The following is a 56,568-nucleotide window of genomic DNA, read 5'->3' as shown; positions in this document are numbered from 1 at the left end:
TTGTTGGCGCGGCGCCGGAATGAGGACCGCCTGGCGGCCGTTTGCGTCACACTCCGTTATCGGCGCTACTCCCCCAAATCCGGAAAACGACATGAAACGACTGCTACTTGCCGCGCTCGCCGCCTCATTCGCGATTTGCGCTCATGCGCAAAGCAACGCGTCCGATTCCCTCGTTACGCCTTCAGGCACGCTGCAATTCGTGCGCGACGACCATGATTTCGTCGCCATGCTCGACAAGGAGATTTTCGACCGCTTCGACGCAAAGACGCTCACGCATTTCGACGAAGCCGGCCAGCAAAACAGCCAGGAGCGCGGCACGATCACGCGCATGCTCGTGCAGACCGCTTACGGTCCGGTGCTCTACGACTTCCGCCGCCGCCCGCCGCTCGTGCAACGCTCGAACGTGCGCATGACGGTCAGGCGCGTGTATTGGCAGCCCGATGAAGTCGTGATGCAAGGCTCGGAAGGCTGGTTCCGATTCAAAAACGGTACGCTGACGAAGCTGCAATCGTCGACGACAACGTACCATTGACGCGCTCACCCGCGGCTAGACCGGCACCTGTGCTTCGTCGGCCGGCTGCCAGTGCTCGGCGATAGCCTTGTCCGGTATGCGCACCGTCGCAAGCAACGGCAGATAGCCAAGCAGCCTTGCCTCGCTAATCGCGAGTCTCTCGGAACGAAGCAGCGCTTCCGATATCTTCGTGCCGTCCTGGGTTTCAATGCGATAGCCATCAATCGGCCCCCATTGGCCTTTGGGCACGGGTTCGATATACACGTGCATCATCTCGTCTCTCCACAGGTTTAAGAATCTCAATGTAGAGCGTACCGAGATTAGTTAGGGTCGCGGCCCCCAGGCCGCCTCTGCGAACGCACTAAAAAACTCCGTTGATTCAATAACTTATCTCTCTCATATCACAATACGCAATCCACCCCGACCATACGCAACGTCCGGCTGTTGCACTGCGGCAGCGTTTTCTGGCATACGCGACCTGGTTTCGTATTGTGAGATTTTCGGTCGCGTGCCGGGCTTGCGGACCTTCATCGCGAGGGACGAAAGCGCACGCGCTTCGCCGCACCGTTCACAATGGCAAAATACGGCCATCGATCATGGCGTGCCGCCGGGAGACCGTCGGGCCGCTCGCCGTTGCGCCGGCCAGGAACAGAAATTGCGAACCCGGCCCGCTGAATTTAAGCGATCGGTATGCGGGATCTGTTTTTGGCAACCTCGCTGAACCCGAAAGCGATTTTGTTCGGCGGAACGATTTTTCCGAAAGCCGCCTTCGCAAGCGGCGTGGCCTGGCTGCAGGCAATGGGTCTCTTTCTCGCCCTCGTGTTTCCGATCGGACTGCTTTGGGTGGGTCTGGGCGCGCGCAGCTCGGCGCCGGCCGCCTGGGTGCGCTGACGCCAAAGTATCTGCTTCGCAGTGCTTCCCTCGTCCTCGGAGCTTTTTCGGTCACGGTCGCGCTATCGGCCTTGCGTTGATCAATACGCCTTTTTCTGGAATCCCCGCCATGAACTCATCGAAAAGCGATTCGAGCCGACCGGACGTGCTGATCATCGGCGGCGGGCCCGCGGGCGCGACGGCAGCGGCCTTCCTGGCAATGAAAGGACGCGACGTCGTGCTCGTGGAGAAGGAGGCGCATCCGCGCTTTCATATTGGCGAAAGCCTGCTGCCGCGCAACCTCGATATTTTCGAGCGGCTCGGCGTGCTCGATCAGGTGCGGGAGATCGGTGTCCATAAGCCGGGGGCCGAGTTCGTCTCGGACCGCACGGGGCGCAGCTGTGCGTTTCCGTTCGCAAACGCGCTGAATCGAGATCGTACGCACGCCTGGCAAGTCCGGCGCGCGGACCTCGATGCCTTGTTGTTCAAACACGCCGGCGCGCGCGGAGCCCGGTGCTTCGAGCGGACTCGTGTCATGGAAGTCCAGTTGAACGATGCCGGCGAACGTCACCTCGTAACCGCACAAGACGAATCGGGCAGCACGCGCGAATGGCATCCGCGCTATGTGCTCGACGCTTCGGGCCGCGATACGTTTCTCGCGTCGCGGATGAAGGTCAAGACCTCGAACAAATACAACAACACAGCGGCCGTTTATGCGCATTTCACCGGCGTAGCGCGCCGGGAAGGCGACCTCGCGGGTTACATCAGCATTCATCTTGCGGAGGACGGCTGGTTTTGGCTGATCCCGCTACCCGGCGACACAATGAGCATTGGATTTGTGGGCAACCAGTCGGCGTGGAAAGAGCGCAAGGGAACGCCGACCGATTTGCTGACCGAGCGCATCGCCTCGAGCCCGACCGTCGCGGCTCGCGCGCAGGGCGCGCGGCGCGTATCGGACGTCTACAGCACGGCCAATTACAGCTATCGCGCGCGCGAGGGCAACGGTAACGGCTTCCTGATGATTGGCGATGCTTACGGTTTTGTCGATCCGATGTTCTCGACCGGCGTATTGATGGCGATGACGGGCGGAGAACTCGGCGCCCAGGTCGCCCATGTCTGGCTCGACGACCCGGCCCGCGGAAAGAAGCTTGCGCAAGCCGCCAACGAAGAATTGTCGGAGGCCATGGATCGGATCAGTTGGCTGATCTATCGCGTGAACGACCCTGTCATGCGCACGCTTTTCATGGCGCCGTCCAATCGTTTGTGGATGCGTGACGGCATCGTCAATCTGCTGGCGGGCAATCTCCGGGGGAGCTGGCGCGCCGCACTCCCGGTGATGTGCTTCAAGGGCGTGTACCACGTGCTCTCGGCACTGCACCGCCGTGGGGTCGAGATCCCGCTGCCGGAGGCGCCCCCGCCTGCCGCCTGAAGCGCCTTGCTTACAGATTGCGCGCAACGTTCGAGAAGAACGTGTCGAGCGTGAACCGGGAAGGCCTTCGCACGCGCCGTTTCGCACTGCTACATCATCCATGTCGGCGACGATAGCTATCGTTGGCGTCGCGGTGATCCTGCCGTAGTTATGCATCGCGCAATAACGCTCACGCCAGGAAGACAAATATCGCTAATCGCCCTACACTCGTTCACAGCGAATCTTTCTTTGGGCCGGCCCCGCGCCAGGTGGAACTCAATCGGCGCAGCGGTTCAACTTTGTTGCTGGAAACGAGCAGTATCCGAGGTCGGGTGTGGGAATCACGATTTCCTGAAACGACTCACAAGGGGAACAGCATGCCGTTTTGTCCAAACTGCCTGAACGAGGTGGCTCAGGCCCCCGCGCCTTTCGCACCCTGCCAGCACTGCTTTTACCCAGGCCAGATATTCAATCCGCATGTCTATGCGCCGCCGCCGATGTTTACGCAACCCTATGCGTACTATGGTCCGCCGCAGTTCGTAGCGCAGCCGCAGTTCATGCCGCAACCGCAGTTCGTGCTCCAGCCGCAGATGTACCCGCAGCCAGCCCCCACGTATCCCGATGCCTTCCCGGTGCAGCGTGGCCCCGACCGAGCGCCGACGGCCAGCAAATTCTCCCAATGCCCGTTATGTGGCGGGTCGGACAAACTGGGCGCCGAGCATGTCTGCTTTCCCGATCTCCCTTCGCCACTCCGTTTGAATAATGGCGAACTCGACAGCCTGATTGGCGAACACGAAAAATATATCGCTCGCTACAAGGACGATCGTTATGGGCCAACGCAGCACAAAGTGCGGCTCGCGCAGTCCAAGGTCGACGAGCTGAAGGCCGAGCTGGTACTGCGTAACCGGATCAAGACCACAGCAAAGGAAAAGAAAGCGCACTTTAGCCGCTTCCCTTTGCCGACCGACTTCGATATTGCCGGCGCCAGATATCTCGCGTACGTCATGCAGTTGCTGACGGGGCAAGTCAAACCGCCAAAAGGGATGCCAAAGCCGCCGCGGCTGCCGATGCCGGAGAGCTTGACGGTGGCGGTGGGCAGCAGTGCCAACGAAATCGGGTTGCATTACGCCCTTTCGGGCGAGCAGGACGGGAGCAAGATCGCCATGCTTCAGCCCGAAATTCAGGCGCTTTGTGGCATGGTGTACGTTCAGTTCTATTCCATCAATACCGCCTACGACCTCGAACAGAGTTTCGGCAAAGCCGCGAGCTACGATCCGGACAACTATTCAATTCGCGTATGCGCGGAGCCCAAGCTGTGGGATCGCCTGGGCAAAAAGGAAAAACAGCGCTACAACGGCATGACCACCTTATGGGTGGGTTCCAAAGCAAATCCCTATCCCCTGATTCCCGAAGAGACCGGCGTGGGCAGTCCCATGCTGCCCTGCCCAAGATGCCGGTCGTTCGCCGAGAACAAGCTCTAGCGGCTCGATCCGTCGATGAGCGAACGGCGGGGAGATTCCGAAAGTACGAACGCAGCGCATCCACAGCCGCCCGTACCGTGGCGGGCTGCCCCCTCCTTGCGCGGTGTAGCGAGCGTTACGGAAAGCGTCGGAAACAGCCGCTTCGGTAGAACATGAACCAGATCGCGGCGCTTGAGCGAATTCAATGCTCGATATACGAAAGGCGCGCTATCCCCATGCCCTCCTCGCACCGCTGTTATTCGATTCGACAGCACTTTCAAGAGTGCCGATCTCATGCAGGTTAATATCTGGCATTAAGCGAGCTTGCCGCCCGAAAGCAGAAGAACCGCCCGGATATGCAGCGAAGTGCAGTGAACAAGAGGAGCACGCTTCATGAACGCAAACGCAGCGGCCACCGCCGGTCTGGACCAGATCATCCAGCATGTCTTCGTGCTGATGCTGGAAAACCGGTCTTTCGACCATCTGTTCGCGCTTTCGGGTATCGCCGGCGTCGTTGGCGCGACCGCCGGAAACTCGAACGCCTGTAACGGCGCCGCCTACGCATTCGGCGGCGGCGCGCCTGGCCAGATGCCCACCGACCCCGGGCACGAATTCACCGACGTAGTCGAGCAACTATGCGGCCCGGGCGCGCAGTTCCAGCGCGGGCAGCCCTATCCGCCGGTCGACAACTCCGGCTTCGTCTCGAACTACGCGACCACCCGCACCGAAGGCCCTCCACCGCAAAGCGGCGACGTGGACGACATCATGCGCGGCGTCGACGCCCGCACGCAGTCCCCCGCGCTGTACCAGCTCGCCACGCAGTTCGTGCTGTGCGACGGCTGGCATGCGTCGATGCCCGGCCCGACCTGGCCGAACCGCTATTTCCTGCACGGCGCATCGTCGGCCGGCCTCGATCATTCGCCGACCTCGGACGAGATGGGCAAATGGGATGGGCTGGACGGTTTCCCCTATCCGAACGGATCCATTTTCGAAACGCTCGGCAAAGGCAACTACCGCCTCTACCAGGACCACCTGGGCGACCCGCTCGGGCACATACCGCAGGTGGCATCGCTCAAGGGCATCAGCTTCAGCGATATCGACGATCTGTCCCACTTCGAAGCGGACCTCGCCTCGAACTACACGGCCCGCTATACCTTCATCGAGCCCGGCTACGGCAACGTCGTGAACAACACCTACGAGAACGGCAGTTCGCAGCATCCCATGGACGGCCTCACCGGGGGCGACCAGCTTGTCGCGCGCGTCTACGGCGCGATCCGCAACTCGCCGGTGTGGGACAGGAGCCTCCTTCTGATTCTCTACGACGAGCACGGCGGCTTCTACGACTCGGTGAGCCCAGGCGCGGCGCCGCCTCCGAACGACGGCGCGCCCGCGACGCTGAACGCGAACGGATTCGGCTTCGACGTCTATGGCGTGCGGGTTCCCGCCATCGTCGTGTCGCCCTGGGTCGCACAAGGCCAGGTCGATCACACGACATACGATCACAGTTCGGTGCTGGCGACCCTGCAACGCCTGTTCGATCTCGCACCGCTCACGGATCGCGACAGGAACGCCAACCACGTACTGGCATTGATCACGCGAACCTGCCGCCAAGACTGCCCGGAAAGGATAGGAACATGACCCAGACAACGCCCGCGCAGGAGCGCGACCACGAGCCCGTGCCCGACTCCAGCACGCTGATGGGCCTGCTATACGTGCTGCGCAAGGCCCACATGGAGCTGGTCGGCAAAGACGCGGCGCACCAGCGCTTCAGTCAGGTAGCCACGCGCGGCGATGCGCGAGCGTACATTCATGAAGTGATGGCGCCGCTGAAGGCGGAGCGGGAAAAGCGGCGGCAGCAGCGGCTTGGCGGCGGCAAATGAGCCGCCCTACGCCTCCCGCTTGCTGCGCCCATACAGCAGCAGCATCGCCGCGATCACCACGCCGTAGATGATCTGGCGCCCCGCCTCCGGCATCTGCGCCACGGAGAGGATCGACTGCAGCAGCGTAATGAGGATCGCGCCCGCCACGGTGCCCAGGTACGAGCCCCGGCCGCCCAGAATCGACGTGCCGCCAAGCACGACCGCCGCGATCGCCGGCAACAGGTAAGCGTCGCCCATCGACTGCGCCGCTTTCGACGCATACCCCGCGAGCAGCACGCCGCCGAACGCCGCGAACGCGCTGCACACGGCGAAAGCGGCCACCGTCACGAGCCGCGTATTGATGCCGGAAAGATACGCGGCGCGTTCGGTGTTGCCGATCGCGTACAGCGTGCGGCCGAAGGTCGTGCGCGAGAGCAGGAACATCGTGGCGCCGCCGATCAGCACCCACAGCACGACGGCATTCGGCACGCCCGGCACGAGCCAGCCCGCCGCGAGCCACCGCATCACGGGCGGCGCGGAGTCCTGCGGCGACGATCCCCCCGTGTAGACGATCATGATGCCCTGCGCGACCGCGTTAGTCGCGAGCGTCGCGATCATCGACGGAATACGCAGGAGTGCGACGAGAATGCCGTTGACGATGCCGATCAGCACGCCGCAGCCAATCCCGACCGGAATCGCGAGCATGCGCCCGAGTTCGCCGTGCCCCGCAACGGCGCACGCCATCATCGCGCCGACCGTGATCGTCCACGGCAGCGACAGGTCGATATGGCCGAGCAGGATCACCATCATCAGGCCGGTCGCGATGATGCCGAGGAATGCGCCGACCTTCAATTGCAGCAGGATGTACTCCGGCGACGTGAAGTTGCGCGAAAACATTCCGCCGACCAGCAGCAGCGCGACGATGCACGCGAACGAGATGGCGATCGGCTTATCGATCCTGCGCGTGAGCTTCGACACGAGCGTGGTTCTGCCAGGCGCGGAAATATGGCTCATTGGAACCACTCCAGCCGGTTGCGCACCCTGAACAGCCCGCACGCGCCAATCGCGACCGCCAGCAGAAGAATCACGCCCTGAAACAGCGGCTGCCACAGCGGATCGACGTTGAACACGAACAGCAGGTCGCCAATGGAACGAAACGCGAAGGCGCCGAAGATCGCACCGATCGCACTGCCCTTCCCGCCGAGCAGCGACACGCCGCCGATCACCACCGCGGCGATCGAAAACAGCGTATACGCATTGGCGCTGCCAAGACTCGCTTCGCCGGTGTCCGTGAAAAAGGTCAGAAAGAGGCCGCCTATCGCGGCGAGCAGGCCCGCCAGCGTATAGCTCGCGAACCTGGCGCGGCGGATCGGCATGCCGGAGAGGAAGGCCGCGGATTCGGAGGAGCCGGTCGCATACGCTGCGCGCCCCACGGCCGAGCGTTTGAAAGGAATCCAGACGATCACCACGGCCGCGAGCAGAATCAGCAGGCTCGCCGGCACGACAACGGCGACATTGCCGGTCAGTGCGTCGGCGAGATCCTCGTTGATCGATCCGCCGGGCACGGGGCGCAGCAGCAGCGCCAGTCCGTAGTACACGGCGCCTGTTGCGATCGTCGTCACGATCGGCTGCAGGCGGCCGAAAATGATGACGACGCCGTTGAGCGCGCCGCACAGCGCGCCCGCCGCGAGCACACCCGCAATGCCGAGCGCGCTGTGCAGCGCGTCGCCCGTGACGATCCACGATCCCAGGCAGTTGGTCAGCACGAGCATCATGCCGATCGAGAGATCGATGCCGGCCGTCAGCACGACGAGCGCCTGGCCCATCGAAACGAGCGCGAGCAGCACCGCCTTGTTCGCCGCCGTCTGTATCACGTTCGCCGACACCGTCGACGGATAGTTGAAGAGGTAGATCGCGAACATCAGCACGAACAGGCCCAACGCGAACGCCGTCCCGCGATTCTCCGCATACCAGTAACGCAGCCCGCTCATGGCGCGACTCCCGTGGACGCAGAACTCTGTCCGACGGGCAGGTCCAGCGCACTCGCAATCAGGTTCTGCTCGGTGATCGCCGGCCCGGCGAGTTCCTTCTTGATCCTGCCTTCGTACAGCACGAGCACGCGGTCGCAGCAGCCGATCAGCTCGTCATAGTCGGTGGAATAGAAAACGATCGCGGCGCCTTCGTCGGCGAGGCGCCTCAGCAGCTGATAGATCTCCTGCTTGGTGCCGACGTCGATGCCGCGCGTCGGGTCGCTGAGGAGCAGAATACGCGGCTGCCGGATCAGCCACTTCGCGATCACCACCTTTTGCTGATTGCCGCCCGACAGCGAGCCCACCGCCGCATCCACGCCGTGCGACTTGATCGCAAGGAGCTCCATCATCCGGTCGACAAACGACTGCTGGCGGCCGCGATCGATCACGCCTGCCGTGGACATGCGATCGAGCGCGGCAAACGACAGGTTCTCGCGCACCGACATCGGCAGCATCAGCCCTTCGGTCTTGCGGTCCTCCGGGATCAGCGCCATGCCGACGCCGTTGGCGCGCGCGGCCACGGGGCTTTCGATCGACACGCGCTTGCCGTCGATCTCCACCTGCCCCGTGCAGCCGCGCAGCACGCCGAACAACGCGAGCAGCAGTTCGCGCTGGCCCTGCCCGTCGAGACCGCCCAGGCCCAGGATTTCACCGGCCTGCAGCGAAAAGCTCACGCCCCGCAGCGAGTCGTTCCACGCGAGATCGCGACAGGCGAGAACCGGCGCGGCGGCGGGCCGGTCGGCGAGCCGGCCGGCGGGTTTGTCGGGAAACACATGCTGGTACTTCCGGCCGATCATCATTTCGACCACCTCATTATCGGAGCGCGCGCCCGCTTCGAAGCTCATCACATGACGGCCGTTACGGTAGACGGTGCACTCGTCCGCGAGCGCCTTCACCTCGTGCATGCGGTGCGAGATGAAGAGCAGCGCGAGCCCCTCGTCGCGCAGGCGCTTGAGCACCTCGATAACGCGCGCCACGTCGGCCGCGGTCAGCGCCGACGTGGCCTCGTCGAGGATCAGGATGCGCGGCTCGTGCGCCAGCCCCTTTGCGAGCTCGACCATCTGCTGGCGCGACAGCGGCAGGTCGCGGACCTTGGCGAGCGGATTGATGTCACCCGCGCCCGCGCGGGCGAGCGCGTCCTCGGCCTGGCGACGCTGGGTCCGGCGGTCGATCATGCCGAAGCGGCGCGGCGGGTTCGAAGCGAAGATGTTGTCCGCCACGCTCAGATCGGGGATCAGCGAGAGCTCCTGATACACGCAGACGATGCCGGCCGCGTTCGCCGCGGCAGGCGAGGCGAACGAGACCTCGCGGCCGTCGAGGTGCATCGTCCCTTCGTCCGGCTGCACGACGCCGGACATCACCTTCAGCAGCGTGGACTTCCCTGCGCCGTTCTCGCCGAGGATCGCGTGAATGCGTCCCCGGCGCACCGCGAGGTCCGCGTGATCCAGCGCGACGGCCCCGCCATAGCTTTTCGACACGCCCGACATCTGAAAGAACGGCTGCCCTGCGTCCTGCCGCATGCTTCGTCTCCCGTCACGTCACCGGTAGCCGCGAAATCGAGCGAAACCGCGCGATCACTGATTTCCCTGGTTCTGCTTCATGATTTCCTGCGCGGAGAAGTTGATGCCGCAAGTCGGAAACGAGTTGCCGACGAAGAAGTTGTCCGACTCGTTCGGGAAATAGTTGACGCCCGCTTTCAGCTTCGAATCGTCGGTGATGTCGAGCGGCAGCTTGATCGCCACGGGAATCGTCTGGCCTTCGAGCGCCGCGAGCGCCGTCTTGATCGCCACGGCCACCTGCGCGGGTCCGCTGCCCGCCGACGTGCACTTCAGGCCCTGGGCTCCATACTGCGCACAGAACTTGCGAAAGCCGTTCTCCGTCTCGCCGCCGAACGGCACGAACGGATGTTTCGCGTCGATCATTGCGCGCACGACGCCCGTGTCGCCGCCCTGCGCCGAAATGCCGTCGAAATGGCCCTGCACGGCGATCGCGTCGGCAACGGCCTTCTGCGCCACCCCGTCGTCCCACTTGCCGTACACCTGGACGACGTTCCACTTCTTGCCGGTTGCGTTCAGCGTAGTCTGGAAGCCGTTGTGCCGGTCCGTGTCGACCGACGTGCCCGCCACCCCGCGCACCTCGAGCACCTTGCCGCCGTTCGGCAGATGGCTCGCCAGCCACTTGGCCCACAGCACGCCGAGCCCGTACTGGTCGACGTTGACGTTGATCGCGTCTTCGCTGTCGAGCGTATTGTCGAACGCGACCAGCACGACGCCGGCTTTCTTCGCGCGGCGGATCGCGGGTCCGAACGAGGTGGGATTCTGCGCGTCCACGATAACCGCGTCATAACCGGCGTCGATGAAGTTGTTGACGGCCGAAATCTGCGCCGGCACGTCCTCGCCGGTCGAGACCACCTTGAATTCCTTGAGCTGGGCGGCAACGGCCGGCTGAGCCGTATAGGCCTTCGCGGTCTGGATCATCTGGATACGCCAGGTGTTCGCGATATAGCCGTTCACGAGCGCGATCCGGTACGGCCCGTTCTTCTTCGGATACTTGACGAATTTCGTGTCGTTCTTCCACGGGACCATGCACGTGGGGTCGCTGGCCGGGCCGGAAACGATCGACGCCTGTGCGAACGCCGCGGTTGCGCACAGCGCCAATGCCGCGGTCGCCGCCGCTCGAAGCACCTGGACTCCTGAAAGCATGTTGTCTCCTTTGCTGGATTGAACTTACCGATTGCCGGCGCACAGCGCTCGTCGTGAATCGCCGATACGGTGTGCGTGACGCAGGAAATCTTGCGGATGGGCTGCAGCGGGACTGAATCGGACGCGCCGAACCAGCGGAATGACCTCTTCAAAGGCGTCCCCTCGAAGCGAAACGAAAGGCAAGCGCCAACGCCTCTCCATTTGACAGTACTGGCATACCAATCCGCGCGCGATAGTGGTTTACCAGTGCGCCGGGGCATGACCCGGTCGGGCCAAAACTCTCGTTGCGTCAACGCCTTGCGGATAAAGCGCGCGGGCTGCAGCCAGGTGCGGCACCCAACGGGAATTGGTGTACCATTTTCGCGAACTTCAGCCGCCGCCCGGCAGCTACGACGATTTCGAGAATCCCGGATGGCCGATCTTTCGCACACGCCAGCCGGCCGCGCCGCCGATGCGGACGCGGCCGACCGTTCCTATGTCGGGCTGGCGAAGCAGATCTACGACCTGATCGCGGCGGGCGAGCGCGGGCGCGCGCCGGCGGGGCCTCGCGCCCGCCTGCCCTCCGAACGCACGTTGGCCGAGCGCTTCGGCGTGAGCCGCACGCAGGTGAGAGAAGCGATCATCGCCCTGGAAGTCCAGGGCGTGGTCGAAGTGCGGGTCGGGTCGGGCATCTATGTGGCGCAAACGCCGGAGGCGCGGTTCGCCACGTTCGAACTGCCGCGCGGGCCAGGCCCGATCGAGACACTGCGCGCGCGGGCGGTGATCGAGAGCGAACTGGCCGCGCTCGCCGCGACCGAGCGCAAGGATTCGGACCTCGACCGGCTCTTCGCGGCGTTGCGCGCGATGCGCGAAAACATGGACGACAAAGCTGCGAACGAGGCCGCCGACCGCGAGTTCCATCTGGCGATTGCGAGGGCGACGGGAAACGAAGTGCTGCGGCTCGTGGTGACCGCGATGTGGGACAACTCCCGTGCCGACCCGCTGTGGAAGAAGATTGAGGAACACTTCCATACGACCGCGCTGCGGGCGGCTTCGCAGGAAGACCATCAGCGCATTTTTTCGGCCATCATGGCGCGCGACGCGGCCGCTGCGCGCACGGCGATGCAGGCGCATCTAGAGCGCGTAATCGGCGAATTCACGCAGGCCTGGCGTTAGCCGCCGGGGCCAGCCGGCCAACCGGTCTGAAAGGCCGCTCGGCTACTCCCGCCCAGGCGGCGGGTTTTCGGCGATATCGGACCAGAATTCCAGGCACGCCGTTGTCATCCGCACGCCAAGCGCCAAGGGAGCCATCCGGCGAGCCGCCCCCTCTCTTCCTTCGTTATGCTCAATAATGGCCCGGTACACGGCCAGACGTTCCTTGTGGAGCCGCACCTGATCTTCCGCCAGTTTCGTGAGCTCGGCGGTGCTGGTGAACTCGCTGAAAAAGAGTTGCAGCACCGCCATATCCCGCATCTCGAACACTTCGCCCGGCGGGGTCTTCAACCAGCTCTCCAGCGCTTCCTGGCCGCTGGCCGTCAATGAATAGACCCGGCGGCGGCGCCCGCCTTCCTCCACCTCCTGGTCCAGCAGGCCCTCGCGCGACAACCGCTCCGGCTCGCCGTAAAGCTGCGAGTGGGGAAAAGGCCAGAATCGATCTGGTCGAGGCTTATCGCGGTACGTTGGTGTTATGCGTGCCTACGATGCTGATCAGGATGCTCGATCAACCCGGCGCCGAAGATCGTGATCTTTCGTCCTGGCGGTTGACGACCTTGGGCGGCGCACCCGTCCCCCCGGAACTCGTGCGCCGCGCGTTCGCCGAGTTCGACACCGATGTCGCGATCGGCTTCGGCCAGACCGAGTCGTCGCCCTATATCGCTCACACGCTGCCGCGCGACCCCAATCCGCAATGGATCGATACGGTGGGGCGACCGCTGCCGCAGACCGAAATCAAGATCACGAATCCCGATACCGGAGAGATCGTCCCTCTGGGTGTGATTGGAGAAGTCTGCGCAAAGAGCATCTGTGTCATGAAGGGGTATTTCGGCAACCCCAAAGCCACGGCGGAAACCATCGACGCGCAAGGATGGCTGCATACCGGCGACCTCGGCAGTCTGGACGCTCAGGGTTATTTGCGCATCCACGGCCGCATCAAGGACATGATTATTCGCGGCGGAGAGAACATCTATCCACGAGAAGTCGAGGACGTGCTGTGTACCCACCCAGGCGTCGCCCAGGTATCGGTCGTGGGGGTTCCCGACGCGGAATGGGGGGAAGTCGTCGTCGCTTTCGTACAGCCGCGACCGGGCTGCGATCCGGGCAGCGACGAACTCGCCGGATTCTGCCGCGCGCGCCTCGCTGCCTATAAGACGCCACGGGTCTGGCGCTTTGTCGATCACTTCCCGCAAACGGCTTCGGGAAAAATCCAGAAATTCGTGCTGCGCCAGGAATTCATGGCGTCGAGCTGACATGGGCAACCCTGGCGGGCGTTGCGAGTCATCCTGCTGAACCGTCCGCGCCGGAATTCTGTCCATAACTCGAAAGCGGATGTCTGAACGGCGAAGCTGCCCGGCTTTACACTACCTTCCTTTTAATTAATGGTTGCGGTTGGCGGCCCATTACAACCCCAGGAGCGGATGACGTGAAAGCCTTGCAATTCAAAACCTTCGGCACCCCGGACGTTCTCGAATACGTGGACGTGCCCACACCGGAACGGGACGGCAGCAGCGCCATCGTGCAGGTTCGCAGCGCATCGGTGAATCCGAGCGACGTCAAGAACGTGTCCGGGCACTTCGACCACACGGTTCGGCCGCGCGTGCCGGGGCGGGATTTCAGCGGCGTCGTGGTGGAAGGGCCGTCCGAATGGCTGGGCAAGGATGTGTGGGGCACCGGCGGCGACATCGGCTTCACGCGCGACGGCACGCATGCCGAGTACATCCAGGTGCCGCTCGCCGCCCTTTCTCGCAAGCCCGCTACGCTCTCGCACGAAGAGGCGTCGGCCATCGGCGTGAACTTCGTCGTCGCGTGGCTCGGGACCGTCTCCTACGCACAACTGAAAGAAGGCGAAACCATTGCCGTCATCGGCGCGGGCGGCGGCGTGGGCGGCGCCGTCACGCAAATCGCGAAGGCGCGCGGCTGCCGGGTGATCGGCATCGACATTGCAGCGCCGGCCGCCGGCTCGCCTGCCGCGGAGCTCATCGACGAATACGTGCCGTTCGACGACAACACGGTCAGCCGTGTGCGCGAACTGATGGGCGGCGTCGACGTGGTGTACGACGCCGTGGGCGGAATTGCCTTCGAACCCGCCCTCCATCTGCCGAAGCGGCGCGGCCGCGTGGTGGCGATCAGCGCCACGGGCAAGCGCCGGGTGGATTTCGATTTGATCGACTTCTACCACAACGAAACCCAGCTCTTCGGCGCGGACAGCGCAAAGCTGGGCGTTGCCGAGTCGGCGCCGCTCATGAGCGCGCTCGTGGAAGGCTTCGAAAGCGGCAAGCTGAGAGCGCCCATCATCGCTCACCGCTTCGATCTGGCGCACGGCCAGGACGCGTACCGCGCCGTCGCCGCGGGTACCGCCGGCCGCGTTGTCATCAACATGTAATCGGGCCGGGCGTGACGGGCAGTCCCGGGTGCTGCTCCGGCCTGGTCAGATTCCCTGTGACGGCGCGGGTGACGATGGTCTTGCGTGCATCATGAACCTCGCTTCGGACTAGCCCAGCCGCCGGCCGCCATCGACAACGATGGTCGTGCCGGTGCTGAATTTCAGGTGGGTCGCGCACGCCTCGATGGCTTCGGCGATATCGTCGGGCGCGCCGATGCGCCCCAGCGGCGTGGACGCGGCCGCCTTTTCGTTGAAGTCCGCGCCGCGTCCAGGCACGAAGCTCGTATCCACGACCCCGGGCGACACGTTCAGCACGCGAATGCGCGGGGCCAGCGCGCGGCCCAGCGAAACGGCCATGACGTCGAGCCCGGCCTTGGCGGCGCAGTAGGCGATATTGCTGCCGGATCCCGTCGAGCCCGAGATCGAAGACACGTTGACCACGAGCCCCGCGCCGGACTCGTCCAGCAAGGCGCGAAATGCCCGGATCGCGGCGAATTGCGCGCGCCAGTTGACCTTCATGATCTCGTCGATCAGTTCGTCGGTCAGCGCTTCGAGGTCGCCGTGCCTGACCGGCTTCGTAAAGCCCGCGGTATTCACGAGAATATCGGCGCGGCCGAACAAGGCGCGAACGTCGCCGGCCAGCGCGGCAAGCGAATCGCTCTCGGCAATCGACACGACTTTCGCTACGTGCCCCTGCCCGGGCAACGACTGAACGACATGCTGCGCTTTCCCGAGGTCCGACTGGCCGCAGACCACGACGCGCGCTCCCGCTGCCGCGAGCCGCTTTGCGGTGGCCACACCGATTCCGCCGGTGCCGCCAAGAATGACCGCGACTTTTCCTTCAAGCGTGTTGGACACGTTGTTCTCCACGTTATTTGATGGGGGGCGTCGGCCAGACAGGCGTGCCTTCCGCCACGACAAATTCATATTCGAGCGTGTAATACGGGCCCGTGACGTCCGGTGCGGCTGCCCTGCCGTCCTCATGCGCGGCAAACTTCCCGACGAGCGCCCGGTTCACGCCGAAGACGACGTCCGATCCCAGGTATTCCGAATCGTCGGCGAATACCTGGCTGATCAGTGTTTCGTAACCCTCGGCGACCACGACGAAGTGGATATGCGCCGGACGGTACGGGTGACGATGCTGCTTCTCCAGCAACCGGCCTACCGGGCCATGGGTGGGCACCGGATAGCCGGCGGGACGAACGGAGCGGAGCCTGAAATAGCCTTGCGCATCGGTCCGGAATCGGCCCCGCAGGTTCATGTCGGGCTGGTCCGGGTCCTGGTTTTCGTAGAGCCCGATGGGCGACGCCTGCCAGACGTCGACGAGTGCGCCCCGGACAGGCGCTCCGGTCGTGTCCACCACGCGGCCGCGCACAAAGAGCGGCGCACCGGGCGAGCCATCGGCCACGATGGAGGCGCCGTCCGCGTACTCGGGCGAGCGGCCCCGGTAGAACGGCCCAAGCAGCGCGCCGGGCGTGCGATTGCTGCGATCGGCCGTGTTGAGCAGGGTGACGAGCGTCGAGAAGCCCAGCACGTCCGCGGCCAGCACCACCTCGTTGTGGTCGTCAACGGTCGCCTGGCCAATGCCCTTGACGAACTCGAGTCCCTTTTCGAACTCCTGGTCCGTCAGTTGTACTTCACGAAAGAACGCGTGTGCGTGGCGCACCAGCGCATCGACGATCTGCTTGAGCCGCGCATCGTCCGTCTTGCTCATGGCCGCCAGCACGACTTCCGTGATCGAATCGGGGTCGTCGACGATGCTGTCGAGGTGGGATAAATCCGTCATGTAAGTCTCCGCGTGTTTTCCTGCGGCAACCGCCCGGTTGGCGGGTTTCTCGCGCCGTCGGCCGATCAGTTCGCCTTGTATTCATGCTATCCGGTCCATCAAGCCGTGGCGGACAATCGCTTCCGAGTTTCTGCCAGGTGAATGGAATGTCCGAAATTCGGAAACACCTGTCCCGTCAAGAAAACCAGCGCGGACTACAGTTCCCCTACCGGCGACTGTGTATTGCCGTCACTATCCAATACGAGGTGAGGGATAGCGTGGACGTTCTGACCGACTCGACGAAACGTATTCGACGTCGGCATTCTGGCGGCCCGCCACGTCAATGACTCGCGCTGGAGGCACCGGCGGGTGACTGCGGCACCGTCTTGTGCTCGGCGTTCTGCAGGCTTTGCGGGTAATCGGCCGTATCCTGCCCGGGTTGATAGCCGCCCTTCTCGAGGGTCTTGAGCTCCGCGTTTTTCCGCGTCCGCGCCGCCTTACGCTGGGCCTTGCGAATCTGCTTCGGCGTGGACGCCGCAGGAGCCGCCGTTGCCGCGCTTCCCTCCTGCGCCTGCACGGCAGCCGTGCCGCCCAGGAGCGAGAGGCAGCCGAGGGTTGCCAGGATTCTGACCATCGCACCGCGACGTTGCAGCATGTATGTGTCTCCTCTATCTGGTTTTCGAAAAGGGTCCCTTGCTCAGTCGGAACCCGCATCCAGTATCGGGGAAGGGCTGCAATTCGATCTACGCTTTATGTCCTGGCGTTTACCGGATCCTCCGATTTTGTATTCGCGCAATCCGCGCTGCGGCAAGACGCCCTCACACCGCCCAGCCGCCGTCGATAGCGACTTCCGCGCCGGTGATGAACGCGCTCTCGTCGCTCGCGAGAAAGGCAACGAGGGTGGCGACCTCGTCGGGCGTGCCGTGACGCTCCAGCGGCGCCCTCTCCGCGCCCATGCGGTGGACCTCCTCGTTGTTCTGCTTGAGCATGTCGGCGGCGATGCAGCCGGGATGCACGGAGTTCACGCGAATGCCATGCGGCGCAAGCTCGGCCGCCGCCACCTTCGTCATGCCGCGCACGGCCCACTTCGTGCCGCTATAGGCGATGGCATTGGCAAAGCCGCGAAGACCGGCGGTCGACGAGATGTTGACGATCGCACCGCCTCCTGTCTTCTTCATCGACGCCGCCGCGTGCTTCATGCCGAGCAAGGTCCCGAGCTGATTGACCCGGAACATCGCTTCGGCCAGCTCCACCGTGGTGCCCGCGATCGCCGCCGGCCAGTAGATGCCGGCGTTGTTGACGAGCACGTCGCAGCGTCCGAAAACGCGCTCCGTCCGCTCGATTGCGGCGACCCACGAGGGGTCGCTCGTCACGTCGAGATGCTGATAGATCGCCTGGTCCTCGAGTTGCGCCGCGAGCCGCTGGCCCTCCTCGTCGAGCACATCCGCCAATACCACCTTCGCGCCCTCGGCAACGAATCGCCTTGCTTCGGCGGCGCCCTGTCCACGCGCGGCGCCCGTGACGAGCACGACCTTGTTCTGGAGTTTCACGACCCTTCTCCCGGTTCGCATGGAAATTTCGATGGCCGTATTACGGCAGGCGACGTTCGGCAGAAGCGCGGCGCGACGCCGTCCGTCTCGATACCCAGACTACGCGGCGGCCCGGACGGCGTCTTTCAGATTTGGGCGGTTACAGATTTTTGCCAAATGGGGATCGACCAGTTTGTCCGATACGCATGCCCGATGCATGCGGTACGCGGTGCAGGTTCTATACTTTTGGACAGCGAGCGCCACGGACAATCCGGCGGAAGGCGGCGTGGCGCGTTCGAGGCAAAGCGCGGGCAACCAGGAGACAAGGATGGCGAGTGAAGCCGGGACGCAGGGATTCGAACAGTTTGGCCTCGCCAGCGGCGCACCCGGGCTCGACTACTGCATTTCGGGTGCAGAGCCGTATCTGCTCGATTCGATCAACCGGAACGACGTCATTTGCCTGCTGCTCGGCGACATCGCCTCCGAAGCGCGATACGACGACGAGCAACTGGCGGCGCATACGTTCAAGGGCGAAACGCTCGCGTTTCATCCCAAGGGCAGCCGCATGTGGATCAACGCGCTCGAAGTGCGGCAACGGTTCATCGCCTTTCGCTGCCAGGACACGCTTTTGGAGCCGATGTGCGAGCGCGGCGCTGCGGCGCTGCGGCGCAACGGCAATGTCGACAACATCGCCGCGGCCGCCATTCAGCATCTCGTGCGCTATGCGCGGCGCAAGGTGGCGGGCACGGGCCGGCTCGACCCGTGGGAAGCGCAGTGCGTCGGCACGCTCGCCTGCCTCGAAACCGTCCGTGCGCTGGAACGTCCGGCGCCGCGCAAGATCGCCCTCTCGGATACGCAATTCGCCCGCATGGAAGAATTCATCGCGGCGAACCTCGCGGAGAATCTGACCTGCCCGCAAATCGCCGGCGCACTCGACTTGCCCGTGCGCGCGGTCGTGGATGGCGTGAAGGGACGCACGGGCTATTCGCTTTATCGGTTCGTGGTCGACAAACGCGTAGAAGCTGCCGCGACCCTGCTGCGCGATACCGATCTGCCCATCAGCGACATCGCCTTCGGCTGCGGCTTCTCTTCGCAGCAGCATATGACGAGCGTGTTCGCCGAGCGCCTGGGCGTGACGCCGATGCGTCTGCGCAAGGGCGCCGGATCGCGGCCGTCTGCCTGAGCGAAGGCCAATGCCGTTCGCCCGCGAACGCGAACGGTCGTTTTACGCCTCGTCGAACGACTCCGCTTCGGCTACCCCAATGCCCATGCGCCTGATCGCTGCGGCCAGGATCATCTCCGCGCTATTGGCCGGGCAATAGCCGCCTCGCCATTGGGGCCGGTAAACGCGGTCGCCGCGATAGATCGTGCGTCCGCTCAACGCGCAGCACCCCCTGCCGCGCGACGTGCCAATCACCCACCGCTGGTAGGCGTAGCGGCCGCGCGTCGCGTCGCTCCAGCAAATGATCAGGGCGTAATCGTCGGACATTTCCAATGCCACGACCGACGAGCAGCCGTCGGCATGGATGGGCGCGGCGCCGCGCGAGGGGCGAGGCCTGCGCGCGGCGCGCTGCGGTTCCGCACAAGTGCCGGCTTCGCCCGACAGCGAGCCGACAATTCGTGTCCACGTGCTGAATTCGTTCATAACGGCATGCCTCTCACGATCGAAGGCAACGGGTTCAAGCATCCTGGCACAGCCACGCGCGCACGGACCTGAATCGTTCTGATATCTCCTGATACGCGCCGCCGATTTCCCCGCCCGCTTCGCGCCGCGAGGCGCTTGCCTGTAACGCCAGAACTTTTCAGGTCGTTTTCAGGACTTTGCGCGCGAGCCCGGGTAGCTTGACAACGATGCAATCAACGCCTCCCGACCATGCCCGGGAGGCCTCGCTGCCCGACGCCGCGTATCAGGAGCCGGAATGATGATTTCGCAGACCGCCAGCGCCGCCACCCCTCACCCGCTTCATTTGCAAGGCTCGCGGCAACGGCAGGCTCGCTCTTGCGGCCCGTCGCTTCGAGGACGGGTACAGCCATGACGGCAGCGTTCTTTGCCCGCGTGGCCGCCAACTCGACCGACATCGGACTGCTGTTTCTGCGCGTCTGTGCGAGCGTGCTCGTGCTGATCGTCCATGGACTGCCGAAGGTCGAGCACTACCGGCGCGAGGCCGCGGTTATCGAGGATCCTTTCCATTTCGGAAAGAAGCTGACGATCGCATTCGCCATCTTCGCGGAAGTGGTCTGCCCGGTTCTGATGATCGTCGGCGTCGCCACACGCCTTTCCGCCCTGCCGGTCATGGCCGTCACGGCGATCGCGCTGCTGCGCGTCCATCCCGAATGGACGATCGATCAGGCGCAGTTCGCGTGGATGCTCCTGATTCTCTTCGGCACGATCGCGATCGCGGGCCCGGGGCAGTATGCCCTCGGCGCCTGGCTTGGCCTATGAACGGAGCGTACCGATGAGCAGGATCATTGCTGGCGTGACGATTCCGGACGGCCCCCTCGCCCAGGCCGCCAGTGCCGCCATTCTCGCGAGCGAGCCGCCCATCCTGTTTCGCCATTCGGTGCGCGTCTTCCTGTTCGGAGCGCTGATAGGGGAACACCGCGCGCTCGATTTCGACCCGGAACTGCTCTATGTGGCCGCACTGTTCCACGACGTCGGACTGACCGACGATTACCGCGATTCGCACCGGCGCTTCGAAGTCGATGGCGCGCACGCGCTGCGCCTCTTCCTGAAACACCATCGGATTTCGCAGGAACAGATCAACGAAGCCTGGCTTGCCGTTGCCCTGCATACGACATTTGGCATCCCTACCGAGCTCACTTCGCTCACGGCGCTGCTCGCCGCAGGCGTCGAAACCGACCTTCTCGGCCTGCACTTCGACGAAGTCAGCGAACCGAGGCGCCGCGCCGTGCTGCAGGAATACCCGCGCGGCACCCACTTCAAGGAACTGGTCATCGACACGTTCGCCCATGGCCTCGCGAACCGGCCGGCCACCACGTTTGGCTCGGTCTGCGCCGATGTCCTCGAACGTAACGATCCGAATTACCGGCGTCTCAACTTCTGCGGCCTGATCCTCGGCTCGGGCTGGCGGGAGTGAAATACCGCAACGCGCAACACCTGTTCCGGACTGTGCCGCGAAATGCGGACTGCCGGAGCAGAAAGCGACAGACGGCCCAGCCAGGACGGGCCCGTCTGTTCACCGTCCCTTGACAGGAGATCACGATGCCCACCGCCAAAGCTCAACCCGGCAAGACTTTGCTCGATCCCAGCAATCACACGCTGATCATGATTGATCACCAGTCGCAGATGTCGTTCGCCACCAAGTCGATCGACGCTGTTTCGCTGCGCAACAATGCAGCGCTCGTTTCCAAGGCGGCGAAGGAGTTCAACGTCTCCACCATCCTCACGACGGTCGCCGAGAAGTCCTTCTCCGGCCCGATCTTCGACGAGATCCGGTCGGTGTTTCCCGAAACGCACGTGATCGACCGCACGACCATGAATACGTGGGAAGACCCGCGCATTGCCGAGCGCGTCAACGCCATCGGCAAGGACAAGATCGTCCTCGCGGGTCTGTGGACCTCGGTATGCATCGTCGGCCCGGCGCTCTCCGCGCTCGATCAGGGCTTCGAGGTCTACGTCATCGCCGACGCCTGCGGCGACGTTTCCGACGAAGCGCACGAACGCGCGCTCGAACGCATGATCCAGCTCGGCGCACGCCCGATGACGTCGCTGCAATACCTGCTCGAACTGCAACGTGACTGGGCGCGCGGCGAAACGTACAACCAGACGGTGGCGACCTCGATCGCGCATGGCGGCGCCTATGGCCTCGGCCTCATCTACGCCAAGACCATGTTCGGCGCGAGCGAAGGCCACTGACCCCGTTAGTACGGTATGCTGGCCTTTTTCTTCGACCCTCGTTCATGAGCCAGGCCACCCTTCCAACCGGTGCTCCTGTGGCGCCGCCGGCCTCCCCGCCGGCGGCGGCAGCGCCTGCGCCCGAACACGTCCGGGCGCTGCTGATCGGTCTGGGGCTCGCGACCGGTATGGAGTTCTACACGTTCGACAGCGTGAATCTCGTCCTCACGGATCTCACCGGCACGCTCGGCGTTTCCGCGGACGAGTCCAGCTGGATTCTGACCGTGTACAGCTGCTCGCTGTTTCTGGGCGTGCCCATTTCGATCTGGATGGCGGGGCATTTCGGCTACAAGCGCTTCCTGCTCGGCACGGTCGTCGCATTCGCCTTCACGTCAGTGGGCTGCTCGCTCGCCCCGAGCCTCGACATCATGCTGTTCTGGCGGGCCCTGCAAGGACTCGCCGCGGCGGGGCTCGTGATGTGGTGGCGCGCCTCCGTCTACCTGCTCATGCCCAAGCCGCAGCGCAGCCCGTCGCTGATGCGCATTTCGACGATGCTGTATCTCTCCAGCGCAGCGGGCCTGCTCGCGAGCGGCTACATCACGGATCACGCCAACTGGCGCCTGATTTTTTTGCCCAATCTTCTCTACGCCGCCGGCGCGCTGTGGCTGATCGCGCGGCACTTCCCGAACCAGCCCAAGCCCAGCTCGGAGCGCCTGACCGCCACGGACTGGCCCGGCATCGTGCTGCTTGCCACCGCGCTGATCGCGCTGCAGGTGATACTCAACCGCGGCGAGATAGACGACTGGTTCGGCTCCGCGCACCTGCGCATGCTCGGCTTCCTCTGCGCCGGCGCGCTGATTCTCTTCATCGCCTGGCAGATGAGCGCCGCCAACCGCACGCCGCTGCTCTGGCTCGGGCTCATGCGCGACCGTCACGTGCTCTCGTCGGCGTTGATCGGCGTGTTCACCGGCATGATTCTTTCGGGCAGCCTGTTCGTTCTGCCGGAGTTCTTGCGCAACGTCTCGTCGAACACGCACAGCGCCACGCAGACCGGCCAGATCATGTGCGTCTATGCGCTCACCGCCGCCGCGATCCGGCCGCTCATGGTCGGCTTCATCGCGCGCGTGGGGCAGCGCAAGGCCATCGCCTTCGCCCTCGTCATGCTGATCCTCTCGATGCTGATCTGCAACCGGCTCCTGACCACCGGAACCCCGGGATGGTACTTCGTACTGCCAATGGTGCTGTACGCTTTCTGCCTTTCGCCGCTCTTGCCCGCGGTGGGCAGCGGCACGGTTGCGCGCATCGAGCAGAACAAGCTCCTCGACGGTGTTTCGCTGTACATGACGTTTCGCCAGTTCGGCGCTTCGCTGGGTGTGGCGCTGTTGACGATCCTGATCTCGCACCGCGAAACCCTGCACTCCGCGCGCCTTTTCGATCATGTGCGGCACGACAACGACGTGACGCGCTCATGGCTCGCAACGGTTTCCGGCACGCTCACGACGCACGGCGGCTACACGCCGTTCGAGGCGCAGCAGGCCTCCCTGCGCATGCTCGCGGAGCAAGGCGCGCATCAGGCCACGGCCTACGCGTATGCCGACGCGTTTGCGTTCATGGCCGCCGTGGGAATCATCGCCCTATGCCTGCTCCCGATTGTTCCGCCCACCCCCGTGCAACGCAAGTAGGACGATTGCCTTGAAGCCACAACATTCGCCATGGGTCGCGAGAGACACCCGAGGGGAGGCGCGATGAGCGAAGCCCCGCCTGTCGAAAAGCCCAATGAAACGCGCGCGGGAGCGGCACCGCCGGCGAACGCGCCCACGCCCGGCCCTGCCGGGCCGAACCGGCGCTCGCTGCTGTTTGCGGGACTGGGCCTCCTCGTGCTCGCCGTCGTCGCGCTGTATTTTTTCCTGCCGGGTCTCTACGAGCAGGAGACCGACGACGCCTACGTGGATGCCCACGTCGTATCGATCATCCCCAAGGTGCCCGCTTACGTGCAGAAGCTCTATGTGGACGACAACAGCCCGGTCACGGCGGGGCAGTTGCTGATCGATCTCGATCCGCGCGATTACACGGTCGCGCTGGAGCAGGCCCAGGCCAACCTCGCCAATGCGCAAAGCAAGCTCCAGGAAGCGCGCGACGACATTCCGGTGGCGGATGCGCGCGTCGCGCAGGAGCGCGCCGAGCTGGACGTTGCCGAGGCGAATTCAAAGCTGGCGCAGTCCAATCTGCGTCGGCTGCAATCGGTTTCCGACGTGCGCGCGGTGTCGTCCGAGCGGGTGGACGAAGGCGCGGCGGCGGCGCAAGGCACGCAGGCAACCGCCGTTGCCGCGCAAGTGCGCATCGCGGCCGCGGAGGCCTCGGCGAAGCTCGCGCGAACCCAGGCGCTCACGGCCGAGGCTGCCGTCGCGCAAGCGCGCGCGGCGCTGGCCCAGGCACAGCTGAACCTCTCCTACACGAAGATCTACGCGACGGAAACCGGCAGCGTGGCGAGAAAGAGCGTGGAAACGGGCAACTACGTCCAGCCGGGGCAACTGCTGCTTTCGGTCGTGCCCGAGCGGCTCTACGTGATCGCGAACTACAAGGAAACGCAGTTGACGCACGTTCGGCCGGGCCAATCGGTGACCATTCGCGTCGACGCCTTCCCCGACCTGAAGCTGCGCGCCCACGTCGAGAGCATCCAGCGCGGCACCGGCTCGCGCTTCGCACTCCTGCCGCCGGAAAATGCCACCGGCAATTTCGTCAAGGTCGTGCAGCGCGTTCCGGTGAAAATCGTGTTCGACGATTCCGCCGACGCGCTGCGCTGGATTTCCCCGGGGATGTCCGTCGAGACCCGTATCTTTACCCGAGAGCCTCCCAGATGGTCAGGCCTGCTGAATTAGCCGTCGCGCACAGGTGGCTCAAAGGCCGCCGCCCGCCCGCGCGGGCGGCGCTGCTGCTCGGCGCTTGCGCCCTGCTCGGCGCGTGTACGGTCGGGCCGGACTATGTGCCGCCCAAAACGAGCCTGCCGGCGGGTTATAGTGAAGCAGCCGGGTCGCCGACCACCGCGCCGCTCACGTCGCCCAAGCTCGACGCGGCGTGGTGGACGAACTTCGGCGATCCGGTCCTGAACCATCTGATCGACGAGGCGCGGCAAACCGCGCCCGATCTCGCGGAAGCCGAGGCGCGCGTGCGCGAAGCGCGGGCCATGCGCGGCGTGGCGGGCGCCGCCGAATATCCCGAGGTCGACGCGGGCGCCGCCTACGCGAGAACGCATGGCAGTGCCAACGTACCGCTTGGCGTGCCGCCGGGCGGGCTTGGCCCGGGTATCGACGGCAATCTGTGGCAGGCGGGCTTCGACGCCTCGTGGGAAATCGACGTGTTCGGCGGCACGCGGCGGCGCATCGAAGCCGCCAACGCGGCCTACGAAGCGTCCCTCGCCGGGCGCGGCGACGCCGTCCTCATGCTGACCGGCGAGATCGCGCGCGACTATGTGGTTCTCCGCGGCGCGCAGCGGCAGCTCGCCGTCGCGCAGGAAAACCTCGCGATCCAGCGCGACGCGCTGGCCCTCACGCGCGCCCAGTTCGACGCGGGCCTCGCGTCGCGCCTCGACGTGCTTCGCGCCCAGGCCCAGGTCGAGGCGACCGAAGCGGAAATTCCGACCTTCGTGGTCGACGCGCGAACCGCCATCTACCGGATCGGCGCGTTGATGGGCGTGCCGCCCGAATCGCTGCTGACCGAACTCGATGCGCCGGCGGCGATCCCCATGCCGGTGGCCGACGTGCCCGTCGGCCTGCCGTCGGATCTGCTCCAGCGCCGCCCCGATATCCGCGCGGCCGAGCGCCAACTGGCCGCCGCGAATGCACGCATCGGCGTGGCGACCGCCGATCTCTACCCGCACTTCTATCTCACCGGCGCGGCGGGTCTCGAGAGTCTCGATGCATCGACGTTTCTGGCTGCGCCGAGCCGCTATCTCTCGGTCGGCCCCGGTATCAGCTGGCTGGTATTCGACGCGGGCAAGGTCCGGTTCACGGTGCAGGCCCAGCAGGCGCGCACCGACGCGGCGGCGGCGCAATACCAGCGTGTCGTGCTCGACGCGTTGCGCGACGTCGAAACCGCGCTGGTTTCCTATGGTCAGTCGAAAATCCGGCGCGAGCGCCTCGCCGCCGAGGCGTCTGCCGATCGCGACGCGGTGGGAATCGCGGAGCGGCTCTACCGGCAAGGCCTGGACGATTTCCTGCCGGTGCTCGACGCCGAACGGTCGCTATACGTTGCCGAGGACAAGCTCGCGCAAACCGACCGCGACACCGACATCGCCCTTGTGGCGCTCTACAAGGCGCTGGGCGGCGGCTGGCACGACGACAGCGCGCCGGTCGCTTCGAGCGCCGCCCTCAAGCCGTGATCGATCTCTGCCGGCATGCACAGTTCGCGCAGAAGATCGTAAAGATCGCGGATGTCGCGCGCTTTCGATCGCGTGTCGAAGATCACCGTGAACGGCTGGAGCTGGCGCCGCGCTTCGGCACGCCGGCCTTGCCTCACGAGCAGCCGCGCGAGCGAGACGGTGGCGCGCAGCGCCCACATCGACGCCCGATGCTCGCCGGCAATGCGGATTGCCGTTTCGAAGCAGGTGCGCGCGCGGGCCTCGTGCGCATCGGCGTCCTCGCGCATGGCGCACCGCGCGGCCTCCTCGAGCTCGACCATGCCCATCACGTGCCAGATTTCCGGCACGAACACTTGCTCGCCATGGCCTTCGCACCAGGCAAGCGCCTCGGCCAGGCGCTGCTTCGCTTCGTCGGTGCGCCCCCAGCGCGCGAGAGAAGCCGCGCACGCCACGATGGACGACGTCAGCAAGCGGCGAAAGCCGCGCGCAAGCAGTTCGTCCAGCGCCTCTTCGAACAGCCGCAGCGACCGGTTACCGTTCCCCGCCAGTTCGTCGCGCTGCGCGTCGAGGCAATCGCAGTATTTGCACCACATGTCCATGTGATGCAGAACGACCTGTGAGCGCAGGATGTCGAGATAGCGGTCCACGGCCTGCAGATCGCCGGTCATCAAGGCGAGGGGAACGGCGACCACGGCCAGCACATGGCTGAAGGACGGTTCGAGCGTATCCGTATGCACCAGATTGACGGTCTGCTCGACGATCTTCATGGCGCGGTCGGGATCGCCCTGGATCCACGCAATGCGCGCCAGCGTTCCGTGACTGAAGATCAGCGGATCGACCGAGAGGCCGCCGCGCGGCACTTCGTGCTGAAGGGCCTCCAGACGCTCGATGCCCAGTTCGAGATTCACGCGCGCCTGTTCATGCATGCCGAAGCAATGCAAGGTGGCCGCCACGAGCTGATCGCCCAGTATGTGCTGCAATTGCGTGCCGTGCTCGATGGCAAACTGACGATAGCGCATCGCATAGCCCATGGCCGCGTGAATGTCGGCAAGCGAGACCATCGTGTTCCAGAGGCCCCAGATCGCTTTCGCTTGATAGCCGAGGTTGCCGGTGCGCGACGCCAGCGCCAGCACCCGTTGCCAGAGCTGCACCGAACGGCTCACGGGGCCGCTCGTGTTCGCGAGCGTGGAGGCCAGCGTGGCGCACAAATGCATCTCGCAGTCCGGGTCCACCGAGCCCGACGGCAACGCGTCGATGGCGGCCACGGCCTGGCTCGCTCTGGCGCAGCACTCGTCCACGAGCGAGCACTCGAGCAACGGCCCCATCAGCTCGCCCGCAAGCGCGATGCCGAGCCGGATATTGCCCGCCGACGAAAAGGCCCAATCGAACGTGTCGCGCGCGTCGTCCAGCGCCCGCCTCAGATCGCTTTGCTTCGAGGGCTCCGCGGCGCCGGGCTCGTTCAGGAGACCATCGTCGAAACGCTGCCGGATGAACCGCACATGACGGTCGGCAATCCGCTGCACTTCTCCCTCGTCCTGCAGCTTTTCCATGGCGTAAGCGCGCGTCGATTCGGACAGCCGGTAACGCGCCACGTCGTTTTCGAACTCGACGTTGAGCAGGGACTTGGCCGTGAGCTCGCTGATGCCGGTGATGACGCCGGCCATGGTCATGTCCTCGTCCATGGCGACGGCGCATGCCGCTTCGAAGGTGAATTTGCCGCCGAACACGCCCAGACGGCGGAACAGCTTGCGCGACGGCGTGTCGAGCAGCGCGTAGCTCCAGTCGAAAGTCGCCCTGAGCGTCTGATGGCGGGGCAATGCGTTGCGCTGACCGCCGGCCAGCAACTGGAGACGGTCGTCGAGATGCGCGTAGACACCCGCGACGCCCAGGGCGGCGGAACGCGCCGCCGCCAGCTCGATCGCCAGCGGAATGCCGTCGAGCCGCTGGCAGATCACGCTCACGAGCCGCATGCTTCGCTCGTCGGTCCCCACCTCGCACCCCAGCGCCTGCGCCCGCCGCATGAAGAGCTGAACCGCGGGGCAGGCATGCAGATGTTCGAGCGGCGCGTCGTCGGAGGCGACGTCCAGCGGCTCGACCCGGTAGATGGATTCGCTCGCGATCCTGAGCGGTTCCCGGCTTGTCACCAGCAGCGTGACCGCCGGGAAACACGAGGTCAGCGCATCCGCCAGCTCCGCGACGGCCGCGACCACGTGCTCGGCGTTGTCGAATATCACGAGGCACTGCTGCTGCGCGAGGCCCACCGCGAGGCATGCCGCGCTCGCGGCGTCGCCGGCGCCTTCGGCAATCCGCACACCGCAAGCCTCCGCGGCCGCCAGCAGCACCTTCCGCGGCTCGCGAACCGGCGCCAGCTCCACGTACCGGACACCGCCCGGGAAGCCATGGCCATACTCGCGGGCCACGCGGATCGCCAGGCTCGTCTTGCCGATGCCGCCCGCGCCCACGAGCGTCAGCACGGGCGAAACGCCCAGCATCGCACCGATGTCGTTGACGGCCGCCTCGCGCCCGATCAGCTCCGCCTGCGCGGGCAGTTCGCGCTGGCCGTCATGCGGGGCGGGGGCGTCTTGTTGCGCATCGACCGGCCCTGCCCCGATCAACTGATAGCCGCGCCCCGGGACTGTGCGGATCAGGCCTCGATCCTTTCCCAGCACCTTGCGCAGCACGGCGATCTGCACCTGCAGGTTGTTCTCTTCGACAACGGTGTCGGGCCACACGCGGCTCATGATCTCGTCCTTCGAGACGAGCGAGCCGCTCGCGTCGATCAGCAGCTCGAGCACGTCGAAGGCACGCGAGCCGATACGCAGCGGAAGGCCGTTTTCAGTCACCTCTCTGCGCTCGATGCTGACCTGCAGTTTGCCGATCTGGACCATCGACTTCTTGCCCCTTCGATGTATCACCACGTGGGTTTTTCCATGGTAGCCCTTGTGCCTGTGCGGCACTTGACCGAACCGGAACGATGGCTTGCCCGAACACGCGCGCTTCCCGGCAGGCAAGGACTTCCCGGCAATACGACGCGCGTTCTCTCCATCCAGTTGATCGGCCATGCCGGCCACACTGCGGATGAAATCGATTGCAAGCCGCGTATAAGGACTGCGTGCATTGTGCGCCCCGGGCGTCATTCCCGCCAGCGCCTTAATGCCAGGTCCCGTCACAGGGCGAAGCGCCGCTTCGCCGGGAGATCATCCGTGTCAAAGAGGGTAGGCACCGCCAAGACTCCACGGGATTGGAACCCATTACCTGCATCGACTCTTTTTGCATCATAGTGCGCGCGGCGCGAGCTTGTCGTGGCGGTGAGCAAGCAGAAAGATCCACAGGCAATGTAAGCATTGAGTAGACGATAGCGGGAAACACCGTCCCGTTTCATGAAAGCAAATGCGGGCTATTGCCGTCGTAGGCAGTAGCCCGCTTCAAGAAACGTCCGCCGTCGCGGCACGCAAACGGGTGCCGCGTTCAGGTTCAAACGGCCCAGCAAGAACAGCCCAACGCCCCCCAGAAGCCCTTGAAGTCCGAAGTCGGCACGCTGCGCGCCCACGCGTGCGCGTGACCGTGCACGCCACATGCGCTCGCACAGCCGCAGGCCGCCACCGAGGCACGCTGCAACGGCGCGTTTTCGGTGCGCTGCGTCGCGCCCCAGCCCGCATAGCCTCCCCACGCACGCACCGGGGACCAATCCGGCATGGCGGGCGGAACCGGCGCGTCGTATTGCGAGAACGGCCCCGCGCCATAGACGACCTTGCCGCCCACGACGGTCAGGAGCGAAGTCGTGTCGGCAATGTCCGCCTCCGCGCACGTCATGTAGTCGCGGTCGGGGACGATCAGGTCAGCCAACTGTCCCGCCTCGATACGCCCTTTCTTGCCCTCCTCGTTCGAGAACCAGGTCACGTTTTCGGTCCACATGCGCAACGCCGTTTCGCGATCGAGACAATTGCGCTGCGGGTAGAGGCGCAGACCGGCGAGCGTCCTGCCGCTCACGAGCCACGAGAGCGACACCCAGGGGTTATAGGAAGCGACGCGGGTGGCGTCCGTGCCCGCCGATATCTTGAGGCCCTTCTCGATCATGCGCTTCACGGGCGGCGTGGCTTCGGCGGCCTGGGCGCCGTATCGTTCGACGAAGTACTCGCCCTGGTAAGCCATGCGGTGCTGCACGGCCACACCGCCGCCAAGCGCCGCAATGCGATCGATGGAGCGATCCCCTATCGTTTCCGCGTGGTCGAAGAACCAGTTCAGCCCTGCCAGGGGAATGTCCTTATTCACGCGCTCGAACACGTCCAGCGCGCGGCTGATGGTTTCGTCGTAGGTGGCATGCAGCCGCCACGGCCAGCGGTTCTCCGCGAGAATGCGCACCACGGCCTCGAGGTCGCCCTCCATTTCGGGCGCCATGTCGGGACGCGGCTGGCGGAAGTCCTCGAAATCCGCGGCGGAAAACACCAGCATTTCACCGGCGCCGTTATGGCGGAAATAGTCGGTGCCCTGCTTGTACTTCGACGTCCTGGTCCAGTTCAGGAAATCGTCCTTCTCTGCCTTGGGCTTCTGCGTGAAGAGGTTGTACGCAAGCCGGATGGTCAGCAGTCCTTCGTCCGCGAGCTTCTGGATCACCGCGTAGTCTTCGGGGTAGTTCTGGAACCCGCCGCCCGCGTCGATGGCGCCCGTCACACCCAGGCGGTTCAATTCGCGCATGAAATGGCGCGTCGAATTGAACTGGTACTCGGGCGGCAGCTTCGGCCCCTTTGCGAGCGTCGAATACAGGATGCCGGCGTTGGGCTTCGCGAGCAGGAGTCCTGTCGGGTTGCCCGCGCTGTCACGCGTAATTTCGCCGCCCGGGGGCTCCGGCGTGTCCTTCGTGTAGCCCACGACGCGCAGCGCCGCCGCGTTCAGGATCGCGCGGTCGTAGAGGTGGAGAATGAACACGGGCGTGTCGGGCGCGACGGCATTCAGCTCTTCGATGGTCGGCAGGCGCTTCTCGGCGAACTGGTGTTCCGTGAAGCCTCCCACTACGCGCACCCATTGCGGCGGCGGCGTGATCGCAACCTGCGCGCGCAGCATCTCCATGGCGGTGGCGAGCGAGCGCACGCCATCCCACCGTAGCTCCATGTTGAAATTCAGGCCGCCCCGAATGATATGCAGGTGATTGTCGATGAGGCCCGGCAGCACGCGCCATCCCTGCAGATCGATCACGCGCGTGCTGCCGGCCGCGTGCCGCATGACTTCGGCATCGCTGCCGACGGCGGTGAAAACGCCGTCATGGATCGCTACGGTGGTCGCTTCCGGCTTCGAGCGGTCGAGCGTCGTAAAGCGGCCGTTGTGCAGGATCAGGTCGGGCGTATGAGCGGAAGGGGTATTCATGAGCGCTTCTCCGGCGTATCGGCAGTGGCGACGCGGTTCGTGCGTCGGGTGAGTTCGGGACCGCCGGGCAGCGAGCCGAACAGGTGCTGGTTGCACTTCGACTCTTGCCAGGCGGTGTGGAAACCTGCGCCAGTCCACATCTGTTTCGCCACGGGAATGATCTGTTCGCCGCCGAGGATGCCCAGCAGGCCAACGAGCGCAACGAGCGGCGGCGCAGGCGAACGCACGTGCAGAAGGCTATAGACCACGCCGACGAGAAGGCCGGCAGCGAGCGAGAGAAGGTACGGCTTCATCGACACGTTCTCCTGATGACAGACCGGTTCATGCGCCTCGGCAACCACGGCCCGGGCGTGCTGGCAGAGAGGAGAGTAATCGCTTTGCCCGAGTGGTGATGTTTCGCTGCACACACCGCCCTGCGTCGTGCATGAAATGTCCAGAATCCGGAAGTCGGGCGCAGCGAGTCGACACGTGCGCGACGAATGCCGGCACATTACGTCGGTTTCGGCAGCCAGGGGTAGCGTGACGTATCTTGACCCGCGTAGTCGGGGTCGAGATAGATGAACACGCGCTGGATTTTCCAGTCGCGGATTTCAAAGACATCGCACCAGTTGCCTGCCCCCCACGGCGGAACGCCCGCGCGCCACGCGCCGTCGCGGTGCTCGCCGTGACTGGTTCCCTCGCAAACCAGCACGTCGCTGCCGGAAAAGACCCAGTTGAAATGCGCGTAGTGATGCGTGACCGATTTGAGCGTGCTGCCCACATCCGCGAACAGCTTGCCGATCTGCTCCTTGCCGTTGGCGAGTCCCCATTTCGGAAAGTAGACCTGTGCGTCGTCCGCGAACAGATCGAGAATGCCTGCACCGGTCGACGTGATGCCGCCGTTGTCGAAGGCCTTGAGATATTCGACGGCAATGGATTTTCGTTGCTCGTCGGTCATCGTCTGCATGGTCAGCGCCATCGTCGCCTCCGAGCGGCGGAACGTGATCGGGCCACTATAACCCCGCCCGGAAATTCGGCGCGCTTCGTGGCCAACCTTTGTGGCCAACCTTCGTGGCCAATCTTCGCGCCCCATCTTCGCGCCCCCATCGCACGAGTCAGAAGGACGCGCCTATCTGGCGTAGCGCATCAGGAACTCGCGCAGCTTTGGATTCACCTGCGCGGCATGGGTCAGATTGGGCGTGTGCCCTGCCCCGTCCACCAGCACGAATTCCTTGCAATTCGGCAGCCGATTGGCGAGCGTGCGGCCGCAAGCGGGATCGATCGCCCTGTCGGCGGCGCCGTGAAACACGATCGAAGCGTGCGTGATTTGCCCCAGCTGCGCCGTGATGTCGTCGCGCAGCACGAGCGCGTCCACCGGATTGCCGAAATGCCGGGGACTCATCTTGTGCCATTTCGCCACCCAGGAGGCGGCGTGACCCCGCGTTCCGAGCAGAAAATCGCCAAGCTGATCGGCCACGTTCGTTGCCCCGTTCATGGCCCACTCGCTCTTCAGCTCGCGGAACGACTCCTGCACCGGCGCTTCGTCGATCTCGCTGCGCGTGGAAATGAGCGCGAGCGCGCGAAAGCGGTCGGGCTCGAGCAGCGTCGCACGCATCGCAATGAAGCCGCCCTGGGACATGCCCACGAGCGAGGCAGAGGCCACCTCCAGATGATCCAGCAGCGCGATCAGATCATGGGCCGAATCCCAGTAGGTGAATGGGCGCGTGGCGGGGCCCGTCGTCCCGAAGCCGCGCTGGTCCCACGCAATGCAGCGGAACGTGTCGCCCAGGGCTTCGATATTCGGCGAAAACATTTCGCTATCCATCAGAAACCCGTGATTGAAAACGACCACAGGCCCGTCGCGGCGCCCGCTTTCCCGCCAACCGAAGTACATCCCGTCCCGCTCGAAATAATTCATCCTCGTCTCCCCGCTCTCATCGCATCGGACATTCGACTTGCAAATGTGTGATGACGGCCACTATAGGGCCCGCATGCTTCGAACCCCTGACCAGACGATGCGCCCGCTTATCGGATCGTCCGTTTTTTTGGAGGCGCCGCATTGCGTCGCAAAGCGTTTCTCCCGATTGACGGTCATTCGGCACTTTGGTCAAGTAGAGCCTCAGCAAGCGCGGGCTCGCGGCTATCGACACCCGGCCGCACCGTTTGATTCGCAATCCGATATTTGGCAAATTGAGGGGCAAGCAGGACGGTCGCCCCCAGAGGAAGTTCGAGCATGACGATTATGCAAAGCGAAGGAGACAAGCCCGTCTGGATTCTTCAAGGAGAATTCGGGCGGGCCACCGTGAATTTCATTAGCCGCCCCCTCGTTGCGCACGCCCACTCGCAGTTCCAGTTTCTATTCAAACTCGGAGGAAGCGACTGCGGCTTCCGCATCGGGGCCGACGACTGCACGCTGAGCGCGGATCACGCCCTATGCCTGAACCCCTGGGTAGAGCACGCCAAGGCGAGCACGGACGATCAGCCGTCGCTCATCCTGTCGCTGGTTATCGAGGCCCCCTGGCTGCGCGCGCGGCTCAAGCTGCGGGAGCACGGCTCCGCGCATATCTTCCCCGCACCGCTGGTCGTGGTGACGCCGGACGTACACCATCATGTGGATCGCCTTGCGGCGGCGATCACCCATCACCTCATTTCGCAGGACCAGGATTGCGTGGCGATTCTCGAGGATCTCCTCACGGCGGTCGGCCGCGATTTTGCCGACCCCGAGCTCACGCAGAGCCTTACCCCCACGGGTCGGCCCATGGACTTCCGGATCCGCAAGGCCCTCGATTTCATCAAGCACACCTCACTGCGCAATCCGACCGTGGCGGAAGTCGCGTCTCAAGTCGGGCTGTCGCGCTCGCGATTTTTCGAGCAGTTCCGGCGTTGCATGGGGGTTTCGCCCCAGCATTACATCGACTGGGTACGCATGTCGCACGCCATCAAACTTCTTGGATCCAGCGACCGCCCGCTCGCGGACATCGCGAGCGAGCTCGGCTTCGAGGAGCACAGCCACTTCACGCGCTTTTTCTCCCAGCACATGGGCGTGCCGCCGGGCGACTTCCGGCGGCGCTCGGTGGTACTCAGCGCAGGCGAAGACTGAGCTAATCGCGCACGACCGCTGTCCTCGCGGCAACAGGCGGTCGGCGAATCACTCGATTTCGCCGAAGTCGCCGCCGCTCGCGAGCGCGCGCGTGACAGCCAGCGACCGCATGCAGTTGCCGGAAAAATACCGGAACATCCGCGACTCCGGTAAAGCCGGACTGCCGTTTCATGGCTGTAATATCGCAGTCCTTATTGAACGGATAATACGCCTCGGCGCTCCGGCGGCATCGATCAGGCGTCGGCGATCACGGGATTGCGCAGCACGCCCAGGCCGTCGATCTCCACTTCGACGAGATCGCCCGGGCGCATATGCACGAGGCCCGGTGTCGGGAACGGACCGAACTGGCGGGAAAGATCCTGGCCTTCCACGTCGTCGGGCTGGGGCTTCAGGGCGCCCGGCGTCCCCATGGCGATCAGGTCGCCCGGGCGCAGGCAGTACCCCTCGCTCAGATAGCTGACGACCTGCGCGACACCGAGCAGCATGTCGTCGAGCGGCGCGCGTTGGCGAACGACACCGTTGATGCGGGTGAGCACACTATGCCGGGCGGGATCGCCGAACTCGTCGGCGGTCATCAACCACGGACCATAGGCGCCCGACGCCTCGAAATTCTTGCCAAGGCCGAACTGACGGTTGTGCATCTGATACTCGCGCACCGAACCTTCGTTGAGGCAGGTATAGCCCGCCACGTAGTCGAGCGCCTCCTCGACGGAAACATAGCGCCCGCTCTTGCCGATCACGACGGCGAGCTCGCCTTCGTAGTCGAACGCGCGCGCCAGTGACGGACGCGGCGCGAGGATGGGCTCGCCCGCGCCGACAAACGACGCGGCGGTGCGCAGGAACAGATGCGGATACGCGGGGTTGGTCTGCAAACCGGTTTCGGCAATATGACTCTTGAAATTGAGCGCCAACGCCCAGATCGCATTGGGCCGCGCGAGAAACGGCTTGAGCGTGACGTCCGAAAGCGCCCGGTTGCCGCGCACGTCCGCGGTGGCCTCGCGCAGATACGCGAGACCGTCTTCGCGTTCGAGAATCGCGATCAGGTCCTGTGGCAGATCGGGAGCGACATCGGCGACATCGACGAAGTGAGTCGCACAGGTGACGACGCCGAGCGCGATGTCGTCGCCATTGGCATAGGCAATGATTTTCATGGTGGAAATTACGTATAACGAAGGAAAGAAGAACGCGCCGGCGTTAATGCCGCGCCAGCGCTTCTGTGGCGGGAAAGTGTCCGGCGCCGCGCCCGGCAATGGCGAGCGCGCCGAGCGTCAGCATGGCGGCGACCGCCGGAACGATGGCCGTGAGCACGATGTCGCGCGCCGGCCAGCCGAGCGAGAGCAACGCACCGCCGATCGCGGGTCCGACAAACGAACCCACGCGCCCCATGGCCAGCCCCCAGCCGACGCCGATGGCGCGCGTTTCCGGCGGATAGAAGGCAACGGCGAGCGCGGTCTGGCCCATGATGCCGTTCACGAGTCCCGCGCCGATCACGCCGATCGTCAGCAGGACCGCGGCCTCGTCGAGCGTGGCACGGCCGAGCGCGGCGATGCTGGCGATCACGAGCACGATCCCCAGCATCAGAGCGGATTTCACGCGCACCCGTCCGGCGAGCGCCATCGCCGTGACGGCCGCGGTCATCAGGATGTTGCCGCTCAGGCCGCCCATGCTGAATGCCGCCATGCCTGCGGAAGCGCGTTCGGGCGCGAATCCGAACGACGGCAGCAAAGTCGGCACCCAGAACAGCAATGCGTAGACATCCATAAAGATCAGGAACGAGAACAGCCACAGCAGGCAGGTATAGGCGGCGAGCCCGTTGTCGAACAATGCCTTGAGCGTGCCGGCGCGGCCGTGTCCATGCGCCGGCTCCGCGGCGGCCGTCTCGCCCTGCGCCGTGCCGGCCGTGAGAATCCGGTAGAACGGAAACACGACGGCGAAAGGCAACAGACCGCCCGCCAGGAAAATCGACTGCCAGCCAAAGTGCGCCATGAGCGGGCCGCCCGTCACGCCGCCCGCGACCGCGCCAACCGACATGCCGGTCGTGACGAGCAGCGACGCGGCAACCTTGTGCCTCGGGCCGATGATCGCCGCCGAAGCGGTGATGGCGATGGGCAGCGCGGCGCCAAGACCGATGGCCGCAATCAGGCGCAACGCCGACAACACCGCGACATTCGAAGCGAACACCGTGACGACGGTGAATTCGCCGAACACGATCACGCTGGCAATGCCGGCGGTGCGCTGCCCGAACCGCTTGACGAGCGGCCCCGCAACGACGAAGCCCAGCGCGGCCCCCACGTTGGTCGCGACGAACACCGGGGTGAACAGGGCGGGCACGAGATGCCAGTCGTGAGCAAGACGCGGAACGACGAACGAGATGGACGTGGTATTGAACCCGTCCAGAACGATTACCAGAAAGCAGACGAGCAGCGCAATGGCGCGACGCGTGCCGTGCTCGCCTGCGAACGCGCGCGCGTTGGGATCCGTGGTCATCAATGCGACTCCTTGTGGTGCTTGAGCACGGCTTAGCTGCGCGTGTACGTGGAGATGCGCTGCAGCATCTCCGCCGTGAAAACCCGCTTCGACAACAGGCAATGAATGCCCTTTGGCGGAATCGTTGCGTAGACGGTGCCGGTCTGGTCCGCGTACTGCGTCACGCGGAAACTGCCCGCGACGCTGAAAATGCCGTAGCAATCCACGGGCTCGATGCCGGTTGCCGAAGAAAGCCAGCCGATCATCTGGCGCAGACAGGCGACGAGCGCGTTATCCAGCGTGTCGGCGAAACCGAAGCCCACCCATGCGTCGGGGGTCTCGGCCATCGGCACCTTGAGTGCGGCCTGCTTGTGCAGCACGTACTGGATCCGCATCTCCTCGAAGGCCGATTCGATGGACGTCTGATCGACGTTGCCTTCGCCCGAAGCGGCCATCGAGCCGCCGGTCCAGACCCGGCCGCCCGCCACCTGGACGGGCAGGAACACGGAGGTGCCGACGCTGAGCACGGCGCAATCGAGATTGCCGCCATAGCCGCCTGCGAGATTCGCGCTCACGGGTGCGTCGCCCGGAGGCTGGGTGCCCAGATAAGCCTGAAACGGCCTGAGCGGAATGTCGACGCCGGGAACGAAGGAGGCCGACGTTCGTTCGTCGTTGAACTTCAGATAGCGCAGGTAGGGCTTGAAATCGTGCGGCAATGCGCCGACACCCGACGGCGCGGAGTTCCATCCCCAGTCGATCGGCCGCATTTTCAGCATGCGGCACTCGATCAGGTCGCCTGGCTGCGCACCGTCGACCACCACCGGGCCGATCAGCGAGAACGCACCATTCGGATATTTTTTGCGGATCGGCTCGCGTTCCTTGAACGTCATGCCGTACTTCGCTTCGTTGCCCCAGTTCGTCCAGGTGCCGTCGTACCAGACGGTATCGCCCGACTGGATCGTGACGGCGGCCGGCACGCCCGGCTCCATCTGTCCGACGCGAACCGTGTCGTGGGAAGGCACGAGTTTCACGACCTTGCCGCCTGTCGTCGGGACATCGCCGGTTGCGGAACCCACAGCGAGGCCATTACCTTGCGCGCGCCCGACGAGGGGCACGCCCAACGCGCCTGCCGCAAAAGCGCTTGCGCCCAATTTCAGCAGCATGCGGCGGCACGTGGCCGTTGCATCGAACGACTCCGCCGATGTGCCTGCAGCAACACTGCCCGATGCACGAGCCGGATCGCCCATGGTCTTTTCGTTTTTCATGTCTCTTCCTGATGATGGCGTCGCGCCGCGCAGCGCAGTGCCCTAGCGGGTCGCCGAGGCGCCGATGGATTCGATGGCGCGCTTCACGGCGTCTTCGTCGATATCGGACGGCGCGCCGCTCGCGCCTAGCGCGCCGGCCAGCTTTCCTCCGATGAAGATCGGCAAGGCGCCGCGGGCCGGCAGGAACGGCGCGTAATAACCCGCGCCGCCCATGTTTGTGTACTCCGAAGGGTTGTCCTTGAAGCGCTGCTCGAGCGTCGCCCCCGACTGCCCGCCCAATGCGACCGAGGCGTAAGCCTTACCGCGCGCGAAGTCGAGGCTCGCGAACGGCGCTCCGTCCATACGCACCGCCGCCACCAGATGGCCGGCGGGATCCACGATCGCGAAACTCAGTGCAAGACCGTGCGCGCGCGCCGCATCGGTCGCGACTTCCAGCAACTTCATGGAAGTGGCGGAACTGATCGTTTCGCCCGCTACCGTCGACGCGCCTGACACCGTGGAGGCCGGGCCATCGGCATGCGCGATGCCGCCGGCTAAAAGCACAGCCAGCACGGCCGAAGTCGCCAATGCAAGCGCGGAGAGTTGAATTGCGCGTTTCAGAATCGCCTCCGATTGAATAAACGTTGGTTTTCGCACTACCGAAGAGCTTAAGTTCCCGGGCCGCGTTGGACTTGATCGAATCGCCCCGGCGTTTACCATCCAGTCCGATCATTTACATGCCCTCGCTTTCACGGCCTCCTTATGCCCACGCATGTTAATGAGCGAGGTCGCCATGGGTCGGTCAATCGCTTTCGGGTTTCGGACAACAGCTTCCCGGATGACGAAATTCACGCGCGACGGCTCGTATGCCTTCGAAAACAAGCAGGACGAGTTCAGCTTGTCCAAGGAGTTCAGGTGCCGTTGAATGGAATGCCCCGGTGAACAACAGGCTCGCGCGGTCGCGGTTGCATCGGCGAGCCGGGATGTGTCGAACGATGCGGGCGCAAGATAGCCGGATCAAAGCATTAGAAGTAGTGAACCATGCCCGTCACGACCGAACGCTGGTTGATACCCGGGCTTGCGGGTGCCGTGCTCGCCACCCCCAGCGTGCCCAGCGAGTTGTTTCTCGTGAGTCCGCCTTCCAGATAGAGGTCGGTCGACTTCGAAAGCAGATAGTGCGCGCCGAGCTTGAACAGGCAGCCATTGCGTTCGCTGTTCTGGCGGTCGGCGAGGTACGTGTAGTCCGTTACGAGCCGGAAGGCCGGCGTGATATCCCAGCGTCCGCCGAGAGAATAGTAGAACTGATTGCTTCCGATAGCCGGGTCCTTGAAGTTCTCCAGACTCAGGCTCGCCTTGAACGTGCCGCCCGTGTACCCCAGAAACACGGCATAGGCACGCGCGACCGTGGCGTCGGTCAGCCCAGTCGGGTCGTTCCCGTCGATGTAGCCGGCATTCAACGAAACAGGCCCCAAGGTGTAGTAGAGCGCCGCCGACACTTCGCGTTCGTTCTGGAAGTCGCCGGCGCCGCCGCCGAAGCTGTTCAGCACGCTGCCGCTCAGCCCGTAGAACGTCGGCGACTGATACTTCACCGAATTGTTCGCCCAGCTATATTGAAAGCCGTTAAAGCCGGTGCGTGTCTGAAAAGCGGTATTCGCCGTCGAGCCGAAATCTTCGAAGCCGCTGGCGTCCGAGCGATAGAGCACTTCAATGAATGGGGTGTAGTGATGCCCCAGCGAGAGGGTGCCGAGATTGTCCTGTTTCAGGCCTACCCATGCGCCGCGATCGAAGAGAATGCTGCCTTGCGACGCTGGCTCGCCCATATTCGTCATCTTCCCCATGCCCGGCAGAAACCCCGACTCGAGCTTGAAGAGCGCCGATGTGCCGCCCCCCAGGTCCTCCACGCCCGAGATAATGATCCGGCTAACCACGAGGTTCGCCTGACCATAGCCCCATTGATTTTTGTCCGTGGTCCCCACTCCGTTCGTGAAGCTCAGCCCGCCGTCGATAATGCCGCTCAACATGACGCTCGACTGAGCGCAGGCCTCCCCCGTCACGATACAAACCGAAAGCGCGACAATCAGCTTCTTGTACATCCTTCGTCTCCATTCGCATTACGTAATATTTAGTGAATGACCTGCTTCGTGAAACCTGCTGGACGGGCGAGCCGATGGCGTTACCGCCGCCGTGAAGTTGGCGTCAATATATCGCCGGGGCCGCGAAGATCACTGACCCAAACGATCGCCGGCTTGTCGAATCGTCCTGAATTTCTCGAACCGACGGATGAGCCCGCGAGCGCGCGATACGCGGCCTGGCTGGAAGTCGAAGGAATACCCCGATTGACGCTTGCGCCGGGTTCGGCGAGCGCGGCAAGCATCACCGTGGAGGCATGGTGGCAGGCCGCCGGTACAGGACGCACCGGCGGCAAGAGCAGAGGGAGGAAACGAAGGTCGCGCCGCTCAGCGGTTATCGACGCGCTTGACGAACGGCCGGATCTCGATCGTGTTCCAGATGCCCGCCTGGTTGAAGGGATCCGCGAACACGAATTTCCGGACGGCTTCGATGTCGTCCGATTCGTACAGGAAAAAGCTGCCGATCATGGTGCCGTCCGGCTCGGTCAGCGGCCCGGAGATCAGCGTGCGCAGCGAAGACGTCTGCAACCAGCTCTTGTGCGCTTCATAGTGCGCGAGACGCCGTTCGACCATGCCGGGATGGTCGAGGCAATAGACGACGAAATGCATGAGCAATCCTCAATGAAAAAACCATTGCCGGAAGCACGGTGCTTCCGGCATGCAAGATCATTCGCCGGTTGCCTGCGCCCACGTCGGGCAGACTTCCTTCTCCGGCGCGACATCATACGACGCGTAGTTTTCGGCCGTCACCACCTCGGTCTTCAGGGCGATGTCCTTGGGCACCGGCTGGCCACGCAGCGTGCGCAGCGCGGCCATCACGCCGATGCACCCCTGCTTGAAGCCCGAATAGTCGCCGCTCGCGAGCATCTTGCCTTGCTTGATGAGATCCACCGCCTCCTTGCTCGCGTTGATCCCGGCCACCTTCGCGTGCAGGTTCGCGCCGTCGAGCGCGTCGAGCGCGCCGATGGCCATCGCGTCGTTTGCCGCGAGCACGCCGTCCACCTTGGGGTAGGTCTGAAGCAGGTTCTCCATGACCTGCAGCGCCTGCAAGCGCTGATAGTTGGCAGGCTGGGCGCTCAGCAGCTTCACCCCGGGGGCCTCCTTGAGGGCGTCGTGAAAGCCGCGCATGCGCTCGTCGGAGGTTGCCGTGCCGCGCACGCCTTCGAGAATGATGATGTTGCCCTTGCCGCCCATCGACTTGAACAGATACCGCGCGGTCTGCAGCCCGAGCTGATAGTCGCTCGCCCCGACAAAGCTCACGAAGTCGCCGGTTTGCGACTTGTCCACGATGTTGACGGTCGGGATCTTCGCGGCGTTCAGCTTCTGGACGCCGGGGCCCATGGCCTTGAAGTCCACCGGAACGAACACGACGGCGTTCGGATGCTTGACGATCACGTCGTCGATCTGGCTCATCTGCTCGGGAATGCTGTCCGGTTTCGTGGGCACATAGTTCGTAACGTTGGCGTGCATCGCTTTCGCCGCGCTTTCTGCACCGAGCCGCACGCTCTGAAAGTACGGATTGGTCAGATTCTTCGTGAACACGGCGATATTCTCGCCATCGGCATGCGCGAGCGTGGCGCACAAGGCCAGGGCGAGCATCGGCGCGAATTTCAGAGGAATACGAATCATGGGTGTGTCTCCTGTGTCTCCGTTATGGATTGATGCGATGAAGCCGTTGCCTCGCGCTGCACTACGCGGCGCGAGCCTTCAAACGCCGGTGCCGCGCCAGGCGCGTCCGAGAAGATCCGCAAGCGGCCCGGCTTCCACGGGCCGCGGATTGGCGTACGGATTGGCCAGTGCCTGAGCGACGGCTTGCTCGATACCGGCCTCGGGCATGCCGATGTCACGCAATGCGAGCGGTATCCCGCACTCGTGCTCGAGGCGCAGCAACGCCCCGATAACGTCGTCCGTCCCCATCGCGCGCGCAAGCCTCGCCATCGCCTCGGGCGCAAACGGCGTGTTGTATGCCAGGGCATACGGCAACACGATCGCGTGGGTCTGGGCATGAGGCAGATCGAACATGCCGCCCAGCGTGTGGCAGAGCTTGTGATGCAGGCCCATCGTCGTCGTGGCCAGACAGCAGGCGCATAGCCAGGCACCGTAAAGGAGCCCGGCGCGCGCATCGGGATCGTCAGGTGTACGCATCACCTGAGGCAGCGCCTCGACGATCGCGCGCACGCCCTCCTCGGCCATCAATGCGACGATCGGATTGACGTCCGGTGCGTAAAGCGCCTCAGCCGCGTGCGCGATCGCGTTGAATGCCGAAAGCGCCGACATGAGCGGCGGCAGCGACAGCGTCAGATCCACGTCGTAGATCACCACCTCCGGCTGGATCTTCGGGCCGCGCTGCGTGGTTTTGCGGCCGTTTTCCGTTTCGCCGAGAATCGGCGTCATTTCCGATCCGGCGTAGGTGGTCGGCAGCACGATCTGCGGCAGGTCCGTGCGCAGCGCGATGGCTTTGCCGAGCCCGGTGGTCGAGCCGCCGCCCACGGCGACGACGCCGTCGGCTTGCCGATCCCGCACGACCTCGAGCGCGCGCTCGGTCACCTCGACGGGCGTGTGCATGGTCGCGCCGTGGAACGCGCCTGCCACCCTGTCGCCCAGCAGCTGGCCCATGCGCGCGGCAAGCGGCGCCTGCTCCGGGGTCGAGAGCACGAGCAGGCGCCGCAGGCCGAGGCGGTCGGCCTCGGCGGGCAGCGTGGCGGCCGTATCGCGCCCGAAAACGACGCGGGTGGGCAATGCCTGATACACAAACGATGTCTGCATGGCCTTCTCACCTGTTGAAAGAGCGGCGGATACGTCGATCACAGCAGCGCGCAGGCGTCGTCGAACGCGAGACGTGGCAGGCGCCCGAGCACCTTGCCCGGATCGCCGTAGCCGAGATTGCAGAGGAAGTTCACCGTGACGTCGCCCTCCGGGAAGAACTCGTCATTGACCTTCTTCGCGTCGAAGCCCGACATCGGCCCGCAATCGAGGCCTAGCGCGCGGGCCGCGACGATCAGATACGCGCCCTGCAGGCTGCTGTTGCGAAACGCGGTGCTTTCGATCAGCTCCGTCTTGCCCGCGAAGATGGCGCCGGCATCCGGGCGATGTGGAAACAGTTCGCCAAGCCGCTCGTGAAAGCGACGATCGTAGCCCACGATCACGCAAACGGGCGCCGCACGCGTCTTGTCGACATTGCCCGGCGCGAGCGCCGGCAGCAGCCGTTCCTTCGCCTCGGGCGTGCGCAGGAACACGAAGCGCGCGGGCGAGGTATTCATGCTCGTCGGGCCGAGCTTCGCCAGTTCATAAAGGGCGCGCAGCTGCGTGTCGCTGACGGGCTTGTCGAGCCACGCGTTTTGCGTGCGGGCCGTGCGGAACAGGGTATCCAGCGTCTCTTCAGGCAGGGATTTCGACATCGTTGTCATCCTCGAACATCGTTGAACAGGTTGTGCGGCGCGCTCGCGGTCCAGCCCGGTTATCGCACGCCGGCGGTCGCTTCGAGCCACGGCACGACCGCCGTGATGCCGGTGTTGCCGTAGCCGTGCCGTACCGCGCCGAGATACATCTGGTGAGCGAGGCCCGTGAGCGTAAGCACGGTCCCCGTGGTCTTGCCGTGCGCGAGCGCGTCGCCCAGCCGCGCCGCCATCTGCTCGCAGGCCTCGGGCGAGCTGAACTCACGGGCGGCCAGCGGCATGCTATGCGCCTGGATAACGGGCGAGCCGATCGCGCTCGTGGCCATGACGTCCAGCATCGCCTGCCAGTCGAGACCCACCGCCTCGCCAAACACCAGCGCCTCGGCCCACATCGCCATCGAGACGCCCGTCATCACGTCGAGCACGCGCGTCATGGCGCGCGCCTGCTCTTCGTCGCCCAGCCAGACCGTATGCGTGGCAATCGCGCCGAGCAGTGCCTGGGCGTCGTCGAACACGTTGCGCGGCCCGCTGACCATCGCCGTGCAGACGCTGGTCTCCGCCGCCGCTGGCCCCACTGTTGGTCCCGCTTTTGGCCCCGCTTTTGGCCCAAAGGTCAGTGGCGCACGCAGGTAACTGACATTCGCCCGGCTCGCGGCGGCGGCGATCTCGCGCGACAGCGCTTCGCCAATGTGGCTCATTTCGAGGAGCAGCATGCCGCTGCGCTCAACATTCAGCAGTCCATCCTCGCCGAGCAGCAGCGCACGCAGCGCCGCCTCGCTTTCCACGTCGGTGACGAGCACGTCCGGTTGCCCGCCAAACACCGCCTGCACGCGCACGCCCAGCGTGCCGGCCACGCTGTCCTTCAACGTCTCCTTGCCGGTTCCGCCCAGCCACACCACCTCTTTCAAGGCCTCTTTCATCATCGCTCCTTGCTCCATTCCCATAGCCTCCTCGTGTGCCGCCCTATCGCTTCAGGCACGCGCTTCCTGCCGGCGGCGGCTCAACGAGTCCACCAGCACGGCGACGATGATGATCGCGCCCGTGACGAATGGCTGCCAGTTCGCGTCGATGTTGAGCAGGTTCAGTCCGTTGAGCACCAGCGTCAGCAGCAACGCGCCGATCAGCGTGCCGTACGGCGTGCCGATACCGCCGAAGAGCGAGGTGCCGCCGATGAGCACCGCTGCGATGGCGGGCAGCGTCAACGGCTCGCCGATATCGCCCTCGGCCGAATTCAGGCGTGCCAGGAAAACGAGGCTGCCAAGGCCCGCCATGAGACCGCTCAGCACATACACGAGCACGAGCCGGCGCTTGACCGGCACGCCGGAAAAGCGCGCGGCAACCGGATTCGAGCCGATCGCATAGACCTGCTGACCATAGATCGTGCGCCCGGCGAACAGCGCCGCCAGCGCGAGAAAGATCAGCATGAGATAAACCGGCACCGGAATCGCGAACCAGTAGCCGCTGCCAAGCTGCCGGAAACCGTGCGGGAAGCCGTAGATCGTATTGCCGGCCATGTAGTAGTAAGTCAGGCCGTTGATGAGCCACATCATGCCGTATGTGGCGATGAACGACGGCATGCGCAGCAGCGCGACGAGCACGCCATTCAGGAATCCGATCAGTGTCCCGCACGCCAGCGCCACCACGGCGCCTTCGAGCGGCGAACCGGTGGCCTTGATCACGCTGCCCGCGAGGCAAGCCGAGAGCGCGACGTTGGCGCCGATCGAAAGATCGATTCCCGCGGTCAGCACCACGAGCGTAAGGCCCGAAGCCATCAGGAACAGAAGGCTGGTCTGACGCAGCACGTTGAGCAGGTTGCCGGACGTAAGAAATGCGTCGGAGGCCAGCGACAGCGCGAACCCGACCAGCACGACGGCGGCGATCCGCGAAGCCGCCTTCGAGATGTTCTCGCCGGGCCGCAACCGGCTGGAAACCGTAAGGAGTGCGTTCATGATTGTGACTTCCATCCTTCGACGAAGAGTGCGAACAGCACGAGCAGGCCGATGCACGACACCTGCACGGACGAAGGCACGCCGAGCAGGTCGAGCCCGTTGCGCAGCATGCCGATGGTCAGGACGCCCAGCACGGTGCCCGGCAGGCCGCCTTTGCCCTTCTCGAACGAGGTGCCGCCGACGACCACGGCGGCAATGGCGTCGAACTCGAGCCCGAGCGAAGCCGTGGGGTGCACCGTGCTCATGCGCGCGGTAAGCAGGACCGCCGCGATGCCGAACATGGCGCCGGCAAACGTGTAGACGCCGATCTGCCAGGCACGCGCCGAAACGCCCGCGAAGCGCAGCGCCTCGGGATTGCCGCCAATCGCGCGGACATAGATGCCAACGCGGCTGCGGTACATCAGCACGTGGTGGAGCGCATACGCGAGCACCGCCACGACGAGCGGCGCGGGCACGCCGAACACGGCGCCGTTGTAGAGCAGCGGAATCGCCGTGCCGATGCCGGTGATGCTCTGTCCGCCGCTCATCAACAGGGCAAGACCTTGCGCCATGCCCATCGTGCCCAGCGTGACGACGAACGGCGGCAGGCGCAGCCACGCAATCAGCGTGCCGTTGACGAGGCCGAACAACGCGCCCATGCCGATTGCCGCGGCAATACCCAACCATGTGTGCTCGCCCGCCTGCATCACGCAGCCGAGCGCCACGCTCGCCGCGGCCGCGACGGCGCCGGCCGAAACGTCGATCCCTTCAGTCAGGATCACGAAGGTCATGGGCAAGGCGATGAGCAGCAGGATCGACGACTGCGAGCCGATATTGACGAGGTTCGCGAAGCCGGCGAACTCATGGTTCAATGCGGCGAACAGCACGAACATCGCCGCCATCATCCACGCCACGCCGGGAAGGCGGGCCGGCATCGCGATCCACGCGCGCGGCCCGGCCGCAAGCTGTAAGTTACGCATCGTGCATCCCCAGAGCGAGAAGGTTTTCTTCGGAGAGCTGATCGCGGGTCAGGTGCCCGGCGACCGTGCCCTCGCGCATCACGTACGCGCGATCGCACACGTGAACGATCTCCGGCAATTCGGAGCTGATGAGCAGGACCGCCGCGCCCTCCTCCACGAGCCGGCCGATCAGCGCGAAGATTTCGGACTTGGCGCCCACGTCGATGCCGCGCGTGGGCTCGTCGAAGATGAAGAGCCGCGCACCGGTGGCGAGCCATTTGCCGATCACGATCTTCTGCTGGTTGCCGCCGCTCAGAAACGCGGTGCGGCGGCCGATGGTCGGCGTCGCGATGCGCAGCTCCGCGATCCTGTCTCGCGCCATCTGATTCGCGACCTGCGGACGGAACCAGCCGCCCGGAAAGCATTTGCCGAGACCGGACAGCATCAGGTTGTCGCCCACCGACCGCGTGACGGCCAGCCCCTCGTGCTTGCGGCTTTCCGGAATCAGCGCCATGCCCAGCCGCACGGACTCGTGCGGCTCGCCGCGGCGCGGCCGGCCGAACACCTCGACCTCGCCGCGGCTCACCGGATCGATGCCGAACGCCGCGCGCGCCACCTCCGAGCGCCCCGATCCCACGAGCCCCGCGAGGCCGACGATCTCCCCTTCGTGCACGACCAGATTCACGTCGCGAATGCCGTTGGGCGAATGCACGCCGCGCAACGCGAGCGCGGGCGCGCCCGGCGTCTCGCAAAAGCGGCGCGCGTAGGTCAGATCGATGTCGCGGCCCACCATCATGCGCACGAGTTCGGCCGGCGTCGTTTCGGCGGGGCGCGCCGCGCCGACCATCCGGCCGTCGCGCAAGACCGTGATCCGGTCGCCCAGTTCGAACACCTCGCTCATGCGGTGCGAGATGTAGACGATCGCCACGCCCTCTTGCTTGAGCATGCGGATCACGCGAAAGAGATTCTCGGTCTCGCGTTCCGAAAGCGGCGCCGTGGGCTCGTCCATCACGAGAATGCGCGCCTGCTGAGAAAGCGCCTTCGCGATCTCCACCATCTGCTGCTGCGCGACCCCGAGCCGTTCGACCGGCGTATGCGTATCGCAGTCGAAGCCGAGCAGATCGAGAACCTTCTTCGCTTCCGTGTGAGCGCGCGCGTTGTCGATCGTGCCGGGGAAGCGGCCTTTGAACTCGCGGCCGATAAAGATGTTCTGCGCAATGTCCAGATGCGGCACCAGCGAGAACTCCTGGTAGATCACCGCCACGCCCAGCGCCTGCGCATCCTTCGGCGACTGGATCTGCACCGGTTGGCCACGATGATGGAAGGTGCCTTCGTCGGCGCGATACACGCCGCTCATCACCTTCATCAGCGTCGACTTGCCCGCGCCGTTCTCGCCCAGCAGCATGTGCACTTCGCCGGCATGGACGGCGAACGTCACGCCGTCCAGCGCGCGCACGCCGGGAAACTGTTTGGCAATGCCATGCAATTCGAGCAAGGCGTGGCCGGTGCCCGCGGCTTCGGCGCCGTTCCGCGACGCTTCCGTGCGTGCCGCGTCACCCGCCTGCGCGGTGCCGCCATCCGGGGCCCGGCTGCGCAGCGCCATCAGATTGCCGGGATTCGCGTTCATGCCACCCCCGAGAGCATCTCGACGTGCTTGACCAGCGCGATGTAATCCTCTTCGCCGCCGCCCGTCGAAATCAGCCCCTGAAACAGTCCGCGCACGGCCGAGGTCAGATGAAGCGGCACGTGGCTTTCGGCCGCGCAGTCGAGAATCAGATCGACGTCCTTGGTCTGCGTGATCGCGGACATGGTCGAGCTGAAATCGCGCTCCTTGAGCGGCGGCGCCTTGTACAGCACCATCGGCGAGGCAACGTGGCTCGACGCGAGCACCTCGAGCATCTGGCTCCAGTCGAGGCCGCTCTTGCGCCCGAGCGTGAGCGCTTCGCCGATCATGCCCGCCGAAACCGAGATCATGAGGTTCACGGCAAGCTTCATCAGCCGCGCTTCTTCGGCAACGCCCAGGTAAAACGCCCGGCGCCCTATCGCGTGAATCAGCGGCAGCACGCATTCGTAGGCATCGCGAGGCCCCGACGCCATCACCGTCAACGCGCCTGCCGCCGCCACGACACCGTTGCCCGACACCGTCGTGCGCAGGTAGCGCACGCCGCGCTCGTCCGCCGCGCGCGCCACCTCCGCGGACACGGCAGGCGAGACCGTGCTCGTGTCCATGTAGATCGCGCGCTCGCGCAGGTTGGCGATCACGCCGTCATTGCCGAGCGCAACGCTGCGGAAGATGGCGTCGTTGGGCAAGGACGTGAACACGACATCGGCCTCGCGCGCGACTTCGGCAATCGAGCCGCCGCGTGCCGCGCCGCGCGACACGATCGCGTCGAGACGGTCGCTCGCGCGGTCGCAGGCGATGACCGGATAACCGGCCTTGAGCAGATTCGTAGCCATCGGCAACCCCATGTTGCCGATTCCGATGAACCCGGCGCGAACGGCCGGCTGCGCATCGTTCATGGATTCGCTCCTGAAAAGAGAATCGATCAAATCGGCCGCACGTCAATGCGTCGCGAGCCGTTCGTTGAGGCCTGCCGCAATGCGCCGCCCCGAGGCTTCGAGCGCATCGAGCCGGCGCGCCAGATGCGGATAAAGCAGCCGGCCGTGGCGCTTCCGGTATGCGCCGCCCACGAGCACGGTGTCGACGTGCGCCGCACTGCCTTGCATGACCACCGTGGCGACCGGATCGTGCAAGGGGCGCATGCCGAGCGTATCCGCGCGCAGCACGACGACGTCGGCCTGCTTGCCCGGCGTGAGCGAACCGATCCGGTCCGCGAGGCCGAGCGCTTCGGCGCCCCGCACGGTGATCCAGCCCAGCGCGTCCTCGCAGGTCAGCGTGGAGGTGAACGGCAGTTGCCCGTTCTCCGCGCGGGCCGCGGCGTTGTCGAGCGCGCGCTGCGAAGCCAGGGCCACGCGCGCGACGGTGAACATGTCGCCGGCAATCGCCGATTCGAGATCGACGCCTAGCGACGGCGCGTGCCCGGCGTCGCGCAGGCGCCCCGTGATCGGATGTCCATGCCCCTGCAGCATTTCGGTCTCGGGCGCGAGCGAGAACGTGACGCCGCGGTCGAGCATGAGGCGCAACTGGTGATTGCTGAGGTTGTTGCCGTGCACGACATTCGTGTTCGGGCCCAGCAGGCCCGCTGCGGCGAGGCGCTCCCAGCCGTCGGGCGTCTTCGCATCGAGACCGGCGCAGTGCATGCTCGCAATCAGGCCATGCTCGCGCGCCAGCAGGAAATCGTGAACCGCTACTTCGTAGGTCGAATAATGCGGGCCCAGTATCGCCATGCCGAGCGTCGTCAACGCTTCGCGGCTCGTGAATCGCGACTTCAGCAGGCGTTCGATTTCCGCGCGCGGGTGCTCGATCTCGCTGAAGTGGCGCTGCCCGGGCTTCGGGTCCGGCTTCGGCGAGCCGTGCAGAAACACGGCGCGCAGGCCCGACTCGACGAGTCCGTCGACGGCGCGGTCGGTATGTTCCGGCGTCGGATTGTTGTGGCACCAGTCGCCGAGTGTCGTGGTGCCGCAATCGAGCTGATTCAACGCGCCGGCCAGCGTGCCGATGTAGAGATCGTCGGGCGTGAACAGCGTGGCCAGCCCCGCGTGGACGCTGCGAAAGTACTGCGGCAAGGTCCAGTTCGAAGCGATACCGCGCAGCGCCGTCTGCCAGGTGTGCATATGCGCATTGACGAGCCCCGGCAGAACGATGCAGCCGCGCGCGTCGATGACCTCCGCGTCGTCGGCGGCCAGGTCGTGCGCGACGGCGGCGATGCGGTCCTCCTCGATCAGCACGTCGAACTCGCCCGCGCCGACACGGGCGTCCATCGAGACGACGTAGCCGCCCCGGATCAGTTTGCGTACCATCTTCTGTCTCCTCCAGTTGCGCGTCCGGCTATGGCCGGATCGCGCTCATGCCGCCACAGGCCTCGCGTGCGGCGCCGGCTGATAATCCACCTGATGGCGCGCAATGCGCAGGTCGCCGAGCTCGGCCTTCACCCGCAGGTGCTCGGCGTGCACGGTATAACCCGCCAGCGACTCGTGCGAATCGAATTCCGAATACAGCACGACATCGCACGCATAGTCGACCGCACTCATGTCCACGCCCACTTCCATGTGCAGCAGCCCGGGGATCTTGCCGACCAGCCCTTCGAACGCGCGCTTGAGCCGCTCCGCGCTTCGCGCTTTCTCGTCGGGCGTGTCGCCCTTCAGATTCCACATCACGATGTGTTTGATCATCGAATGACTCTACCAGGGAGTGCGAATAAGTATGGACTGGATACGGACTCGACCGCCTCAGGCGCGGTTGAGCACAAAGGTGAAATCGAGTGTACTGAAGGGCGTTTCCATGACCGTGCCGTCCGGCGCCGTCCCGGATTCGTAGCGATGCCAGTCGGCGATCAGCGACGACCGCACGCCAAAGACGGCGTCGGAGTCGAGATACTGGTCGCCGTCGCGGAACACATGGGTAATCAGACGCTCGTAGCCCGGTGCCTCGATCATGAAGTGGAGATGGGCCGGCCGCCATGGGTGACGTCCCAACGCCTTCAGCATGCGGCCAACGGGACCGTCGTGAGGAATGGGATAGGACTCCGCAGTGATCGAGCGAAAGTGAAAGGTGCCGTCCTCCTGGCTGCGCAGCGTTCCGCGCCCCTTGTTTTCCGCCTGCCCCTCGTACTGCACGTCGTAGAAGCCGTCCGAATCGGCCTGCCAGACTTCGACGCGCGCGTGCGGCACCGGCTCGCCCGCCAGGCCCGTCACTTTCCCGCTGACGAAGCATGGCTCGCCCTTCGCGCCGTTGCCCACGTCGTCGCCGTTCTCGTACTCGGGCGCGTTCTCGACGAAGAACGGTCCGAACACGGTGGATTCGGTGCAGCCGGCAGGCTTGCGGTTATTGAGCGCCGTGACCAGCATGGAAAGACCCAGGGTATCCGATAGCAGGATGAACTCCTGGCGCTTGTCGTCGGTGATATGCCCGACGTCGGTGAGAAACTGGATGCCCTTGAACCACTCCTCCTCGGTCAGCTCCACGTCGCGCGCAAAAGCGTGCAGGTGCTGAACCACACTGGTCATGATCTGCTTGAGGCGCCGGTCGCTCGCATTGGCGTGGCGAGCGAGCACGATCTGGGTGATGCTGTCTTCGTCGACGTTACGCATGTTGTCTCCCATGTTTATCCGCTTTGAGACAAAATATAGTCGACCGTCCGCCGGTGAAAAAGCCCGCTGCCGGGAAACAAAATCCCGCGTGACGGGAAACCGGAGACAAACGTGGACAAGTGGGTGGAAGTCCAGCTATTCGTGGAAACCGCGGAGCGCGGCAGCATCTCGAAGGCCGCCGAGGTGCTGGGGCTTTCGACCTCGGCGGCCGGCCGGCACCTCGCCAATCTCGAACAGCGCCTTGGCGCGCGGCTCGTGGAGCGCAACACACGGCGCCTGTTCCTCACGGAGGTGGGCGAGGAGTTCTACCGGCGCTGCCGGAACATGCGCTCGGAAATGGAGGAAGCGGAAGCGTGGGTGGGTTCCGCGCTATTGAGCCCCGTCGGCACGCTGCGCCTGACCGGATCGGTCTCGTTCTGCTCGCAGATCCTCGCGCCGTTGCTGCCGCAGTTCACGGCGCTTTATCCGAAGCTCGAGGTCGCCATCACGGCGGCCAACCGCTACTTCGACCTGATCGAAAGCGGCATCGATCTGGCCATCCGCACGCGCGAGCACGAAGCGGATTCCGGGCTCGTCATCCGGCGCCTCGCGGAAACGCGGCGCATTCTTGCCGCTTCGCCCGAATATCTCGCGCGCCACGGCACGCCGCGCGCGCTCGACGAGCTCGCCGGACATAAATTTCTCATCTATACGCTCGCCAACAATCCGCACGAGCTTTCGTTCACGAAAGGCGCCGCGACCCAGACCGTCAAGATCAGCGGCACGCTCGAATCGAACGAAGGCCAGGTGATCTGCAAGGCGGGGCTGAGCGGCCTTGGCATCGTCATCCAGCCGATCTACATCATCCACGACGACGTGGTGGCCGGCCGGCTCGTTCCTGTCGTCGACGACTGGGATCTGCCCCGCCTGAAGATCAACATGGCCTATCCGAACCGGCAGTACGTGCCGTCGAAGGTACGCGCCTTCATCGACTTCCTGGTCGCGCACTTCGACGCCATGGAGTACGAGCGGCGCTGGACGCAACGCTGGCCCTGAAACGGCAGGCGATGGGCCGCGCCCGCATGATCGCCATGCCGCTCACGGCCGACATGCCTCTCTCGCCGGCCGAATCCGGGTATCGTGCAGTTCGTCGAGAGACTGCCGCGCTCGGCAACGGGAAAGATCGTTTGGCGCGAGTTGCAGGACCTGGAGATGAAGAAGGCTTCCGGCACGGAACAGCAAGCGGGATGATGGACGATTTCGGGGTCCCACGGGAGACCCCGAACGACGTCATTAAACCGTGCCGACCAGTTCCGGCACGAGCGTGAACAGATCGCCCACGAGGCCGTAATCGGCCACGCTGAAGATCGGCGCTTCTTCGTCCTTGTTGATCGCCACGATCACCTTCGAGTCCTTCATCCCGGCCAGATGCTGGATCGCACCCGAGATGCCCACCGCAACGTACAACTGCGGCGCGACGATCTTGCCGGTCTGACCCACCTGGTAGTCGTTCGGCACGTAGCCCGCGTCCACCGCCGCGCGCGAGGCGCCCAGCGCCGCGTTCAGCTTGTCGGCCAGCGGCTCCAGCACTTTCGTATAATTCTCGCCGCTACCGAGACCCCGGCCGCCCGAGACGATGATCGATGCCGAAGTCAGTTCCGGACGGTCCAGCTTCGTCACTTCGCGGCTCACGAACTGCGACAGGCCGCTGTCGGCTGCGGCTTCGATCTTCTCGACGCTCGCGCTGCCGCCTTCGGCTGCAACTGCGTCGAAGCCTGTCGTGCGGACCGTGATCACCTTGATCGGGTCGCTCGACTGCACCGTCGCAATCGCGTTGCCGGCGTAGATCGGGCGCTCGAACGTATCCGCGCTATTGACCGCCGTGATATCGCTGATCTGCGCCACGTCCAGCTTCGCAGCGATACGCGGCGCGACGTTCTTGCCCGCAGCCGTAGCCGGTGCGAGGATGTGCGAGTAGTTCTTTGCAATCGCGATAACCGTCGCTTCGACGTTTTCCGCCAGGCCCTGCTCAAGCTGCGGCGCGTCGGCCAGCAGCACCTTCGCAACACCGGCGATCTTCGCTGCGGCATCCGCCGCGCCCTGCGCGTTGTGGCCCGCCACCAGCACGTGCACGTCGCCGCCAACGAATTGGGCAACCGCGAGCGCGGCAGCCACGGTGTTCAGCGTCGCGGCCTTGATGGACGCGTTGCCCCCCAAGGGGGCTTCCTTCGGGGCGTCGTGTTCGGCAATAACCAGAATCGTCATTTCGTTGTGCTCCCTGAACCCTTAGATGACCTTCGCTTCGGTCTTCAGCTTCTCGACCAGCGTCTTCACATCCGGCACCTTCACGCCGGCCGAGCGCTTCGGCGGCTCGGCCACCTTCAGCGTCTTCAGGCGCGGCGCAACGTCCACGCCGAGGTCTTCGGGCTTGATCGTCTCCAGCGGCTTCTTCTTCGCCTTCATGATGTTCGGCAGCGTCACGTAGCGCGGCTCGTTCAGGCGCAGGTCCGTCGTGACCACGGCCGGAAGCGTAAGCGACAGCGTTTCCGCGCCGCCATCCACTTCACGCGCCACCGTTGCCTTGCCGTCCGCCACCGTGACCTTCGAAGCGAAGGTGGCCTGCGGCAGGTTCGCCAGCGCGGCGAGCATCTGGCCGGTCTGGTTCGAGTCGTCGTCAATCGCCTGCTTGCCGAGAATGACCAGCTGCGGCTGCTCCTTGTCCACAAGCGCCTTGAGGATCTTCGCCACGCCCAGCGGCTCGACGCCGTCGCCCGCCTCGACGAGGATCGCGCGGTCCGCACCGATCGCCAGTGCCGTACGCAGCGTCTCCTGCGCCTGCACCACGCCCACCGACACCGCCACGACTTCGGTCGCCACGCCGGTTTCCTTCAGGCGTACCGCTTCTTCCACAGCGATCTCGTCGAACGGGTTCATCGACATCTTCACGTTCGCCAGGTCGACGCCCGTTCCGTCCGATTTGACGCTCACCTTCACGTTCGCGTCCACGACGCGTTTTACTGCAACCAATATCCTCAAGATCGTCTCCTTTTCTCTTCAAGCTCTGGCTTACATGTTCGGATAGTTCGGTTCCTCGATACGGTAAGCCGGGCCGAAGGACGTGACACCCCCCATGTCGGGTGGACGCGCGGCACCCGCGCAAAAAGCGACGGGACCGGAGATCCGGTCCCGTCGGTCATGCTTAATCCCGGTAAGCGAGCCCCCGATCGCGCAGACGCGCGATCGCCTCCTCGTCGAAACCCCAGTCGCGCAATGCGGCGAGACCGCGTTCGCCACGCTCGGGCGCAGGACCGCCAATGGACGAAGGCGTAGCGGAAAAACGCGGCGCCGGCGCCGGCTGCACGACGCCCGCCACTTCAACGAAGCTTTCCCGCGCGCGATGCTGCGGGTGCGCGGGCGCCTCCGAAAATGTGAGCACGGGTGCGACGCACGCATCGCTGCCTTCGAAGATCTCGCACCATTCGTCGCGCGTGCGCGTGGAGAATGCGGCAGCGAAGCATTCGCGCAGAACGGGCCAACCGCTGCGATCATGTTGCCTCGGCAGATCCGCGCCGGCGAGACCCAGCTTTGCGATCAGTTCTGCGTAGAAGCGCGATTCGACCGCGCCAACGGACATATAGTGGCCGTCCTTCGTGCGATAGCTGTCGTACCAGGGCGTGCCGCCATCGAGCAAATTGCTTTCGCGCTGCTCGCGCCAGTTGCCCGATGCGAGCAGCCCCCAGACCACCGCGCCGAGCTGCGCGGCGCCTTCGATCATCGCCGCGTCCACCACCTGGCCCTGGCCGCCGCGCTGCACGTTGAGCAGCGCAGCGACGACTCCGAGCGCGAGCAGCATCCCGCCGCCGCCATAGTCGCCGACAAGATTGAGCGGCGGCACGGGCGCCTCGCCCGCGCGCCCGATGCCGGATAGCACGCCGGACAGGGCAATGTAATTCAGGTCGTGACCCGCGCGCGCGGCAAGCGGCCCCGTCTGCCCCCACCCGGTCATGCGCCCATAGACGAGCCTCGGGTTGCGCGCCAGCGCCTCGTCCGGGCCAAGCCCCAGCCGCTCCATCGTACCGGGACGAAAGCCCTCGATCACGACGTCGGCTTCGCCCATCAGCTCCAGCGCCGCTTCGATCGCGGCGGGCTGCTTGAGGTCGAGCGTGACCGAGCGGCGTCCGCGCCCCGTCACGTTGACCCGCTTGCCCGTCGTCTTCGGCCCGAGATCGTCCGGCGCCTGCGGCCGGTCGATGCGCAGCACGTCTGCGCCCATGTCGGACAGCAACATCGCGCCGAACGGCCCCGGCCCGATCGCTTCGAACTCCAGCACGCGAATACCGCTCAGTGCGCCCATTCCGCTCTCCTCCTGTCTGCTCTGGATAATTTTGATTTTGGCCTATGCCGACGCGTTCCGTCCCGAGCGAGAATGCGCCCGTGCCAGTGGACCAGTAGAGCAGAGCCGGGGGGGAGAATGACCACCCTTTTTGGGTGGAGCGGAGGTCGGGTCTGAACGAAAGCGCCCAACACGCGCCGGTCGATCGACTATTGCTCGGAAGAAGCGGTCTCGTTCTGGATGATGTCCGCCAGCATGGGATGCGCGACACGCACATAGTCCTCTGAATCGAGGATGACTGATCGATCCAGCCGGCCGGCATTAAACGCGATTTCCGGGTTCTCGCGAATTCACCGAGCATGGCAAGGTGTTGCTCACGCATGCACGGCTCGTCCTCAATCAGCTCGAACGCGCGCACATGGACCTCGAACGGTCACGCGGCCGGTAGAGGGCCGGCTCATGGTGGGCGTGACGCCCTGGGTCACGCTTGACCTTCCTCGCCGAGGCCGTTCAGCTGTTTCGCAAGCGGATGCGGGCGATTCGTCTTGCTGTTTTTGGGG

At 64.9% G+C, this 56,568-nt stretch carries 54 protein-coding genes and 1 pseudogene; 18 read left to right on the top strand and 37 right to left on the bottom strand.

All coding sequences use genetic code 11. The annotated features are described in order from the left end of the window. Positions 1-91: 91 nt before the first annotated feature. Entirely contained in the window at positions 92-532 is a 441-nt protein-coding gene (locus BAC01S_RS09035; protein ID WP_027794472.1) for a hypothetical protein, read from the top strand. A 15-nt stretch (positions 533-547) separates the two neighbouring features. On the opposite strand, the gene BAC01S_RS09030 is transcribed toward BAC01S_RS09035, so the two are convergent. Next, entirely contained in the window at positions 548-784 is a 237-nt protein-coding gene (locus BAC01S_RS09030; RefSeq protein ID WP_027794471.1) for a hypothetical protein, read from the bottom strand. Positions 785-1,216: 432 nt separating this feature from the next. Between BAC01S_RS09030 and BAC01S_RS30735 the strand changes: the two genes are divergently transcribed. The 5 genes from BAC01S_RS30735 to BAC01S_RS09005 all read left to right on the top strand — a co-directional run bounded on the left by BAC01S_RS30735 (position 1,217) and on the right by BAC01S_RS09005 (position 6,129). Continuing rightward, complete coding sequence (locus BAC01S_RS30735) at positions 1,217-1,402, top strand: hypothetical protein (RefSeq protein WP_156954356.1); 186 nt, start codon at positions 1,217-1,219, stop codon at positions 1,400-1,402. 109 nt (positions 1,403-1,511) lie between these two features. After that, positions 1,512-2,810 carry an NAD(P)/FAD-dependent oxidoreductase gene (locus BAC01S_RS09020; protein WP_043201691.1) on the top strand — a complete coding sequence of 433 codons (1,299 nt, stop codon included), beginning with the start codon at positions 1,512-1,514 and terminating at the stop codon, positions 2,808-2,810. A 248-nt stretch (positions 2,811-3,058) separates the two neighbouring features. Continuing rightward, positions 3,059-4,270, top strand: a complete 1,212-nt coding sequence (locus BAC01S_RS09015) for a hypothetical protein (RefSeq protein ID WP_156954355.1) — start codon at positions 3,059-3,061, stop codon at positions 4,268-4,270. 372 nt (positions 4,271-4,642) lie between these two features. Further along, on the top strand, positions 4,643-5,887 hold the full coding sequence (locus tag BAC01S_RS09010; RefSeq protein WP_027794467.1) for an alkaline phosphatase family protein: 1,245 nt from the start codon (positions 4,643-4,645) through the stop codon (positions 5,885-5,887). Then, on the top strand, positions 5,884-6,129 hold the full coding sequence (locus BAC01S_RS09005; protein WP_027794466.1) for a hypothetical protein: 246 nt from the start codon (positions 5,884-5,886) through the stop codon (positions 6,127-6,129). Before BAC01S_RS09010 ends, BAC01S_RS09005 begins: the two co-directional genes overlap by 4 nt. 6 nt (positions 6,130-6,135) lie before the next feature. On the opposite strand, the gene BAC01S_RS09000 is transcribed toward BAC01S_RS09005, so the two are convergent. Genes BAC01S_RS09000 through BAC01S_RS08985 form a run of 4 tightly spaced genes read right to left on the bottom strand, consistent with a single transcriptional unit; the run spans position 6,136 to position 10,840 of the window. Further along, on the bottom strand, positions 6,136-7,122 hold the full coding sequence (locus BAC01S_RS09000) for an ABC transporter permease (RefSeq protein WP_027794465.1): 987 nt from the start codon (positions 7,120-7,122) through the stop codon (positions 6,136-6,138). Next, positions 7,119-8,099 carry an ABC transporter permease gene (locus BAC01S_RS08995; protein WP_027794464.1) on the bottom strand — a complete coding sequence of 327 codons (981 nt, stop codon included), beginning with the start codon at positions 8,097-8,099 and terminating at the stop codon, positions 7,119-7,121. The genes BAC01S_RS09000 and BAC01S_RS08995 overlap by 4 nt, the downstream gene beginning before the upstream one ends. After that, complete coding sequence (locus BAC01S_RS08990; RefSeq protein ID WP_027794463.1) at positions 8,096-9,658, bottom strand: sugar ABC transporter ATP-binding protein; 1,563 nt, start codon at positions 9,656-9,658, stop codon at positions 8,096-8,098. Before BAC01S_RS08990 ends, BAC01S_RS08995 begins: the two co-directional genes overlap by 4 nt. Positions 9,659-9,712: 54 nt before the next feature. Further along, positions 9,713-10,840 (bottom strand): sugar ABC transporter substrate-binding protein, encoded by a 1,128-nt coding sequence (locus BAC01S_RS08985; RefSeq protein ID WP_027794462.1) that lies wholly within the window; start codon positions 10,838-10,840, stop codon positions 9,713-9,715. A 411-nt stretch (positions 10,841-11,251) separates the two neighbouring features. Between BAC01S_RS08985 and BAC01S_RS08980 the strand changes: the two genes are divergently transcribed. Beyond that, positions 11,252-11,995 (top strand): FadR/GntR family transcriptional regulator, encoded by a 744-nt coding sequence (locus BAC01S_RS08980; protein ID WP_027794461.1) that lies wholly within the window; start codon positions 11,252-11,254, stop codon positions 11,993-11,995. A gap of 42 nt (positions 11,996-12,037) precedes the next feature. Here the strand turns inward: BAC01S_RS08980 and BAC01S_RS30730 are convergent, their stop codons facing one another. Beyond that, on the bottom strand, positions 12,038-12,508 hold the full coding sequence (locus BAC01S_RS30730; protein WP_043201686.1) for a PadR family transcriptional regulator: 471 nt from the start codon (positions 12,506-12,508) through the stop codon (positions 12,038-12,040). Here BAC01S_RS30730 and BAC01S_RS30725 point away from each other — a divergent pair. Together BAC01S_RS30725 and BAC01S_RS08965 are read left to right on the top strand one after the other, a co-directional pair. Further along, positions 12,469-13,284 carry a class I adenylate-forming enzyme family protein gene (locus BAC01S_RS30725; protein WP_281175890.1) on the top strand — a complete coding sequence of 272 codons (816 nt, stop codon included), beginning with the start codon at positions 12,469-12,471 and terminating at the stop codon, positions 13,282-13,284. The genes BAC01S_RS30730 and BAC01S_RS30725 overlap by 40 nt on opposite strands. 173 nt (positions 13,285-13,457) lie before the next feature. Further along, positions 13,458-14,417, top strand: a complete 960-nt coding sequence (locus BAC01S_RS08965; protein ID WP_027794460.1) for a quinone oxidoreductase family protein — start codon at positions 13,458-13,460, stop codon at positions 14,415-14,417. 108 nt (positions 14,418-14,525) lie between these two features. Here the strand turns inward: BAC01S_RS08965 and BAC01S_RS08960 are convergent, their stop codons facing one another. From BAC01S_RS08960 to BAC01S_RS08945, 4 genes are all read right to left on the bottom strand, one after another. Next, complete coding sequence (locus BAC01S_RS08960; RefSeq protein ID WP_027794459.1) at positions 14,526-15,275, bottom strand: SDR family NAD(P)-dependent oxidoreductase; 750 nt, start codon at positions 15,273-15,275, stop codon at positions 14,526-14,528. A 13-nt stretch (positions 15,276-15,288) separates the two neighbouring features. Beyond that, entirely contained in the window at positions 15,289-16,203 is a 915-nt protein-coding gene (locus tag BAC01S_RS08955; protein ID WP_027794458.1) for a dioxygenase family protein, read from the bottom strand. A 319-nt stretch (positions 16,204-16,522) separates the two neighbouring features. After that, complete coding sequence (locus BAC01S_RS08950; RefSeq protein ID WP_245616545.1) at positions 16,523-16,837, bottom strand: DUF4148 domain-containing protein; 315 nt, start codon at positions 16,835-16,837, stop codon at positions 16,523-16,525. Between the two features lie 163 nt (positions 16,838-17,000). After that, complete coding sequence (locus tag BAC01S_RS08945; protein ID WP_027794456.1) at positions 17,001-17,732, bottom strand: glucose 1-dehydrogenase; 732 nt, start codon at positions 17,730-17,732, stop codon at positions 17,001-17,003. 307 nt (positions 17,733-18,039) lie between these two features. Here BAC01S_RS08945 and BAC01S_RS08940 point away from each other — a divergent pair, with 307 nt between their 5' ends. Further along, on the top strand, positions 18,040-18,894 hold the full coding sequence (locus BAC01S_RS08940) for a helix-turn-helix domain-containing protein (protein ID WP_027794455.1): 855 nt from the start codon (positions 18,040-18,042) through the stop codon (positions 18,892-18,894). 42 nt (positions 18,895-18,936) lie between these two features. Here BAC01S_RS08940 and BAC01S_RS30720 read toward each other — a convergent pair whose 3' ends face one another. Beyond that, positions 18,937-19,356, bottom strand: coding sequence for a DUF3331 domain-containing protein (locus tag BAC01S_RS30720; protein ID WP_052408717.1), 420 nt, complete (start codon positions 19,354-19,356; stop codon positions 18,937-18,939). 387 nt (positions 19,357-19,743) lie between these two features. On the opposite strand from BAC01S_RS30720, the gene BAC01S_RS08930 reads away from it, so the two are divergent. From BAC01S_RS08930 to BAC01S_RS30705, 6 genes are all read left to right on the top strand, one after another. After that, entirely contained in the window at positions 19,744-20,154 is a 411-nt protein-coding gene (locus BAC01S_RS08930; protein ID WP_027794454.1) for a DoxX family protein, read from the top strand. 13 nt (positions 20,155-20,167) lie between these two features. Beyond that, positions 20,168-20,809, top strand: a complete 642-nt coding sequence (locus BAC01S_RS08925) for an HD domain-containing protein (RefSeq protein ID WP_027794453.1) — start codon at positions 20,168-20,170, stop codon at positions 20,807-20,809. A 125-nt stretch (positions 20,810-20,934) separates the two neighbouring features. Continuing rightward, positions 20,935-21,588 carry a hydrolase gene (locus BAC01S_RS08920; protein ID WP_027794452.1) on the top strand — a complete coding sequence of 218 codons (654 nt, stop codon included), beginning with the start codon at positions 20,935-20,937 and terminating at the stop codon, positions 21,586-21,588. Between the two features lie 44 nt (positions 21,589-21,632). Then, positions 21,633-23,249 (top strand): MFS transporter, encoded by a 1,617-nt coding sequence (locus BAC01S_RS30715; protein ID WP_245616544.1) that lies wholly within the window; start codon positions 21,633-21,635, stop codon positions 23,247-23,249. Between the two features lie 63 nt (positions 23,250-23,312). Further along, positions 23,313-24,446, top strand: coding sequence for an HlyD family secretion protein (locus BAC01S_RS30710; protein ID WP_043201682.1), 1,134 nt, complete (start codon positions 23,313-23,315; stop codon positions 24,444-24,446). Further along, positions 24,425-25,945: an efflux transporter outer membrane subunit gene (locus BAC01S_RS30705; protein WP_052408716.1), complete on the top strand. Its 1,521-nt coding sequence runs from the start codon at positions 24,425-24,427 to the stop codon at positions 25,943-25,945. The genes BAC01S_RS30710 and BAC01S_RS30705 overlap by 22 nt, the downstream gene beginning before the upstream one ends. Here the strand turns inward: BAC01S_RS30705 and BAC01S_RS30700 are convergent. The 5 genes from BAC01S_RS30700 to BAC01S_RS08880 all read right to left on the bottom strand — a co-directional run bounded on the left by BAC01S_RS30700 (position 25,873) and on the right by BAC01S_RS08880 (position 33,158). Further along, entirely contained in the window at positions 25,873-28,842 is a 2,970-nt protein-coding gene (locus BAC01S_RS30700) for an ATP-binding protein (RefSeq protein WP_169740112.1), read from the bottom strand. The two genes, BAC01S_RS30705 and BAC01S_RS30700, sit on opposite strands and share 73 nt — an antisense overlap. Before the next feature lie 556 nt (positions 28,843-29,398). Then, positions 29,399-31,285: an amidohydrolase gene (locus tag BAC01S_RS08895; protein ID WP_027794451.1), complete on the bottom strand. Its 1,887-nt coding sequence runs from the start codon at positions 31,283-31,285 to the stop codon at positions 29,399-29,401. Beyond that, positions 31,282-31,578, bottom strand: a complete 297-nt coding sequence (locus BAC01S_RS08890; protein WP_027794450.1) for a XapX domain-containing protein — start codon at positions 31,576-31,578, stop codon at positions 31,282-31,284. Before BAC01S_RS08890 ends, BAC01S_RS08895 begins: the two co-directional genes overlap by 4 nt. Positions 31,579-31,775: 197 nt before the next feature. Further along, entirely contained in the window at positions 31,776-32,357 is a 582-nt protein-coding gene (locus BAC01S_RS08885) for a nuclear transport factor 2 family protein (protein ID WP_322786887.1), read from the bottom strand. 36 nt (positions 32,358-32,393) lie between these two features. Continuing rightward, the gene (locus tag BAC01S_RS08880; RefSeq protein WP_281175889.1) at positions 32,394-33,158 is read right to left on the bottom strand and encodes an alpha/beta fold hydrolase; all 765 of its coding nucleotides are present in this window, start codon (positions 33,156-33,158) and stop codon (positions 32,394-32,396) included. A gap of 339 nt (positions 33,159-33,497) precedes the next feature. Between BAC01S_RS08880 and BAC01S_RS08875 the strand changes: the two genes are divergently transcribed. Then, complete coding sequence (locus BAC01S_RS08875; protein ID WP_027794447.1) at positions 33,498-34,364, top strand: helix-turn-helix domain-containing protein; 867 nt, start codon at positions 33,498-33,500, stop codon at positions 34,362-34,364. 233 nt (positions 34,365-34,597) lie between these two features. On the opposite strand, the gene BAC01S_RS08865 is transcribed toward BAC01S_RS08875, so the two are convergent. The 17 genes from BAC01S_RS08865 to BAC01S_RS08780 all read right to left on the bottom strand — a co-directional run bounded on the left by BAC01S_RS08865 (position 34,598) and on the right by BAC01S_RS08780 (position 51,696). Further along, complete coding sequence (locus BAC01S_RS08865; RefSeq protein WP_027794446.1) at positions 34,598-35,515, bottom strand: fumarylacetoacetate hydrolase family protein; 918 nt, start codon at positions 35,513-35,515, stop codon at positions 34,598-34,600. Positions 35,516-35,558: 43 nt separating this feature from the next. Continuing rightward, positions 35,559-36,851, bottom strand: a complete 1,293-nt coding sequence (locus BAC01S_RS30695) for an MFS transporter (RefSeq protein ID WP_043201678.1) — start codon at positions 36,849-36,851, stop codon at positions 35,559-35,561. A gap of 32 nt (positions 36,852-36,883) precedes the next feature. Next, a complete protein-coding gene (locus BAC01S_RS08855; RefSeq protein WP_027794445.1) occupies positions 36,884-38,095 on the bottom strand; it encodes an acetamidase/formamidase family protein in 1,212 nt (403 codons plus the stop codon). A gap of 42 nt (positions 38,096-38,137) precedes the next feature. Further along, positions 38,138-38,662: a GlcG/HbpS family heme-binding protein gene (locus tag BAC01S_RS35045; protein ID WP_027794444.1), complete on the bottom strand. Its 525-nt coding sequence runs from the start codon at positions 38,660-38,662 to the stop codon at positions 38,138-38,140. 437 nt (positions 38,663-39,099) lie between these two features. Beyond that, positions 39,100-40,167 (bottom strand): porin, encoded by a 1,068-nt coding sequence (locus BAC01S_RS08840; RefSeq protein WP_027794443.1) that lies wholly within the window; start codon positions 40,165-40,167, stop codon positions 39,100-39,102. 363 nt (positions 40,168-40,530) lie between these two features. Continuing rightward, entirely contained in the window at positions 40,531-40,812 is a 282-nt protein-coding gene (locus tag BAC01S_RS08835) for a YciI family protein (protein WP_027794442.1), read from the bottom strand. Positions 40,813-40,869: 57 nt separating this feature from the next. Then, positions 40,870-41,832, bottom strand: coding sequence for a sugar ABC transporter substrate-binding protein (locus tag BAC01S_RS08830; RefSeq protein ID WP_027794441.1), 963 nt, complete (start codon positions 41,830-41,832; stop codon positions 40,870-40,872). 78 nt (positions 41,833-41,910) lie between these two features. Further along, positions 41,911-42,969 (bottom strand): maleylacetate reductase, encoded by a 1,059-nt coding sequence (locus tag BAC01S_RS08825; RefSeq protein WP_027794440.1) that lies wholly within the window; start codon positions 42,967-42,969, stop codon positions 41,911-41,913. A 38-nt stretch (positions 42,970-43,007) separates the two neighbouring features. Beyond that, positions 43,008-43,601, bottom strand: a complete 594-nt coding sequence (locus BAC01S_RS08820; protein WP_027794439.1) for a malonic semialdehyde reductase — start codon at positions 43,599-43,601, stop codon at positions 43,008-43,010. A 59-nt stretch (positions 43,602-43,660) separates the two neighbouring features. After that, positions 43,661-44,536 carry an NAD(P)-dependent oxidoreductase gene (locus tag BAC01S_RS33265; RefSeq protein WP_169740110.1) on the bottom strand — a complete coding sequence of 292 codons (876 nt, stop codon included), beginning with the start codon at positions 44,534-44,536 and terminating at the stop codon, positions 43,661-43,663. Positions 44,537-44,569: 33 nt separating this feature from the next. Then, a complete protein-coding gene (locus tag BAC01S_RS08810; RefSeq protein ID WP_052408715.1) occupies positions 44,570-45,547 on the bottom strand; it encodes an ABC transporter permease in 978 nt (325 codons plus the stop codon). Then, complete coding sequence (locus BAC01S_RS08805) at positions 45,544-46,506, bottom strand: ABC transporter permease (protein ID WP_084168390.1); 963 nt, start codon at positions 46,504-46,506, stop codon at positions 45,544-45,546. The genes BAC01S_RS08810 and BAC01S_RS08805 overlap by 4 nt, the downstream gene beginning before the upstream one ends. Next, positions 46,499-48,112, bottom strand: a complete 1,614-nt coding sequence (locus BAC01S_RS08800; RefSeq protein ID WP_245616543.1) for a sugar ABC transporter ATP-binding protein — start codon at positions 48,110-48,112, stop codon at positions 46,499-46,501. Before BAC01S_RS08800 ends, BAC01S_RS08805 begins: the two co-directional genes overlap by 8 nt. After that, positions 48,109-49,005 carry an NAD(P)-dependent oxidoreductase gene (locus BAC01S_RS08795; protein ID WP_027794434.1) on the bottom strand — a complete coding sequence of 299 codons (897 nt, stop codon included), beginning with the start codon at positions 49,003-49,005 and terminating at the stop codon, positions 48,109-48,111. The genes BAC01S_RS08800 and BAC01S_RS08795 overlap by 4 nt, the downstream gene beginning before the upstream one ends. Positions 49,006-49,047: 42 nt before the next feature. Continuing rightward, positions 49,048-50,406, bottom strand: a complete 1,359-nt coding sequence (locus BAC01S_RS08790; protein WP_027794433.1) for an amidohydrolase family protein — start codon at positions 50,404-50,406, stop codon at positions 49,048-49,050. Between the two features lie 45 nt (positions 50,407-50,451). Next, a complete protein-coding gene (locus BAC01S_RS30680; protein WP_043201673.1) occupies positions 50,452-50,778 on the bottom strand; it encodes a Dabb family protein in 327 nt (108 codons plus the stop codon). Between the two features lie 57 nt (positions 50,779-50,835). Then, positions 50,836-51,696: an intradiol ring-cleavage dioxygenase gene (locus BAC01S_RS08780; protein WP_027794432.1), complete on the bottom strand. Its 861-nt coding sequence runs from the start codon at positions 51,694-51,696 to the stop codon at positions 50,836-50,838. Between the two features lie 111 nt (positions 51,697-51,807). Between BAC01S_RS08780 and BAC01S_RS08775 the strand changes: the two genes are divergently transcribed. Then, positions 51,808-52,731 (top strand): LysR family transcriptional regulator, encoded by a 924-nt coding sequence (locus tag BAC01S_RS08775; protein WP_027794431.1) that lies wholly within the window; start codon positions 51,808-51,810, stop codon positions 52,729-52,731. A gap of 237 nt (positions 52,732-52,968) precedes the next feature. Here BAC01S_RS08775 and BAC01S_RS08765 read toward each other — a convergent pair whose 3' ends face one another. The 4 genes and pseudogenes from BAC01S_RS08765 to BAC01S_RS35495 all read right to left on the bottom strand — a co-directional run. Next, positions 52,969-53,940, bottom strand: coding sequence for an electron transfer flavoprotein subunit alpha/FixB family protein (locus tag BAC01S_RS08765; protein WP_027794430.1), 972 nt, complete (start codon positions 53,938-53,940; stop codon positions 52,969-52,971). 21 nt (positions 53,941-53,961) lie between these two features. Beyond that, positions 53,962-54,711: an electron transfer flavoprotein subunit beta/FixA family protein gene (locus tag BAC01S_RS08760; RefSeq protein ID WP_027794429.1), complete on the bottom strand. Its 750-nt coding sequence runs from the start codon at positions 54,709-54,711 to the stop codon at positions 53,962-53,964. Between the two features lie 163 nt (positions 54,712-54,874). Then, positions 54,875-56,029, bottom strand: coding sequence for a CaiB/BaiF CoA transferase family protein (locus tag BAC01S_RS08755; protein ID WP_027794428.1), 1,155 nt, complete (start codon positions 56,027-56,029; stop codon positions 54,875-54,877). 188 nt (positions 56,030-56,217) lie between these two features. Next, a pseudogene (locus tag BAC01S_RS35495) lies at positions 56,218-56,358 on the bottom strand (YbaK/prolyl-tRNA synthetase associated domain-containing protein); the annotation flags it as partial. Positions 56,359-56,568 lie beyond the last annotated feature (210 nt).

The organism is Paraburkholderia acidipaludis NBRC 101816, assembly GCF_000684975.1.
Lineage (GTDB): Bacteria > Pseudomonadota > Gammaproteobacteria > Burkholderiales > Burkholderiaceae > Paraburkholderia > Paraburkholderia acidipaludis.
This window is presented reverse-complemented; position numbering and strand designations above follow the sequence as displayed.

Coding starts and splice junctions, on each gene's coding strand:
- BAC01S_RS09035 (WP_027794472.1), top strand. CDS start 92: ATGAAACGACTGCTACTTGCCGCGCTCGCCGCCTCATTCGCGATTTGC.
- BAC01S_RS09030 (WP_027794471.1), bottom strand. CDS start 784: ATGATGCACGTGTATATCGAACCCGTGCCCAAAGGCCAATGGGGGCCG.
- BAC01S_RS09020 (WP_043201691.1), top strand. CDS start 1,512: ATGAACTCATCGAAAAGCGATTCGAGCCGACCGGACGTGCTGATCATC.
- BAC01S_RS09010 (WP_027794467.1), top strand. CDS start 4,643: ATGAACGCAAACGCAGCGGCCACCGCCGGTCTGGACCAGATCATCCAG.
- BAC01S_RS09005 (WP_027794466.1), top strand. CDS start 5,884: ATGACCCAGACAACGCCCGCGCAGGAGCGCGACCACGAGCCCGTGCCC.
- BAC01S_RS09000 (WP_027794465.1), bottom strand. CDS start 7,122: ATGAGCCATATTTCCGCGCCTGGCAGAACCACGCTCGTGTCGAAGCTC.
- BAC01S_RS08995 (WP_027794464.1), bottom strand. CDS start 8,099: ATGAGCGGGCTGCGTTACTGGTATGCGGAGAATCGCGGGACGGCGTTC.
- BAC01S_RS08990 (WP_027794463.1), bottom strand. CDS start 9,658: ATGCGGCAGGACGCAGGGCAGCCGTTCTTTCAGATGTCGGGCGTGTCG.
- BAC01S_RS08985 (WP_027794462.1), bottom strand. CDS start 10,840: ATGCTTTCAGGAGTCCAGGTGCTTCGAGCGGCGGCGACCGCGGCATTG.
- BAC01S_RS08980 (WP_027794461.1), top strand. CDS start 11,252: ATGGCCGATCTTTCGCACACGCCAGCCGGCCGCGCCGCCGATGCGGAC.
- BAC01S_RS08955 (WP_027794458.1), bottom strand. CDS start 16,203: ATGACGGATTTATCCCACCTCGACAGCATCGTCGACGACCCCGATTCG.
- BAC01S_RS08950 (WP_245616545.1), bottom strand. CDS start 16,837: ATGCTGCAACGTCGCGGTGCGATGGTCAGAATCCTGGCAACCCTCGGC.
- BAC01S_RS08940 (WP_027794455.1), top strand. CDS start 18,040: ATGGCGAGTGAAGCCGGGACGCAGGGATTCGAACAGTTTGGCCTCGCC.
- BAC01S_RS30720 (WP_052408717.1), bottom strand. CDS start 19,356: ATGAACGAATTCAGCACGTGGACACGAATTGTCGGCTCGCTGTCGGGC.
- BAC01S_RS08930 (WP_027794454.1), top strand. CDS start 19,744: ATGACGGCAGCGTTCTTTGCCCGCGTGGCCGCCAACTCGACCGACATC.
- BAC01S_RS08925 (WP_027794453.1), top strand. CDS start 20,168: ATGAGCAGGATCATTGCTGGCGTGACGATTCCGGACGGCCCCCTCGCC.
- BAC01S_RS08920 (WP_027794452.1), top strand. CDS start 20,935: ATGCCCACCGCCAAAGCTCAACCCGGCAAGACTTTGCTCGATCCCAGC.
- BAC01S_RS30715 (WP_245616544.1), top strand. CDS start 21,633: ATGAGCCAGGCCACCCTTCCAACCGGTGCTCCTGTGGCGCCGCCGGCC.
- BAC01S_RS30710 (WP_043201682.1), top strand. CDS start 23,313: ATGAGCGAAGCCCCGCCTGTCGAAAAGCCCAATGAAACGCGCGCGGGA.
- BAC01S_RS30705 (WP_052408716.1), top strand. CDS start 24,425: ATGGTCAGGCCTGCTGAATTAGCCGTCGCGCACAGGTGGCTCAAAGGC.
- BAC01S_RS08895 (WP_027794451.1), bottom strand. CDS start 31,285: ATGAATACCCCTTCCGCTCATACGCCCGACCTGATCCTGCACAACGGC.
- BAC01S_RS08890 (WP_027794450.1), bottom strand. CDS start 31,578: ATGAAGCCGTACCTTCTCTCGCTCGCTGCCGGCCTTCTCGTCGGCGTG.
- BAC01S_RS08885 (WP_322786887.1), bottom strand. CDS start 32,357: ATGGGGCGCGAAGATTGGCCACGAAGGTTGGCCACAAAGGTTGGCCAC.
- BAC01S_RS08880 (WP_281175889.1), bottom strand. CDS start 33,158: ATGTACTTCGGTTGGCGGGAAAGCGGGCGCCGCGACGGGCCTGTGGTC.
- BAC01S_RS08875 (WP_027794447.1), top strand. CDS start 33,498: ATGACGATTATGCAAAGCGAAGGAGACAAGCCCGTCTGGATTCTTCAA.
- BAC01S_RS08865 (WP_027794446.1), bottom strand. CDS start 35,515: ATGAAAATCATTGCCTATGCCAATGGCGACGACATCGCGCTCGGCGTC.
- BAC01S_RS30695 (WP_043201678.1), bottom strand. CDS start 36,851: ATGACCACGGATCCCAACGCGCGCGCGTTCGCAGGCGAGCACGGCACG.
- BAC01S_RS08855 (WP_027794445.1), bottom strand. CDS start 38,095: ATGAAAAACGAAAAGACCATGGGCGATCCGGCTCGTGCATCGGGCAGT.
- BAC01S_RS08840 (WP_027794443.1), bottom strand. CDS start 40,167: ATGTACAAGAAGCTGATTGTCGCGCTTTCGGTTTGTATCGTGACGGGG.
- BAC01S_RS08835 (WP_027794442.1), bottom strand. CDS start 40,812: ATGCATTTCGTCGTCTATTGCCTCGACCATCCCGGCATGGTCGAACGG.
- BAC01S_RS08830 (WP_027794441.1), bottom strand. CDS start 41,832: ATGATTCGTATTCCTCTGAAATTCGCGCCGATGCTCGCCCTGGCCTTG.
- BAC01S_RS08825 (WP_027794440.1), bottom strand. CDS start 42,969: ATGCAGACATCGTTTGTGTATCAGGCATTGCCCACCCGCGTCGTTTTC.
- BAC01S_RS08820 (WP_027794439.1), bottom strand. CDS start 43,601: ATGTCGAAATCCCTGCCTGAAGAGACGCTGGATACCCTGTTCCGCACG.
- BAC01S_RS33265 (WP_169740110.1), bottom strand. CDS start 44,536: ATGGAGCAAGGAGCGATGATGAAAGAGGCCTTGAAAGAGGTGGTGTGG.
- BAC01S_RS08810 (WP_052408715.1), bottom strand. CDS start 45,547: ATGAACGCACTCCTTACGGTTTCCAGCCGGTTGCGGCCCGGCGAGAAC.
- BAC01S_RS08805 (WP_084168390.1), bottom strand. CDS start 46,506: ATGCGTAACTTACAGCTTGCGGCCGGGCCGCGCGCGTGGATCGCGATG.
- BAC01S_RS08800 (WP_245616543.1), bottom strand. CDS start 48,112: ATGAACGCGAATCCCGGCAATCTGATGGCGCTGCGCAGCCGGGCCCCG.
- BAC01S_RS08795 (WP_027794434.1), bottom strand. CDS start 49,005: ATGAACGATGCGCAGCCGGCCGTTCGCGCCGGGTTCATCGGAATCGGC.
- BAC01S_RS08790 (WP_027794433.1), bottom strand. CDS start 50,406: ATGGTACGCAAACTGATCCGGGGCGGCTACGTCGTCTCGATGGACGCC.
- BAC01S_RS30680 (WP_043201673.1), bottom strand. CDS start 50,778: ATGATCAAACACATCGTGATGTGGAATCTGAAGGGCGACACGCCCGAC.
- BAC01S_RS08780 (WP_027794432.1), bottom strand. CDS start 51,696: ATGCGTAACGTCGACGAAGACAGCATCACCCAGATCGTGCTCGCTCGC.
- BAC01S_RS08765 (WP_027794430.1), bottom strand. CDS start 53,940: ATGACGATTCTGGTTATTGCCGAACACGACGCCCCGAAGGAAGCCCCC.
- BAC01S_RS08755 (WP_027794428.1), bottom strand. CDS start 56,029: ATGGGCGCACTGAGCGGTATTCGCGTGCTGGAGTTCGAAGCGATCGGG.